At 42.2% G+C, this 57,671-nt stretch carries 38 protein-coding genes (2 of these 38 cut by a window edge); 25 read left to right on the top strand and 13 right to left on the bottom strand.

The window, feature by feature from the left end; translation table 11 throughout:
- Nucleotides 1-248, bottom strand: partial view of a class I SAM-dependent methyltransferase gene (locus V7L01_RS01790; protein WP_335031356.1) — the 5' portion only. The gene continues 247 nt to the left of window position 1, outside the view; the window shows 248 of its 495 coding nt (coding positions 1-248); the start codon lies at nt 246-248; its stop codon lies beyond the left edge, outside the window.
- Between the two features lie 1,020 nt (nt 249-1,268).
- Here V7L01_RS01790 and V7L01_RS01785 point away from each other — a divergent pair.
- From V7L01_RS01785 to abc-f, 8 genes are all read left to right on the top strand, one after another.
- Nucleotides 1,269-2,069: an RMD1 family protein gene (locus V7L01_RS01785; protein ID WP_335031354.1), complete on the top strand. Its 801-nt coding sequence runs from the start codon at nt 1,269-1,271 to the stop codon at nt 2,067-2,069.
- Nucleotides 2,070-2,578: 509 nt separating this feature from the next.
- On the top strand, nt 2,579-2,860 hold the full coding sequence (locus tag V7L01_RS01780) for a hypothetical protein (protein WP_335031352.1): 282 nt from the start codon (nt 2,579-2,581) through the stop codon (nt 2,858-2,860).
- A gap of 182 nt (nt 2,861-3,042) precedes the next feature.
- Nucleotides 3,043-3,915 carry a phosphodiester glycosidase family protein gene (locus tag V7L01_RS01775; protein WP_335031350.1) on the top strand — a complete coding sequence of 291 codons (873 nt, stop codon included), beginning with the start codon at nt 3,043-3,045 and terminating at the stop codon, nt 3,913-3,915.
- 730 nt (nt 3,916-4,645) lie between these two features.
- The gene (locus V7L01_RS01770; RefSeq protein WP_335031348.1) at nt 4,646-6,040 is read left to right on the top strand and encodes an ABC transporter substrate-binding protein; all 1,395 of its coding nucleotides are present in this window, start codon (nt 4,646-4,648) and stop codon (nt 6,038-6,040) included.
- Between the two features lie 87 nt (nt 6,041-6,127).
- Entirely contained in the window at nt 6,128-7,039 is a 912-nt protein-coding gene (locus V7L01_RS01765) for a carbohydrate ABC transporter permease (protein ID WP_335031346.1), read from the top strand.
- 3 nt (nt 7,040-7,042) lie between these two features.
- Entirely contained in the window at nt 7,043-7,927 is an 885-nt protein-coding gene (locus V7L01_RS01760; protein ID WP_335031345.1) for a carbohydrate ABC transporter permease, read from the top strand.
- Nucleotides 7,928-7,935: 8 nt separating this feature from the next.
- The gene (locus V7L01_RS01755) at nt 7,936-9,036 is read left to right on the top strand and encodes an ABC transporter ATP-binding protein (protein ID WP_335031343.1); all 1,101 of its coding nucleotides are present in this window, start codon (nt 7,936-7,938) and stop codon (nt 9,034-9,036) included.
- Nucleotides 9,037-9,446: 410 nt separating this feature from the next.
- Nucleotides 9,447-11,060 carry a ribosomal protection-like ABC-F family protein gene (gene abc-f / locus V7L01_RS01750; protein WP_335031341.1) on the top strand — a complete coding sequence of 538 codons (1,614 nt, stop codon included), beginning with the start codon at nt 9,447-9,449 and terminating at the stop codon, nt 11,058-11,060.
- A 13-nt stretch (nt 11,061-11,073) separates the two neighbouring features.
- On the opposite strand, the gene V7L01_RS01745 is transcribed toward abc-f, so the two are convergent.
- Complete coding sequence (locus tag V7L01_RS01745) at nt 11,074-11,334, bottom strand: hypothetical protein (RefSeq protein ID WP_335031339.1); 261 nt, start codon at nt 11,332-11,334, stop codon at nt 11,074-11,076.
- Between the two features lie 134 nt (nt 11,335-11,468).
- On the opposite strand from V7L01_RS01745, the gene V7L01_RS01740 reads away from it, so the two are divergent.
- The 4 genes from V7L01_RS01740 to V7L01_RS01725 all read left to right on the top strand — a co-directional run bounded on the left by V7L01_RS01740 (nt 11,469) and on the right by V7L01_RS01725 (nt 15,266).
- A complete protein-coding gene (locus V7L01_RS01740; RefSeq protein ID WP_335031337.1) occupies nt 11,469-11,795 on the top strand; it encodes a DUF6825 family protein in 327 nt (108 codons plus the stop codon).
- Nucleotides 11,796-11,997: 202 nt separating this feature from the next.
- On the top strand, nt 11,998-13,683 hold the full coding sequence (locus V7L01_RS01735) for an ABC1 kinase family protein (RefSeq protein ID WP_335031377.1): 1,686 nt from the start codon (nt 11,998-12,000) through the stop codon (nt 13,681-13,683).
- Between the two features lie 17 nt (nt 13,684-13,700).
- Nucleotides 13,701-14,426, top strand: coding sequence for a Stp1/IreP family PP2C-type Ser/Thr phosphatase (locus tag V7L01_RS01730; RefSeq protein WP_335031335.1), 726 nt, complete (start codon nt 13,701-13,703; stop codon nt 14,424-14,426).
- Nucleotides 14,427-15,068: 642 nt separating this feature from the next.
- A complete protein-coding gene (locus V7L01_RS01725) occupies nt 15,069-15,266 on the top strand; it encodes an NblA/ycf18 family protein (RefSeq protein ID WP_041565841.1) in 198 nt (65 codons plus the stop codon).
- Between the two features lie 463 nt (nt 15,267-15,729).
- Here the strand turns inward: V7L01_RS01725 and V7L01_RS01720 are convergent, their stop codons facing one another.
- The 4 genes from V7L01_RS01720 to V7L01_RS01705 form a co-directional block, all read right to left on the bottom strand.
- The gene (locus V7L01_RS01720; protein WP_335031333.1) at nt 15,730-17,283 is read right to left on the bottom strand and encodes a serine/threonine-protein kinase; all 1,554 of its coding nucleotides are present in this window, start codon (nt 17,281-17,283) and stop codon (nt 15,730-15,732) included.
- Nucleotides 17,284-18,131: 848 nt separating this feature from the next.
- Complete coding sequence (locus tag V7L01_RS01715) at nt 18,132-19,151, bottom strand: glycosyltransferase family 2 protein (protein WP_335031331.1); 1,020 nt, start codon at nt 19,149-19,151, stop codon at nt 18,132-18,134.
- A 414-nt stretch (nt 19,152-19,565) separates the two neighbouring features.
- Entirely contained in the window at nt 19,566-20,012 is a 447-nt protein-coding gene (locus tag V7L01_RS01710) for a hypothetical protein (protein WP_335031329.1), read from the bottom strand.
- A gap of 82 nt (nt 20,013-20,094) precedes the next feature.
- Nucleotides 20,095-21,288: an anhydro-N-acetylmuramic acid kinase gene (locus V7L01_RS01705; protein WP_335031327.1), complete on the bottom strand. Its 1,194-nt coding sequence runs from the start codon at nt 21,286-21,288 to the stop codon at nt 20,095-20,097.
- A gap of 660 nt (nt 21,289-21,948) precedes the next feature.
- Here V7L01_RS01705 and V7L01_RS01700 point away from each other — a divergent pair.
- The 4 genes from V7L01_RS01700 to V7L01_RS01685 all read left to right on the top strand — a co-directional run bounded on the left by V7L01_RS01700 (nt 21,949) and on the right by V7L01_RS01685 (nt 26,237).
- A complete protein-coding gene (locus V7L01_RS01700) occupies nt 21,949-22,749 on the top strand; it encodes an Npun_F0296 family exosortase-dependent surface protein (protein ID WP_335031325.1) in 801 nt (266 codons plus the stop codon).
- 267 nt (nt 22,750-23,016) lie between these two features.
- Complete coding sequence (locus V7L01_RS01695; protein ID WP_335031323.1) at nt 23,017-23,166, top strand: hypothetical protein; 150 nt, start codon at nt 23,017-23,019, stop codon at nt 23,164-23,166.
- 25 nt (nt 23,167-23,191) lie between these two features.
- Nucleotides 23,192-24,607 (top strand): folate/biopterin family MFS transporter, encoded by a 1,416-nt coding sequence (locus tag V7L01_RS01690; protein ID WP_335031321.1) that lies wholly within the window; start codon nt 23,192-23,194, stop codon nt 24,605-24,607.
- Nucleotides 24,608-24,740: 133 nt separating this feature from the next.
- Nucleotides 24,741-26,237, top strand: a complete 1,497-nt coding sequence (locus V7L01_RS01685) for a carotenoid oxygenase family protein (protein WP_335031319.1) — start codon at nt 24,741-24,743, stop codon at nt 26,235-26,237.
- A gap of 4 nt (nt 26,238-26,241) precedes the next feature.
- On the opposite strand, the gene V7L01_RS01680 is transcribed toward V7L01_RS01685, so the two are convergent.
- The 4 genes from V7L01_RS01680 to kdpA form a co-directional block, all read right to left on the bottom strand.
- On the bottom strand, nt 26,242-27,393 hold the full coding sequence (locus tag V7L01_RS01680; protein WP_335031317.1) for a universal stress protein: 1,152 nt from the start codon (nt 27,391-27,393) through the stop codon (nt 26,242-26,244).
- A 113-nt stretch (nt 27,394-27,506) separates the two neighbouring features.
- Nucleotides 27,507-28,109: a K(+)-transporting ATPase subunit C gene (gene kdpC, locus V7L01_RS01675; protein WP_335031315.1), complete on the bottom strand. Its 603-nt coding sequence runs from the start codon at nt 28,107-28,109 to the stop codon at nt 27,507-27,509.
- 350 nt (nt 28,110-28,459) lie between these two features.
- Nucleotides 28,460-30,565: a potassium-transporting ATPase subunit KdpB gene (gene kdpB, locus V7L01_RS01670; protein ID WP_335031313.1), complete on the bottom strand. Its 2,106-nt coding sequence runs from the start codon at nt 30,563-30,565 to the stop codon at nt 28,460-28,462.
- 404 nt (nt 30,566-30,969) lie between these two features.
- Complete coding sequence (kdpA, locus tag V7L01_RS01665; RefSeq protein WP_335031311.1) at nt 30,970-32,655, bottom strand: potassium-transporting ATPase subunit KdpA; 1,686 nt, start codon at nt 32,653-32,655, stop codon at nt 30,970-30,972.
- A 501-nt stretch (nt 32,656-33,156) separates the two neighbouring features.
- Here kdpA and V7L01_RS01660 point away from each other — a divergent pair.
- Together V7L01_RS01660 and V7L01_RS01655 are read left to right on the top strand one after the other, a co-directional pair.
- Nucleotides 33,157-34,254 (top strand): sensor histidine kinase, encoded by a 1,098-nt coding sequence (locus V7L01_RS01660; RefSeq protein WP_335031375.1) that lies wholly within the window; start codon nt 33,157-33,159, stop codon nt 34,252-34,254.
- A 242-nt stretch (nt 34,255-34,496) separates the two neighbouring features.
- On the top strand, nt 34,497-35,171 hold the full coding sequence (locus V7L01_RS01655) for a response regulator transcription factor (protein ID WP_335031309.1): 675 nt from the start codon (nt 34,497-34,499) through the stop codon (nt 35,169-35,171).
- Between the two features lie 80 nt (nt 35,172-35,251).
- Here the strand turns inward: V7L01_RS01655 and V7L01_RS01650 are convergent, their stop codons facing one another.
- Nucleotides 35,252-36,013: a hypothetical protein gene (locus V7L01_RS01650; protein ID WP_335031307.1), complete on the bottom strand. Its 762-nt coding sequence runs from the start codon at nt 36,011-36,013 to the stop codon at nt 35,252-35,254.
- A gap of 710 nt (nt 36,014-36,723) precedes the next feature.
- On the opposite strand from V7L01_RS01650, the gene V7L01_RS01645 reads away from it, so the two are divergent.
- Nucleotides 36,724-40,446: a beta strand repeat-containing protein gene (locus tag V7L01_RS01645; RefSeq protein WP_335031305.1), complete on the top strand. Its 3,723-nt coding sequence runs from the start codon at nt 36,724-36,726 to the stop codon at nt 40,444-40,446.
- Nucleotides 40,447-41,078: 632 nt separating this feature from the next.
- A complete protein-coding gene (locus tag V7L01_RS01640) occupies nt 41,079-47,777 on the top strand; it encodes a Calx-beta domain-containing protein (RefSeq protein WP_335031303.1) in 6,699 nt (2,232 codons plus the stop codon).
- A gap of 387 nt (nt 47,778-48,164) precedes the next feature.
- On the opposite strand, the gene V7L01_RS01635 is transcribed toward V7L01_RS01640, so the two are convergent.
- On the bottom strand, nt 48,165-50,375 hold the full coding sequence (locus V7L01_RS01635) for an Ig-like domain-containing protein (protein WP_335031301.1): 2,211 nt from the start codon (nt 50,373-50,375) through the stop codon (nt 48,165-48,167).
- A gap of 401 nt (nt 50,376-50,776) precedes the next feature.
- On the opposite strand from V7L01_RS01635, the gene V7L01_RS01630 reads away from it, so the two are divergent.
- Entirely contained in the window at nt 50,777-50,917 is a 141-nt protein-coding gene (locus V7L01_RS01630) for a hypothetical protein (protein ID WP_335031299.1), read from the top strand.
- A gap of 184 nt (nt 50,918-51,101) precedes the next feature.
- Here the strand turns inward: V7L01_RS01630 and priA are convergent, their stop codons facing one another.
- Nucleotides 51,102-53,657, bottom strand: coding sequence for a primosomal protein N' (gene priA, locus V7L01_RS01625; RefSeq protein ID WP_335031297.1), 2,556 nt, complete (start codon nt 53,655-53,657; stop codon nt 51,102-51,104).
- Between the two features lie 803 nt (nt 53,658-54,460).
- Between priA and V7L01_RS01620 the strand changes: the two genes are divergently transcribed.
- The 4 genes from V7L01_RS01620 to V7L01_RS01605 form a co-directional block, all read left to right on the top strand.
- On the top strand, nt 54,461-55,633 hold the full coding sequence (locus tag V7L01_RS01620; RefSeq protein WP_335031295.1) for an RpoD/SigA family RNA polymerase sigma factor: 1,173 nt from the start codon (nt 54,461-54,463) through the stop codon (nt 55,631-55,633).
- A gap of 162 nt (nt 55,634-55,795) precedes the next feature.
- Nucleotides 55,796-56,290 carry a GNAT family N-acetyltransferase gene (locus V7L01_RS01615; protein WP_335031293.1) on the top strand — a complete coding sequence of 165 codons (495 nt, stop codon included), beginning with the start codon at nt 55,796-55,798 and terminating at the stop codon, nt 56,288-56,290.
- Nucleotides 56,291-56,553: 263 nt separating this feature from the next.
- Nucleotides 56,554-56,889 carry a cytochrome c6 PetJ gene (gene petJ / locus V7L01_RS01610; RefSeq protein WP_229460895.1) on the top strand — a complete coding sequence of 112 codons (336 nt, stop codon included), beginning with the start codon at nt 56,554-56,556 and terminating at the stop codon, nt 56,887-56,889.
- A gap of 169 nt (nt 56,890-57,058) precedes the next feature.
- On the top strand, nt 57,059-57,671 hold the 5' portion of the coding sequence (locus V7L01_RS01605) for a tetratricopeptide repeat protein (protein ID WP_335031292.1). The gene runs 329 nt beyond the window's last position; 613 of the gene's 942 nt are visible here — the first part of the coding sequence; it begins with the start codon at nt 57,059-57,061; its stop codon lies beyond the right edge, outside the window.

Raw genomic sequence — 57,671 nt, 5'->3', positions numbered from 1 at the left:
TCAAATGCAACTATGACATCAAATGATTGCTCTTCTAAACCTAAACTTTTCCACTCACGAATATCACCAACGATATCAGCAGGTGGTTCAATATCTATTCCTACGTAATGTTTGTACCCGTTTTGCTTCAGATATTCACTAACCCATCCACTTCCACTTCCAATTTCGAGAATTCTAGCTTGTTTAAGTATTGGTTCTAAAAAATACTTAATCTTTTTGTTTTGAGCATATTGGCTTAATAATGGCATAGGAGCTTTAAGAGAACGTTTTAAAAGTCCAATAAGGTATAATTTGCCTCCCCATCGGAACGATAAATCTAGGATTTGAACTGTTATTAAAATATTGCGCTACCTTCAACATGACATCAAATCTAAATAACCGAACCGACCGTCTGTATGAGCGTTCTAAAAATTGGTGTGGGCAAGTAGCATGTATCACTTAATAATTGCGTAAACTGTTGACTTTCTTCCAATAGCCATCCTCCAGGATTATTGGTATATTTTTATTAATCAGAGATGTTGCTTAATAAGCGAAAGAATTTATAAAGCCTAATGATGGTGGATATCTCAAGCAATTATTAGCAAAATTGCTATACTTAGATGCTGTATCATTTAAAAGATTTTAGGTGTTATTGAGCGACAAATTTATTAATTAATTGAAGGCAGTTTTTATTGTAATTTAAATATGGCAAATTTTACTGCTTTAATAGTTAGCAATAATTAAGGGCTAAGTACAATATATCTAAAGACGTAAAAAATATTCATCCTTATGGAAATCGACTTTTTTTTGAGCAAAGCTTTCAATAATGTTCGTAACCCTTCAGGGAGAGAAAGGATGTATTCGTAGAGAAGGGGACAAAACTCTGATAAATTGAGTGAGATGGGAGAACAGTGCCCAGCCCATCGGTGAGAGGTTAAAAACAAGCGCTTTTTGTCAAGCAGTAAAAATACTCAAAATAGTTTTCATAAGAATGATATTCGCGTAGCATTTCGTACAGAAAGCGCTAGCCTCTCGCTTTGAGAGAAGACTTGAATAGTTGACACGCATCGAACTGATGATGTTGTATCCAATACAATTATCAGATTATTCTTTGCCCGCTCAATAACTGCTACCACAGCAATTGGATATTTTTTGATTTGGAAGTCTCTGGTAGTAGTGCTGAATAAATTTATTGGTAAGCTGAGATTGTAGTTATTCTTCGGCAACAGACATCAATTGCGATCGCTACCAGAGCAGTAAAGCACGCAGAATATAGCTTCCGGGCAACAATGCAAAAACTCCTTTTTAATGACAAAGATAGATTTAGAGCGCAGGCCCTATTTCTTGGTAAAGAAATTAACTTACATACGTTGGAGGATTACGTTTGCTTGGCGAGTATGCCAGTAATGGTTTCAGCCGGCGAACAAGGCTATGCAATACTGCTGGGCTATGGTGCAGTTGTTCTGTTTAACCTTGAGCCTGTAGAAAAGGTAGCCTTTTTAACTAAACTATCCTCTCAAGTTAGTGGCTCCTTTGCCAACCCGGAAACAGAAGAGGTAGAAGTTCATCTCAATATTGCAGAGAGCGAACGAGCTAAAGAAGGAAAAATTTTGCTGCATGAGTTTAGTGTAGAACGCTTGCAGTTAGTGGCTGATATTCTCGCCAAGAGTGTTGTACTGTCTCACTATGAAACCAGTCTAGCGGCTGTATTCGATCAGATTGAACCGTTTGCAGCTAGTCTCCAGCGTGAAAACAGGGGTAGACGCCAGAGTCGGGAATTACTGCGTCAACTTGGGACTACCTTATTAGTTCAACATAAGATTGTGGGTCAAGTAGAGATTATCGATAAGCCGGAGTTGCTCTGGGAATCCCCACAGCTAGAAAACTTATATTTGCGCTTGGAGGATGAATACGAAATCCGCGAGCGTCACCATGCCCTGGAACGTAAGCTAGATCTGATTTCCCAAACGGCACAAACGGTGCTGGAGTTCATGCAGCATAGCAGTAGTCAGCGAGTAGAGTGGTATGTGGTAATTTTGATTGTGGTAGAGATTCTGCTGTCACTGTACGACATCATTTTCAAAGGCTAATGCTAAATTTGGGGATCGTAAACAATTGCTGGTTTTAAGTAGCAGCCTTCAGTTGGGCGATCGCTTTTTTTCACAGTGCCGTTCGCGCAGCTTCGACTATAGGAGATCGAACGGCAACCATTGGTTCCCAAATTCAAATTCACGAAGCCAAATGCCTATCACCTTTAGAACTTAGTTGGCTGCATCCTGTTCGGGGATATTAGTTTAGGCGATCGCGCCCAACGCCCGCCAATAGCGATCGCAAAAGATAAATTTTCTTTTAGTAAATAGCGATACAACAAACGCCTCAGTAGTTGAAAATAGTGCCAACACTAGATTTGCAGTAGAGTGTTTATTTCGTGCAATTATTAACACCTAAAATCACAGCAAACCACTTTTCAAACAACCTCTTAGACTATCAAAGCTAGTTACAAGTATTTCGGGAGATTTCTGGAATAAGCATTATGCCTTGTGTAGTCAAATTCAGATTCAAACATCACTTGATGCTTTCATCAGCTCAAGAGGGACTCATGATTAATCGGGCTATAGATATAATCTTCGTAGATTCCTTTGCCTTTGTAATTAATGCCACATTTGGTACCCTACTTCATACTAAAATATGCAATTACTCGTGGGAAGGAAAAACAGGCTTAGATTCACAACCAGAAGAGATTAGCTCTAATACCTCCATTTCAACATCTTCAAAAGAAAACATAGATTCAAGCACTCCTGCTCTCAGTAAATATTCCAAAGTAAATGCAAAGATGAAGACAGAAGCTTTAAGTAAAAAGACAACCTCTGAAAAAGCATGACTATAATCGAGTAATTTACATACAGTCTTCTAGACAATCGCTCTACTTAAGCTTTTTCAAGCAGTGTGTATGGCTTGCTTACAACACTAATCAGATACTCAGGGTAAACACAAGTCTTTACTGGGCAAAATTATCGAAGGATTTGGACATCCTAATAAAAACAATATACTGAAGAGTTGATTATGCCAAGTTCCAAAATCTGCCGACGGTCTTTCTTGTTTTTAGGAGGTGCTGTCTTGGCACAAGGATTAACCTTGGCACTTCCCGCAGCTGCTCAAACTGTACAAGTAAAGAGGGGTAAGGTAAATGGTTTCTCTTTTTATCAAACTATTATTGACCTGACTGACCCCAAAACCTTCATTACTATTGGTTTAGCGAATAATGCAACTTTGGCTAATACTAATCAAAAAACTAGTGGTGATGAAGAATTTAACAATCTAGTAGCTCGTTATCCCGCAGCTGTCGTTGCTAATGGTACTTTTTTTGCCAAGAATGCCCAGAAAACAGTGATGGGTAACATGGTAGCAGCGGGAAGATTTATCAAATATAGCCAGTGGGAAAATTTTGGCACTACTTTGGGATTGCGAGTTGGCAATAAACCGGAAATGGTGACAGCACGGGTTGACGGTAAACCTGAATGGAATCAACATTGGTTGTCCATCACCTGTGGCCCTCGACTGTTGAGACAGGGACAAATTTGGCTGAAGCCGGATGTTGAAGGATTTAAAGATCCTCGTGTTTTAGGTACTGGTGCACGAACTGCGATCGGGTTCCCTGCTGATGGTAAAAAGCTTTTTTTGATAAATTTCGACAGTGGATTGACTTTACAACAAGAAGCACAAGCAATGAAAGTAATCGGTTGTCACGAAGCGATGAATTTAGATGGTGGTGCATCGAAAGCCTTTGCTGCTAACGGTAAAATTTTAGTCCCCGCTGGACGCCCACTAACTAATGTGATTGTTGTTTATGATGCTAAGAATCCTGCTCCTGCTGCTTTACAACAGTCATGGGTAAGATTTCAAAAAGGCGATCGCCCCATAATACCTGGTGGTTAAAAGCTTTTAATTGAGAGTGCTGGAGTGCGATCGCACAGAATCTGCTGCGTTTTCAGCCCATAATAATAGCAGAACTTAGCGAAATATAATAGTGCAATTTAAAGCTGTTTGGTTTGGTGGGACATCAATTTCAGAATCTTCCACCCATTTCTTAACCTGAGTACATAGAAGAATAGTCGAGTCAAGAGACGCTTCTAAATCCTGAGATTTTTGCAATTGGAATGGATCGACATGCCATATACTAAGGCGAAAATAATCAGTAATTTCTAGAATTAACCGATAAAAATAAGTTTCTGCAAAGAACCAGGGAACATCTATCTAACGCTGACTCTTGTAAACTTCCAGATATGTATCCCAAGCGGGAAAATCTGCATCAGTATCATTCTCAAAAGGTGGTAAATATCCTGTTGCCAGTTCTGTAGCAAGCCCTTCTAATCTTGTATTAATTTCTGGTGTAAATTATTTTCAACAATAACTCGACGCGATTTCTAGCCCAGACTTCGGGCATTATTGACCCCAGATGTTACTGTATATTTACGGCTTGCTAGCAAAAGTTTACACTTATTTACATCAAATTGCTTACTTATTTTAAGCCAACTCGATGTTAAGTTTATTGACTTGCTTGTTCATTACTCAAACATTTTGATAAAGAATAATAGAAAGTAACCTTTTTAAGATATTTTATCTTTTTATTTCCTAATAATTACCGTTAGCGATCGCTACATTAATAATGTTGTACCGAAAGCCAATAAACAAGTTGCAAAAATTCATCCGAAAACAGAGTTATTTGCATATAGGGGTTTTCCTGGCAACTCTCTTGAGCATTATATTGTTCAGTTGGGTAGTACTCTCGCAGCAACCAGTTACCCTCAATTTGTTAATGACTGCCCCTGATGCCGAACCTTGGAGACAGGGTTTGATTAGAGACTTCGAGGCTGAGAACCCAGGTATTCGCATTAACCTGGTTGAAGGGCCGAATGCCACAAATTTGCTCGAAGACCTGTACACCTCATCTTTTATCTTGGGTGAATCCCCTTATGACCTGATCAATATGGATGTCATTTGGACATCCAAGTTTGCTGCTGCTGGATGGTTGCTACCTTTAGGCGATCGCATTTCTAAACAGGAGTTGGGAGCATTTTCATCCCAGGATGTAGAAGGGGGACGTTACCAAGACAAGCTGTACCGCATTCCAGTGCGTTCCGATGTGGGAATGCTCTACTACCGGGAAGATTTAATCAAACAAGCAGGATTGCAACCGCCAGAAACATTTGATGATTTGATCCGAATTTCCCAAGTCTTGCAGAAGAAAAACCAGGTGAAGTGGGGCTATGTTTGGCAAGGTCGCCAATATGAAGGACTTGTGGCGATGTTTGCAGAAGTTCTCGATGGCTTTGGTGGTTTCTGGGTTAATCCCGACACCCTCGAAGTTGGACTAGATCGACCAGAAACATTACGAGCCATTGAGTTTCTGCGTAGTACTGTCAAAGAAGGCGTTTCTCCTCCTGGAGTCACAACCTACCAAGAAGAGGACACCCGGCGCTTGTTCCAAAGTGGTCAAGTAGCATTTTTACGCAGTTGGCCTTATGCGTGGCCTTTAGCCCAGGCAGAAAATTCGCCAATCCGGGGCAAAATTGCGATAAAACCAATGGTTCATGCTCCTGGTAAGACGGGAGCGGCTTGTCTAGGGGGCTGGGGTTTAGGAATTGCTAAATCTTCTCAACATCCCGAAGAGGCTTGGAAAGCAATTCAGTATTTTACCAGTCGCAAAGCACAGCGCCGATTTATTTTCAGCGCAGGCTATGTGCCAAGCCGCCGGGATTTGTTTACAGATCCAGAGATTGTTGCTAAATACCCCCACTATCCGCAGTTATTGCAGGTCGTGGGCAATGCAGTTTTACGTCCCCCGATCGCCCAATATGCTCAGACATCAGATATTTTGCAACGTTATCTTAGTGCCGCGTTATCCGGTCGGATGAATTCTGAACAAGCAATGCAAGCTGCGGCAGCTGAAACGCGGCGATTGCTGGGGCAGGGGAAACAGGGGGCAGGGAGCAGGGGGCAGGGGGCAGGGGGCAGGGAGCAGGGAGCAGAGGGAGAAGAATTAATAGCCAGTTCCCAATGACTAACGACTAATGACTAATGACTAATGACTAATGACTAATGACTAATGACTAATGACTAATGACTAATGACTAATGACTAATGACTAATGACAAATTTACATACACTCAGAAGTCGGGAACAACAGACAGCATGGATTTTACTAACACCCACATTGTTACTGCTGTTGTTTGTATTTGCCTACCCGATTTTACGAGCATTTTGGTTAAGCGTATTTACTAGAAATTTGGGAACAGAGCTACAACCTGTATTCTCTGGTTTGGAAAATTATGTGCGGATGGCGGGGGATGGTCGTTTTTGGCAGAGTTTGTGGGCAACGACCGTGTTTACAACAGCATCAGTAATCTCAGAACTATTGCTAGGACTGGGGGTTGCCCTAGTTCTCAACCAGGCCTTTTTTGGGCGGGGCATAGTGCGTACAATCGCGATTATACCTTGGGCTTTGCCTACTTCTCTGATTGGTCTGGCGTGGGCTTGGATTTTTAACGACCAGTTTGGGGTTGTGAACGATATTCTGCGGCGGTTGGGGCTGATTGAGACTGGGATTAATTGGTTAGGCGATCCAACGCTGGCGATGATAGCACTGGTTTTTGCTGATGTTTGGAAAACTACGCCGTTTATCAGTATCCTGTTGCTAGCTGGGTTGCAGTCGATATCACAAGACCTTTATGAAGCTTACTCGGTCGATGGGGCAACTGCTTGGCAAAGCTTCCGCAATATTACCCTGCCACTGCTGCTGCCGCAAATTTTAATTGCAGCGCTATTTCGGTTTGCTCAAGCTTTCGGAATTTTCGACTTAATTGCTGTGATGACTGGGGGTGGCCCTGGTGGCGCTACGGAAGTGGTGTCATTGTATATTTATTCTACGGTGATGCGCTACTTAGATTTTGGTTATGGAGCAGCCCTTGTAGTAGTGACATTCTTAATATTGATTGCTGCGGTGGCGATCGCAAGTTTCTTGCTTAACAAATACCGTGCCAAAACATCAGGAGCCATTTAACCCATGAGTGTAACTCCCCAAGCAGTTCCAACGATTCCAAAACGAAAAGGAGAAACCAAGTTTTCTCTGAAAAAAATCTTACTGCCCATAATAGTTGTATTAGTAGTAATATTCAGCCTATCCCCAGCCTTATGGCAATTGCTGACCTCGTTTAAAGTGAATGAGGATATTGCCGCCGTTCCTACTGTCTATTTCCCCACACGATTCACTTTCAATCACTACATTGAGTTATTTACTCGTCGTCCATTTTGGCGCTATATCTTCAACAGTGCCTTTGTATCGATTACTTCCACAGCTGTATCTTTAGCGATCGGCGCACCTGCGGCTTATGCCCTCGCACGGTTACGCCCTTGGGGCGAACGAGCTATCCTCGCCAGCGTTCTAATTGTTACCTTATTTCCTGGAATTCTGTTGTTCTTAGGATTGTTAGAAATTATCCAGGCGCTGAGATTGGGCAACAATTATCTGGCGCTAATTATACCTTATACTGCCATCAATTTGCCGCTAACAATTTTAGTACTGAGAAGCTTTTTTCAACAATTGCCAAAAGATTTGGAAGATTCCGCTAGGGTTGATGGGTATAACACGTTTCAACTACTGTGGCAAATCGTTTTACCCATGACCCTTCCCGCTTTGGTAACTACTGGAATCCTCACCTTTATTTTTGCTTGGAACGAGTTTATTTTCGCTCTCACGTTTATGACCCGTGAAGAGTTGAAGACAATTCCCGTTGCTGCGGCTCAGTTGGGTGGTGCGACAGTATTTGAAATTCCTTACGGTGCGATCGCTGCTGCAACTGTTGTGGGGACGTTACCCCTGATTTTACTAGTTTTGTTTTTCCAGCGCCGGATTGTCCAAGGTCTTACCGCTGGTGCTGTGAAAGGATAAAAATCAAAATGGCTAAACTCGAACTCAAAAACTTAAACAAAACCTATAACCCTAAAGTTGTCCCTGTAAAAGACGTTAGCTTAACTGTAGATAACCATGAGTTTCTCACTTTACTTGGCCCTTCTGGCTGTGGTAAATCTACCGTTCTAAGAATGATTGCGGGTCTTGAAGAACCTACTCGCGGTCAGATCGAGATTGGGGAGGTGGATGTCACCTATAAGCGAGCAGCCGATCGCAACATTGCAATGGTATTTCAAAGCTATGCACTCTATCCCCACATGACGGTGTACGAAAACCTCGCTTCTGGACTCAAGCTGAAAAAAGTACCACCTACAGAAATTAAACAGCGAGTCGCAGAAGTGGCAGAAGTTTTAGGATTAGCAGAGTTAATGAACCGCAAGCCTGGCCAAATGTCTGGAGGTCAACGGCAGAGGGTTGCTGTCGGTCGTGCTTTGGTGCGTAATGCCGATGTGTACCTGCTGGATGAACCCTTAAGTAACCTGGATGCATTACTGCGGGAACGAGTCCGAGCCGATATCAAGCAAATTTTTGCAGCCCAAAAAGTGCCCGTTGTCTACGTCACCCACGACCAAACCGAAGCGATGACGCTCTCTACGAAAGTTGCATTGCTCAACGATGGCTATGTCCAGCAACTTGACCCGCCCGATCGCATTTATAACCATCCAGCTAATCTATTTGTGGCTGGATTTGTTGGTAGTCCGCAAATGAATTTGCTGACTTTACCTTGTAGGGGACAATACGCGCTGCTGGGTAACTTCCAAGTGCTTCTCCCAGATATACCAACAGTACCACCGCAGATTGTTCTGGGAATCCGTCCAGAGAATGTCCGCATTGCTCAACCAGGTGATACCCAGACTATCCAAGGGCGAGTGTTTTTAGTGGAAAACTTGGGTATGCACTATTTGGTTAGTGTCAGGATTGAGGGTTCACAAACCGAAGCGATTACGGTACGTGCTTTGTTGCCAACAGACCAAAATTGGAGTGGCGAGGATATTACACTAGCATTGCCCTCTGAGGATATTCACTGGTTTGATGTTCAATCTGGCCATGCTCTTGTTAAAAGACAAATGTTAGGTGTCAGGAGCTAGTACTACAGTTGTAGATACCCCACAAGATGTATTTAAGATAGAAAAAAACTGCTGTAAGTCTTTCTAGTAGGGCTGGGGAGTGTGGAAATAGAAAAAGCGATCGCTAGCCTTCCGAAATACCTTCATGCTACACTGTAGTCAATATCAAACCTCATCACAACTCTAACGAGATAGCACAAATGAAGTAGTACCAAACACCTATTGCGCCAAAGCAATAAATGTCAACGAAGAATAAACGCAACTAGTTTGACAGGGTTACTTCACATAGTCATGTACTAAAAATATTGTCATCACTCGTATCTAGATTGAACCGCTTGGCAAGTGTCTGCGGCTAAGTTTTTTTGTGTCTAAGCTACCCGTAATTGTTGTGAACATACGGGTGGAAGTTTGGGAATTGAGGTTTGAGAATAATGCAGAAAAAATCAATATTATTAGCTGAAAATTTAGCTTACGAACTCAGCTTAGACAGAAGTTTGTTTCAACAAATTCAGGTGAGTATTGAAGCAGGCGATCGCATTGCTTTAGTAGGTCGGAACGGTGTAGGAAAATCAACTCTACTAAAAATACTTGCAAGTCAAATTAGCCCCACTACAGGATCGGTTTGGCATCATGGTGTTGTCTACTATTTGCCACAAATCAGCACTATCAAGCAAGAAATTACAGCAGATACAGTACTTAATTTTTTGATTTCCATCTCTGATGAATGGTGGAAGATTGAGGATATTTTGCAATCACAATTCCACACCACACTTGACCTATCTTTACCAATTGCTAACTTGAGTGGTGGAGAATTCACGAAACTATTTCTGGCGATTGGTTTAGTTCAAGAACCAAACTTGCTGTTACTAGATGAGCCAACGAATCACATGGATTTGCAAGCGTTAGAAAGCTTAAAGCAGTTTCTCTTGGATTTTGCTGGGGCTTTTGTGATTGTCTCGCACAAACCTTTTTTCCTAGACCAGGTGACAGATATTACCTGGGAACTTACACCTGTTGGTTTGAAAGTATATGGAGGCAACTTTTCTCTGTATCGAGAACAGAAAGAAATTGAGTTAGAAGTAGCGTTGCGATCGCACGAAGCTGCCAGAAAGGAACTCAAACGTACCCAAGCCACAGCTATGCAAGAACAGCAACGCGCTGCCCAATCTAGCCGCAACGGTCGCGCCAAGTTTCTCAATGGTAGTATTGATAGAATGGCCGCGGGACTGATTAAAACCAAAGCTGAGGTGTCTACTGGAACGGCGAAAAAGAAACATGAAGCAGCAGTAGCAAAGGCTAATCAAAAGGTTGTAGAAACGAAGGTCAAAACTACGAAAGTAACGAGTATTCAGCTAGAAGAAAAAAATCACAAGTGCAGAAATCTAATTAATATCCAGGGTGCAAATCTTAGGATATCAGAACGTCTATTGATCCAAAATATTCAACTGCATGTATCATCTAGCGATCGCATAGCCATTATCGGCGCAAATGGTTCTGGGAAATCGAGTTTGGTAAAGGCAGTTTTGGGAATGGAAAACCAAACAGCGTTTTTAGAATCAGGTGAGGTTTTGCTCGCATCAGCGATGAAAGCTGTATATCTCGATCAAACCTACGAATTGGTAAATCGGCAATACACAATTCTGGAAAATATGCAAGCTGCCAATCCTCATCTCAGCTATCAGCTTTTGCGTCAACAGTTGGGACACTTTCTGTTTAAATATGATGACGTTCACAAAAGTGCGTCCGTACTGAGTGGGGGTGAGTTGGCAAGATTAGCGATAGCTATGATTAGTATCTCAGAAATCGATCTGCTGATTCTCGATGAGCCAACTAATAACCTAGATATTGAAACTGTTGAACAAATGGTAGTAGGTATCAATGATTACCAAGGAGCGCTTTGGGTAATTTCCCACGATCTAGATTTCCTCAGCCGGATTAATATTACTCAAAGTTTCAAATTGAGGGAACAAACTTTGCAAATGACGGCTTATTTACCAAGTACACCAGAGCAATATTATCGAGAGTTGCTGGAATGTGATAAATAAAGCGATCGCGTTTTTAACGTTGAGAAGCGATTGTTACTACTTCCTTGATAACCTGGTCATAGTCTTTCCCTGACAAATCCTGCGTTCCTCTTGCGGTTTGATACTCAAGTACTGCTTGAGTATAAATTTGCTCTAAAATTAGCGGCTGCTTGAGTATAAAATCTGGTAATCCCAAAAAAGGTAGAAAAGGTTTTACCCAGTGGAGTAAGGGAAGAGAAAATGCTGGCAGCCAATAGCTACTTCTTGTACCTCCCCAAAGATTGTCGTATTTCATAGAATTTCATCAAAGATTTTTTCTACTCAACCAAATTTAGCCATCAGCAACGCCAAATCTCTAACTCCCCAGCAGAAGCCGTAAAGCATACAGGCAAGTTATAATTCTCTTGCGGATCAACGTAACAAAAATTTATGAGTAACCCACTAGTACAAGCCTTTTTCGTAGGCAGAGCAGTAGCTGAAGTCGTTAATGAGCGTTTAGAGGTCGCCTTGACCGATGCTTTGAGCGATCTGGGCAAATTTGATGCAGAAGCTAGAGAGCAGTTGCGCCAGTTTACAGAAGAAGTCCTGGAGCGGGCAAATCGGGCAGCAGAAGCTACTAATGCTGGTAAATCTACCACAGGTAGTGGACAACCCAATTCTGAATCGGGTGACGTACAAGCAGATATTGATGAATTGCGAGCAGAAATTGCCCTGTTACGGACAGAATTGCAACATTATCGCAGAACTTCTGCATAAATTTAGTCATTGGTCATTAGTCATTGGTCAAAAATTATGTACAAATGACGCCACGTGCTTCACTTGGGGAGACCCCAAGACCGCAGTGGCTCACAAATGACAAAGGACAAAAGACAAATGGCATTTTATCAAAAACAGTTTAGGAATCAGAGTGTCTTTTCTTTCAGGTGATTCGGTTGCAAACCAACGGTACACAAAGCATATGGAACAAGGTTATTCAGATAAGGCATACCGTTGGAATCGGGAAAACTACTCTAGCAGACGGCGTTTTGTGGACATTTGGTCTTTTGTCTTGACCTTATTGTTCAAACTTTGGCTATACAACAAATCTTGGAGTTATCCGGGTGGTGTGACTGAGGTAAAACAAGCTGCAAGACGCAAAACCCAAGCGGTGTGGATTCGCAATACTCTACTGGATTTAGGGCCAACTTTCATTAAAGTTGGGCAACTGTTTTCTACCCGTGCTGATATATTCCCTGGTGAATATGTTGAGGAACTAGCGAAGTTACAAGACAAAGTACCGGCATTTAGCTATGAGCAAGTAGAAGCGACCATTGAGAAAGAACTAGGCAAGAAAATTCCTGAACTATTCCATAATTTTGAACCTATTCCCTTAGCTGCTGCTAGCTTGGGGCAAGTACACAAAGCCGTGCTCCATAGTGGGGAATTGGTTGTCGTCAAGGTACAACGTCCTGGACTAAAGAAGTTATTTGAAATAGATTTACAAATTCTCAAGGGAATTACCCGCTACTTTCAAAACCATCCCAAGTGGGGACGGGGGCGAGATTGGTTGGGTATTTACGAAGAGTGTTGCCGCATTCTTTGGGAAGAAATTGATTATCTCAACGAAGGTCGTAACGCCGATACTTTTCGCCGTAACTTTCGCGGCTACGATTGGGTGAACGTCCCAAAAGTATACTGGCGTTACGCCACTTCCAGAGTGCTGACTTTGGAATATCTCCCTGGAATAAAAATTAGCCAATACGAAGCTTTAGAAGCAGCAGGTTTAGATCGAAAGGCGATCGCTCGTCAAGGCGCTCAAGCCTACTTACTACAATTGCTCAATAGTGGCTTTTTCCACGCCGATCCTCACCCAGGTAATATTGCCGTTAGTGCAACTGGTGCTCTAATATTCTACGATTTCGGCATGATGGGGCGGATTAAGTCCAACATCCGCGAAGGATTGATGCAAACACTGTTTGGCATCGCCCAAAAAGATGGCGATCGCGTTGTTCAGTCTCTGATCGAGTTAGGTGCGATCGCCCCAACCGATGACATGGGCCCAGTCCGGCGTTCCGTCCAGTACATGCTGGATCATTTCATGGATAAGCCCTTTGAAAATCAATCGGTCGCGGCAATTAGTGACGACCTTTATGAAATAGCTTATAATCAGCCATTTAGATTTCCTGCAACCTTCACTTTTGTGATGCGAGCTTTTTCTACCCTGGAGGGGGTAGGCAAAGGCTTAGATCCAGAGTTTAACTTTATGGAAGTTGCCAAACCATATGCAATGCAGCTTATGACCGATATGAATGGTTCTGAGGGGAATAGCTTTATTAACGAATTAAGTCGCCAAGCAGCTCAGGTAAGTAGTACCGCGTTTGGTCTACCACGTAGGCTAGAGGATACCCTAGAGAAGCTAGAACGGGGAGACATGCGCCTGCGTGTTCGGTCTATCGAAACTGAACGCTTGTTGCGCCGACAGAGTAGTATTCAGCTCTCAATAAGCTATGCTCTGTTAATCAGTGGTTTCACACTTTCAGCTACGATCTTAGTGGTTACCAATTATGCATGGTGGGCATTAGTGCCTGGTTTAATTGCAGCAGCGCTTTCAGTGATCCTGATCAGACTACTTTTACGCCTTGACCGTTACGATCGTATGTATTAATTGTTGTTAAAAAATTTATGAAACTTAATTTCACGGGTTTTAGCGATCCGGGACTTATTCGTTCTAATAATCAGGATGCTTACTATATCGACCCAGAAGGGCGGTTTTTTGTTGTCGCCGATGGAATGGGCGGTCATGCGGGAGGTGAGGAAGCAAGTCGGATTGCCACTAAGGAAATTCAGGCGTATTTGGTGGCAAATTGGCAATCTTCTAAATCTTCTCAAGAATTGCTAGAGCAAGCTTTATGGGGTGCCAATGAAGCGATTTTGCAGGATCAGCAACATCATCCCGAACGCGCTGACATGGGTACAACGGTTGTAGCAGTAATATTTCGCTCCCCAGAACCGCCCTGGTGTGCTCATGTTGGCGATTCCCGGCTATATCGCTTCCGAGAGTCGCAATTAAAACAGGTAACGGAAGACCACACTTGGGTCGCACGGGCAATCAAAATTGGTGACATCACCTTAGATGAAGCACGTTTACATCCTTTTCGCCATGTCTTATCCCGCTGTTTGGGACGTGAAGACTTGCATCAGATTGATGTGCAACCAGTGGATGTGAAAGCTGGCGATCGCTTGCTGTTATGTAGTGATGGTCTCACAGAAGAACTTGTGGAACAGAAGATTGCTAGCTGCCTCCAAGACACTCCTTGGGTTGATAAAGCCGCCATCTCTCTAGTTGAGGCTGCCAAAGAGCACGGAGGGCACGATAACATCACAGTTGTCATCGTCTCACTTGATTAAAAAGTCATTGGTCGATGCTTAGTAACTTGAAACAAATGACAAATGCGGTAGATATACTCAGCAATTTGTTCAGCGTGAGCATTTTTCTTTTTTACAATTTGATACAAATACTTTTAGCCTCCAAAGTGACTTAAGGAGGCTGAATTTGCATAAATTGGTAAATTGACATCTTGCACGTAATAAGGTAGAGCGACTATAATTCACGCTTATTACCATTCATTTCCCAACCTCTTTAAAATTCTTACCCTCCTAAGCTTCCTACATCCTAAGGGAGACAGCATCTTAGTTTCTCTATTTCAGAAAAACTATCGAGGGTTAAGGATCGCACCCGATCTTCTCCTCAAAGAAGAGTTAGTTGCGTAAAGCAGGAAGCAGTCAGGGAAGTACTTACACTTCATCTGAGGGCAAATAGAGCCTATTTTCCGGAATATGGCTCGGCAGACTTGGGTGGTATATCAGTAGGATTAGGTGCAAGATATTAGAGCAGAAAAAGTCCACACTTAGGATGTGGGCAATCTGTCAAACAGTTGTTATCTTTCTTAATACAGAGGAACAAATGTTGGACAGCTACAAGTCCAAATATTATCCCATTTGGACTTCTGTGGGCGATGTCATCTTTACGCTTTTTTTTCGGAGTTAATTATGAACCAACCAATGAAACTATCTTTGGAACAGCAATTCAGCATTTGCTCATTTGCTACTCAGGTGCAAAACATGAGCCACGACCAAGCTAAAGACTTTTTGGTCAAGCTCTATGAGCAAATGGTAGTGCGCGAGGCAACTTATCAAGAACTTCTTAAGCACCAGTGGGGCTTAGATTCCGGTTCCACTATGGCATAGAGTCGTTCTACTGTCGCAGTGGGCGACCTCCTTCTCTTGCTTGGTTCCAAGGAGGAAAAGAGCTGGGGATGTCGGGGCGTCAACTTCGATAACCAATTCCGCAAAGACCGGACAAAAATTCAACTCAAAAAACTAACAATAAGTAAACTTGGCGACGACACATCTGTTAGAGTCTAGACTTACTTTGATTTTGTAGGACAAATCTACTGTTTGCTTTAGCCTGACTTCCTTTTGCTTCGTCTAGTGTGCTGATTAACCTGCGTAAATTTACAATCCCTCGGAATATATACACAGAAAGATTGAGAGAGAATTTAGATAGCCGTGATTTTGCAGCTAGTTTTTTCACTCTTTATACATATAACTAGAACTTACATCTTTATATATATTTTGTTTATAAAACTTTACATTCTTTGAGTGACCACCCCTTAGTGCATCTAAAACACGTAATATTAAGAAATTATTTTTAGCTGGAAAGATCGTATGGAGAATCTGTATCAATACTTTCCAGTTTTGCCAGAATTTGAGGCTTAATCTTTTCGTACTCGCTTTTGAGTAAGCTTTTACTGATTTGCGGGTCGGCAGAGGACATCATCGTGTTGCTCATTGCGACCCACTCTTGCAGTCGTTGGCGCTGGGCTAAAGCGACACTGGAAAGTAAGATATGGGTACAGCGATTTGGTGTTTCTCGTGCAAAGAACAACAGGCGGTAGTAACCTGCATTCTGTAGTAAGCGAGCAATTTCTTGACCAAGACTGGTTTTGAGATCGAGGTAATAAGGTAACCATTTAGCGCCATGTTTGTGGTTGTAGATGACAGTAATCCATAGCAGCATGGGATGAGGAACAGAGATGAAAAGAAATTGGTTATAGCGGGTACAGAGTAAGCGCTTTTGAATTTCTTCTTGCGGTAGCATCACCCACAGAGCTGGTAAAACCTCCCCATTGGTATGAATGGATTGGGGAAACACAATATCGGCAATTGGTTTATTTTGGGGCCAGGAAATAGCACGAGCGATTTCATCGTTTGACCAGGATACCCGCAAATCGGCTTTTGTCTTTTGTTCAAGCTCATTGTTCGCTGTAGTAGCAGGAACTAGCGCATGGAAGTCCTGCTTAATTTTGCGTGTATGCTCAGGCTTTTCTAGAGATGCTAAAACTCTGAGGATTTCGGTGATACTTTGGGGGCGATCGCGTGCTACTTTAGCTAGACAACTCATCACCAAATTTTCGATTTCTTTTGGTAGTTCTAATCCGGGCGCAACCTCAGCAAAAGAACGTGGTTTTTGATAATGATGTGTTTTATACCATGCTCCAAAAGAATGAGTTGGTGCCACTAGTGGCATTTTACCTGTGAGCATCTCAAACATCATCACGCCCAAACTATAAATATCAGCACGGTTGTCTAATTCTTTACCCTCCATCTGTTCGGGAGAAGAATAAGCCAATGTCCCCAAATAGAATTTTGTGTGGTCGCCATCTGACTGTAATAACTTAGCAATACCAAAATCTAGAACCTTGACCAATTCTCCGAAGCTGGGATCTTGAATCACCAGCATATTGCTTGGCTTGACATCGCGATGGATAATTGGGCAAATAGTGCCCTCAACTGGGATGCCATCATGAGCGCACTGTAACCCCAGACAGAGTTGACGCGCCATACTCAGGAATCTTGGTAAAGGCAGCCGTTGCTTGCGAATAATATTGTTCAGGCTTTGCCCTTGTAGGTATTCCATGACGTAGAACGGGGTGTCATTGTCATCTACGCCATAATCCATAACTCGGACAATGTGGATGCTTTTTTGCCCTAGTAAAGCACAGGTTTTTGCTTCTCGCTCAAAGCGATCTTGCAATCGCATCTTTTCATTTTGGATTGATAGAGCCAGAAACTTAACCGCAACAGGTACACCTCCCAACAAAGTATCTTTAGCACGATAAACCCGACCCATTGCTCCAGTACCGATTAACTCCTGGAGTTGGTAGCGTTTGCTGAGTAAGCGACCAATGTTAGGGTCTGACATAGAAAATTTGAATCCAAAAGCAGGTTGTAAGTGTTTGGGAGGAAAAGTGCATTCAAACTGATATCTGACTATTGCGCCCAGAAATGACTTTCTAGGCTCGTACCGCAAGGTAGAATTCGGAAGCCAAAAGGCTTACAGGGTAAGCTTTTCAGTGATTTCCAATCGTTGCTTTATTTAGGCGGTGCTATACTAGCTTCTTTCAGTCCTCTTTGAGAGGATTGAAACCACGATCTGGCAGGTTGCAACCGAGACAGTTATTACAACTGGTGCAACATACCAGATAAAACAAGCAGAAAGGGTAGATTTATAATGACGCTTTGTACCATTTTGCACTTTCATTGTGGTGTAATTTTATTTTGCCCAATTTTGACTAAATAGATAACTCTAGGCTTTGCCAAAAACCTTAATTAGAGAGCACCACATTCACCACAGAGTTCTGAGAACTAGGTAAAGAGTGCGGAGTTTTGAATATCAATAAAGCCTGAGGGGGCGACATGAAGCCGGGTTGGGCAGATTTTATCAGATCCAAGCCCTCATGCCTCGTAAATAATGCTCTAGCTTATTAGAATTTATAACTGTTATTTTAGTGGTCAATGACCCACAACTAAAGTTTTGCTCGAGCGGCATTTTCCTTCTACCTCCAGCAAGGCTGTCCTTTGCCTTTGTTTTGTAAGTAGGGATAATGACAGATACTTATTGCCTGACCAGTTGTTTAACCTTCAGGCTCATATTATTATTTATTGAAAAAGTTGTGATATGGCAATCCTAAATGATTTGTGATACACAAAAACCCTGAAAAGCTTATAAATATTTATTTTCTCCCAATTCAATTTAGATTCTTTTAGCAATTAATTGGTAGTTTTTCGTTTTTTGTTTAGGTTATAAGACATGTGAAAAGCTGATTTATTACCCATCACATAGTATTCAATTCGGCGTTCGATAATACTTTTAAATCGGGAAAGAAAAACATAAAAAAAGTACGGATTTTTCACCATTTCTGTTAATGCTGTTAACCATTTTCCTTGCTTGATAGGCACTATAACTTTAAAGTAAGCTAGATTTTTCTTAAAGGCTGCAAGATTATAAGACAGAGCACGCATTAAAGCTGGATTTTTTTTCACAACCTCTTGTTGAATGAAAGAATTAGTAGCTATGCAGCATTGATTTAGACGTGACAATATGCTTTGACCTACAAGAGAAATAGGGCGTGAGCGATAAAAATAAGAGGGTTTTGGCACAAGAAAAAAGCGAGCGCCATTGATTAAGCATTTCATATCAAGCCAAAAGTCCTCAGCTATGCTTATGGTTTCATCGTACTCAATGCCGTGCTTAACCAGAAATTCTCGTTTGAATATAGGCTTGCTTAAACCAAGATGCAACCCTACTTCTCCATAAACATCAGTTTCTACAAAATAAACAATATCAATTGGGATAACTTTATCTATATCTAGATGTTCTCCACTTTCTTGAATCAATGTACTCCAAGGAGATGTTGCACCATCTTTGATTAAATAAAGATCGTCAGCAATCATGTCTGCATTTGTTTTCTCTGCCAGTAAAACAAGTTTTTCTAATCTTTCAGGAGCATACCAATCATCTGAATCAAGAACAGCAATCCATTCTCCTTGGGCTACTCTGAGGGCACGATTACGCGCTGCGGAAACCCCAAGGTTTTGTTGATTAACTATCACTTTAAGACGTTGGTCAGTAAAACTTTTAGCGACTTCTACAGTTTTATCATTTGAACCATCATCGACTATGATAACTTCAATATCAGTGAGCGTTTGCTCTAAGACTGACTCTATTGCCTTGGCAATATAAGCTTCAGTATTGTAAGCAGGAATAATCACAGAGACTTTAGGATTCACGAAACTAAACTCCAAATTACATGGTTAGGTAAGAATGCTAAAATCCTGACGATAACTTGATAATTTATGTTTTACTATAGCAATCCTAAATCATTGGTAGAGACGAAAAAGCTGAAAAAGTGAAAAACAGTTATTTTTATCTCCTATTCTCTCACGATTTAAAGAACTCCAAAAAATAATTTATCCAATTTTTGGAATCAAACCGACTTTTCCTCGCCCAGCTAAGTGTCCTAAAAGCGATGGGATATTTTTAATTTGGAAGTCCCTTAATTCGGATTGCTATATACAATTCAGTTGGTGGGTAAGAATAAACGATGACTCCTTAAGGTCAGAACATTAGACGTTGAAGGTTGGGAAACCAGTGCGTTGGCAGAATTCTTTGATCGGTCGCCTTCTGGCCTAGATGTACAGCGCTTAGGTTGACTGACGCTCCAAACTAGCTTCCATCGTGTTAGTTAAAAAATGACCAGCCAAAATACCACTACTGAGATAATATGTATTTTCCGAAATTCGGTGCAGGGTTTCAAAGCCACTACGACGCTGACGATCGCCTAGTACCCAGTAACGCTGCACAATAGTATCTAAACCAATCCAGCCCTCACCTTCAACCTGCCCCAAAAGATTATGTTGTAGTAAAAAAGTATATTGACGCTCTCCTTCATGTAGACGCCCTTTGTATTGTAGAAAGATTTCGGAGCGATCGCTACCAGGAAATATCAGTTTTGTGGCCATAGTAAACCAGTTATCTCGATTCCAAGCTACCAAGGTCATACCCTTGACGCTGATTGGCATACCATTACGTTCCAGCCAATTTCCTTGCATTGCCCAGCGTCCTGGTTCCAATAAAAAAGTATGAGCCACCTTCTATATTCCCTGTCTCGATCGAGTGCCGCCAAGACTACAGTTATAGCAGTGCTGAGTTGCGAGTGCTGAATGCTGAGTTCTAATGTTGGAAAATTTCTCCCAAAAGCACTTCTTGAGGTGCCCCTGTGGCAGTAGGTAGGTTACCAGGAATACCCAAATTTCGCCAGTAGGCTAAAACTGCAAAGGCGATCGCTTCTTTAAAATCTGCACTCAAGCCCACTTTATCTGTAGTCCAGACTGGTATTGATGTTAACAACAACTGTAATCTTTGTTTCAAATAGAGATTGCGACTACCACCGCCACATAATAGTACCCGTTGTGGCATTTCCGGCAAAAAAGTGCGGTAACTATGAACAATTGAAGCAGCGGTAAGTTCTGTGAGAGTTGCGAGTACGTCGGCAGCATTGAGTTGGTATGCTTGAGCATCTTTTAAACACTGATGCAGGTAAGCTACACCAAATAACTCTCGACCAGTGGATTTAGGTGGCGGCAGATGAAAATAGTCTTGGTTGAGCCATTGTTCTACCAAAGGTTGGCAAGGAGTACCACTCGCTGCCCAATTGCCATCTTCATCGTAAGTTTTAGCACCAGCGCTTAAATGCTCCACCGCCAGATCCAATAGACTATTTCCTGGGCCAGTATCCCAAGCGCGAATTTTTGAGAGCCAGTCGCCATATCGAGGCGGAATATAAGCAACATTACCAATACCACCAATGTTTTGAATACAACGCCCTTCTTCAGGATGACTGAGTAAATAGGCATCTACTCTGGGCACCAGAGGCGCACCATGACCACCAATAGCGATATCAGCAACGCGGAAGTTGCTTACAGTAGTAATGCCCGTAAGATGGGCAATTAATGCACCGCGCCCTAGTTGGAGACTGTAACCTAATGGGGAATAGGGAGTGGTTTTGTTTCCCATTTCCCTATCCGTAGGTGGTCGATGATAAACTGTCTGACCGTGGGAGCCAATGAGAGTGGCTGGCTGATGACCAATTTGAATATTTTGGGCGGCTTGGGCAAAGACAATGGCGATCGCATCATCTATTTCTGCCAATTCTGCCATTGATATGGCAATGCCTGCGCCAACTGCCAATATTCTTTCTCTGAGTTCGGCTGGATAGGGATATATTGCCCCGGCTATCAACTCAATTTTGAGATCCAATTCTCTACCGGAGATATCTACCAACACAGCGTCTATGCCATCTACGGATGTGCCACTGATTAAACCGATAACGCGAGTAGTGACAGCAGCTTCTTCGGTCGGATGCATTGATAAAGATTCTTTTGTTGATTGCAAGAGGTAGTTTAATTCATGTTACTACCTATGTCAAAAAAACTAAGGTGGCATAGTTAACTGGAGCAAGACGAGTCGGCAGAGCAAGGGAAGAATATCCAAATCAATAGTAATGACTGCGAATCTATTTCTATCGAGCGGGAAACAGGGTTCTCAAAGGCTGTTCCTTATCTTTAGTAATCACACCAGCCAAAAATACAAATCTTTAACATGCACGAGCTAGCTTTACAATTTTTTTATCTTAAAATAAAAAATAGATGCTCTATGGACTTTTTCGGAAATAGCTAAGGGATAAGCATAGGTTTTCAAGTGATTGGGTATAGCACTAATGCCTCATGCCTTCTTTATCTATAACCCTAAAAATATAAACTGCCTGCAAATGACAAAACAGCAGATTTTATAAATAAAGGTTGTTTACAATTTTGCACTGATAACTTCGTGCTTTCTACATAAAACAATAGATATCGAAGGACATAATATCAGTGATTATCCTCTAAAGAAAGTCTAAGAACCTACTTTTTCATTTGGGCAGAATCAAATAAAAAAAGTAGTAATCTCTCTGATGTTGGAATCTAGAAGCACATCGCACAATGAGGCTATGAACACGAGAGATTAAAAAACGAAAAGGATTTGTAAATGAAAAGTCTTTTAATTAAGTCCGCGATCGCTTCTGGTGTTGTTTTGTCCTTAGCTACTTTTTCCCATCCTGTAATGGCTGCGGATTTTTCGGTAACAATAGAAAACGCAGGCGTACAAAATGCAAATTTATCAAATCTTCTTAATGCTCATGTAGAAACTTTTGATGGAGAAACACAAGGTTACAGTTCAACAGGCTTTCAATGGAATGAGGGATCGACAAATATTGGTAGCTATCAGAATACTCTGGTCGTGAATGCAGACCAATATGGTGGTGCTGGTGGAAAAGACAAATATTTTGATGTAGACACGAATAGATCGGGTAATGGTCAAAAGGTTTCCACTCTCAATTTGCAAACCCCACAAAGTTACTTTGGACTTTGGTGGTCTGCGGGAGACGCTAATAACGTAATGACATTTCTTTCACAAGGTCAGACTGTCTTTTCGATGACTACTGCTGATGTGGTTAGTTATATCGCCAATCTACCAAATAAAGACAGCTACTACGGTAATCCTAATTCAACATTCAAAAATCAAAATACTGGAGAACCCTACGCGTTCATCAACATCTACGATGTAGGTGGAACTTTCGATCAAATCCAATTCACCAATGTTGGCGGAACTGGTTTTGAATCAGATAATCACACAATCGCCACTGGCTACAAGAGTATCACCGGTGATGTCGTTACAACAGTTCCTGAGTCTTCTTCTCTATTAGGAGTTTTGGCAATTGGTTTTGTGGGCGCTACTTCAGTTATGACTCGTCGAGCCAATAAAAAGTCAGTTTTGCAATTGTCATAAGTGTAGCGACTTGTAAACAAGACAATTTATAACAATAAGTAAATATTAATACAAGTTAGGGGTGAGCTTACTTAGGTAAACTTGCCCTAATTTTTTTGCTATTTATTTTAGGGAACTCCAAAAAATAAATTATCCCAATTTCTGAACTCAACACGACTGTTCCTCCCCCAGCTAAGTGCCCCCTGCCCTAAATGCGTACCCCTTTGGGGATCTTGCTAGGCGTAGCGTCCCGCAGGGATGGGATATTTTTTTAGTTGGAAGTCCCTTATGAGCAGCAACTTTACAACACTTAAACAATGTCTGGATTGCCTGCTGCTTCAGGTTGGAGATGTTGGCATTACTCAGCCTACAGGCTTAACTTGGGATAGAAGCGATCCTAAAGCCCAGGTTTTAAGAATCGATATGATAGACAAGTAGATAAAACTTAAAAAATATTTATCGAATGGTGCTTCAATCATCTGGCTTGTCCAAGGTCAAAGACTCATTAACACAAAAAATCTTCTTGGGTAATGAACCTAATGCGGAGTTAATTGCAATTCTCACCGTTTACTTTGTCCAAGGAATTTTAGGATTATCGCGTCTAGCCGTTAGCTTTTTCCTCAAAGATGAACTCCTGCTGAGTCCAGTGGAGGTGTCGGCGCTATTGGGAATTGTCTTCCTACCTTGGATGATTAAGCCAGTGTTTGGTTTTATCTCTGATGGTTTGCCTATATTTGGCTATCGTCGGCGTCCTTACTTGATTTTATCCGGGATACTGGGAACTGCTTCTTGGGCGAGTCTGGCCACAATAGTTCATACTAGCTGGGCAGCTACATTAGCGATCGCTCTTGGTTCTCTTAGTGTCGCCATGAGTGATGTCATAGTTGACTCGCTGGTTGTGGAACGAGTTAGAGGCGAATCGCAAGCAAAAGCCGGCTCATTACAATCTCTGTGCTGGGGTGCTTCTGCGATCGGAGGTTTGATAACAGCATACTTTAGCGGTCTGCTACTGCAATATTTTACTACCCGTACTGTCTTTGGAATTACCGCCTTATTCCCTCTCATCGTCTCAGGGGTAGCTTGGTTAATTGCTGAGTCCCCCGTTAGCAAAGATGCTGAAGATAGTAATCACACCAACCCTTTACCAATCAAACATCAACTGGGGCAGCTACGCCAAGCCATTAGCCAAAAAAGTATTTGGCTACCAACGGCGTTTATCTTCATCTGGCAAGCTACCCCAAATGCTGAGTCAGCCTTTTTCTATTTCTCTACCAACGAACTCCACTTTGAACCAGAATTTTTGGGGCGGGTACACTTGGTGACAAGTTTCGCTTCTTTAGCAGGCGTTTGGATTTTTCAACGTTTCCTTAAAAGCATCCCTTTTCGCGTGATTTTTGCTTGGAGTACTGTCCTTTCGTCACTTTTGGGGATGACGATGCTGTTGTTGGTGACTCACACAAACAGGCGCTTAGGTATAGATGATCGCTGGTTTAGTTTGGGTGATAGTCTGATTCTGACTGTGATGGGGAAAATTGCCTTTATGCAAGTGATGGTTCTAGCAGCAAGGCTTTGTCCCTCTGGTGTGGAAGCGACATTATTTGCCTTGTTAATGTCGGTGTTTAATTCAGCAGGAACGGTTTCCCATGCATTCGGAGCATTAATCACGTATTGGCTGGGGATTACCGCAACGAACTTTGAATCACTTTGGCTATTGGTGCTAATTACTAACCTCAGCACGCTGTTACCCCTACCATTTATCAACTGGCTACCTGCTGCTGAAGAGCAAACTGAGACACCGAAAGATGGAGAACAACCGTTTTTGCCAGATTTGATGTCTGAATTGGTACTGAGAGAACCAGAGTCAGAAATAGTGGAATAGTGTAATAAATTTCACGCCAAATCCAGCCAGTGCGCTGCCTTGCCGTTGTAGCTACTGGTGTAGTAAAGCTGCAAATAAATTATTTTGAGCGGCTAAAAATTTTTGTGCAAAATAACAACAAACAACAAAGTATATGCGTTTGAAAAGTCAAGAAACCCCAGTTACAGAAAAATCCTACACCCGTGCAGACTGGCAAGGGGGATATCAATCTCTAACCCAAGAGTTTGATTATTGGATTGATGATATAGAAGGGCAAATTCCCACAGAGTTACAAGGTACGCTATTTAGAAATGGCCCTGGTTTACTGGATGTGAATGGGCAACTTCTTCATCACCCGTTTGATGGGGATGGGATGATTAGCAAATTTACCTTTACCAATGGTCGTGCCCATTTTCGCAACCGCTTTGTCCGCACAACTGGCTATTTAGCAGAGCAAAAGGCGGGAAAAATTCTCTATCGCGGTACTTTTGGCACTCAAAAACCTGGCGGTTGGCTAGCTAACATGTTTGACTTCAACCTCAAAAATATCGCCAATACAAATGTTATCTATTGGGGTGGGAAACTACTAGCAATGTGGGAAGCGGCGGAACCATATCGCCTCGATCCTTATACTCTTGAAACGCTGGGAAATGAATATTTTAATGGTGCTTTGTCAGCAGGTGAAGCTTTCGCTGCACATCCCCGCGTGGAAAACAATTGTGACGAAGATGGGGGCACACCTTGTCTGGTAGATTTCTCGATTAAGCCGGGATTATCTACCACAATTACTATTTTCGAGCTAAACCCAGAGGGTGAAATTATCAGGCAGCACGCTCATAGCGTTCCAGGTTTCTGTTTCATTCACGATTTTGTTATTACTCCCAATTACTGCATCTTCTTTCAAAATCCTGTCACCTTCAATCCCATACCTTTCGCTTTGGGAATACGTGCGGCGGGAGAATGTATCAAATTTCAGACAAATAAGCCAACTCAAATTCTAATTATTCCCCGCTTCCCCAAAGAAGGGCAAGAACAAATAAAAACTCTGGAAACTCAGTCGGGTTTCGTCTTCCACCATGTTAATGCTTTCGAGGTAGGAGATGAACTTTTGATTGACTCCATTTGTTACCAAAATTTACCAGAAGTGGAACCCAAAAGCGATTTTCGACAAGTTGATTTTGAAGCTTCTTCACCTGGACAACTTTGGCGATTTTGTCTGAATCTAAAGGATGGGACAGTCGGGCGGGAATTGATTGAGAGCCGATGTTGTGAATTTCCCAGCATACATCCAGCGAATGTGGGACGCTCTTATCGATATCTATATATAGGTGCGGCTCATGCAGAAACTGGTAATGCTCCCTTACAAGCATTGCTAAAAATTGATTTAGAGTCTGGAGAAAGACAATTTTGGAGTGCTGCACCCCGTGGTTTTGTCGGCGAACCGATTTTTGTCCCGCGCCCAGATTCTGAAAAGGAAGATGATGGTTGGGTATTAGCTTTGGTTTATGATGCTGCCCACCACCGCTCAGATTTGGTAATTTTGGATGCTAGTGATTTCTCTAAAGGAGAAATTGCTCGCCTACATCTCAAGCATCATATCCCCTATGGTTTGCATGGAAGCTTTACTTCTGAGGTTTTTGGGGAAATTTGATTCCCTATTTGGGTGAAACCATTTTCTCGCTGGCAATAATATGCAAATCGATGTTTTTGAGCAAGCGCACCAATTTTTGCGTTAAAGATCCTTTGAGGAACATTTGCCAGCGCGATCGCTGACTCTCTCCGATTACAATTTGGGTGATCCGATATTTCTCGGCGATTTCAGCGATCGCATTGGCTACGTTACTGTTGGTAACACGAATAAAATTACCTTCAAATTCTTTACACAATTTTTCACAAGTGTGGATGTGTAAGCTTTCCTCCTTAGTCAGGAAGCGTTCTGGATCGGCAACGAACAAGGTATAAAGTGGGGCGTTCATATAGTTAGCCAGCCTCGCACCCCGGCGTAACAGCTGCACTGAATTGGGATAGGTGGATATGCACACCAAAACCCGCTCGTGAATATTACAAGATTGCCCATTGGGGATAGTAGCGATCGCATTTTCTTCTACGTTGTCTGCTACTTCGCGCAAAGCCAACTCCCGCAAAGCAATCAGGTTACGGCGTTGGAAAAAATTATCAAGGGATTGTTGGATTTTTTCTGGTGCGTAAATCTTCCCTTCTACTAACCTTTCTTGCAATGTTTCCGGTGTGACATCTATTACTACTATTTCATCCGCATCGTCCAGAATCCTGTCAGGAACGCGCTCGCGGACTACTACCCCTGTAATCCTGGCTACTAGATCGTTGAGACTTTCCAAATGTTGCACATTCATTGTGGAGTAGACATCAATACCTGCTGCCAAAACTACTTCTACATCTTCGTAGCGTTTTTCGCGTGGAGAACCAGGGACGTTTGTATGGGCAAGTTCATCGATTAAGGCTAATTGGGGCGATCGCTTTAAAATAGTATCTGTATCCATATCCGTTAGCGTCAACTCACCGCGAGGATATTGCTTCCGGGGTAAAATTTCCAGTCCCTCTGCCTTCTCAGCTGTCTCCTTGCGTCCGTGGGTTTCTAAAAGCCCAACGATGACATCAATTCCTTCCTGTTTAAGTGCGTGTCCTTCTTCCAGCATCCGGTAGGTTTTGCCTACTCCAGGAGCCATGCCAATAAATATTTTATGCTTGCCCCGCCGTCGTGCCGGAAAAAGCGAGTAACTTGCAGAATTTATTGGACTGCCAGCCGAACCAGCATTATTATCTGACATTAGACCTCTTGCATGAATATTTGAAAACAAGAATCTTATGGTTCGCGTAGAGGCGTAGAGAGCAACGAAAAAGTTATCTATTTATTCCTAACTCCTAACTCGCTACTCCCCATTTATTGATTTTGCTGACGGTTAATATCTTGCAAGTCAAGAGCATAATTCAATCGGAGAACATTGACTCCCGGCTCGCCAAAAATCCATAAAAATCTGTCATCAGTATACTTATTAATTAAACGTAGGATCTCATTTTCTTTTACTCCCCGCGCACCAGCAACCCGCGTCAATTGCTGCTGTGCTGCTTTGACGGAGATATGCGGATCTAAACCAGAACCAGAAGTATAAATTATATCAGCGATTGGTTGAAGATTTTCGTCTCGCAATTGATTTGCCTGTTCTAGAATCCGGTTGAGTAGCTCTGGATTGCTAGCAGCGAGATTGCTGGCTCCAGATATGCCAGTTGGCTTGGCTTTTTTGCCTTGGCTATATCTAACAGTACTGGGGCGAGAATGAAAATATCGATCGGATGTGAACACCTGACCAATCAAAGCCGAACCAATTGGTTCTTTATTTAGATTCAGCGTGATGCTGCCATTAGCTTGATAGGGCAAAAAAACTTGACCCACTACCAGGATTGCCAGAGGATAGATGATTCCAGTCAACAACCAAAGCATCAGAGTTATAAAAATTGCTCTGATAGTTTCTCGAATAATAGTCATAAAAAGTTTTCCAATTGCTCCTAAAATTTAGTTTTTAATTTTTTTTAATTTTTAATTCTTTTGCCCACGCAGTAGGACGTTGAAGGGTGCAGTTAGCAACAGCATAAACAACTGGGCAACTACCAAATTCAAGCACAGCAGAATAAAAATAGCGAGTGATAGGTGTTGTTTACGCCATTGCGACCAAACAAAGGACATTGCCAAAGCAGTACTGAGTAAAAACCATGTTTATTTATATTCTTCTTGTTCCCTCTCTCAACAGGTAAAAGTAAAAATAAAAAGATAAAAATGTTTATTACTTTACTTTAGTCAAGATACCTCGTTTCGCAGCATCTCTACTTTTGCTGTTCTTAAGCCAAGCCTACAACTGTAATCAGCATATCGATCAACTTAATGGCAATAAATGGCGCAATCACTCCACCTAAGCCATAAATTAAAATATTGCGTTGGAGTAGCTGATTAGCTGTCAGCGGTCTAAACCGCACACCCTTCAATGCCAAGGGAATCAAAGCGGGAATAATCAAAGCATTATAAATCAGTGCTGATAGTACAGCAGACTTAGGGCTAGTCAAATTCATAATATTCAGGCTTTGCAGGTTAGCAGCGACAAATATCACTGGGATAATTGCAAAATATTTAGCAATATCATTAGCGATGGAAAATGTCGTCAATGCCCCGCGAGTAATCAACAATTGTTTGCCAATGCTAATTATATCGATCAGCTTTGTGGGATCGGAGTCTAAATCGACCATATTGGCGGCTTCTTTTGCAGCTTGCGTCCCTGTATTCATCGCGACGCCGACGTTAGCTTGGGCTAAAGCTGGAGCATCGTTAGTCCCATCTCCAGTCATGGCAACCAGTTTGCCTGCTGCTTGTTCGTTTTTAATGACGCTGATTTTGTCTTCTGGCGTGGCTTCGGCAATGAAGTCATCAACGCCTGCTTCTTTGGCAATGACAGAAGCTGTAATTCGGTTGTCTCCAGTTAGCATGATGGTATGCACTCCCATCCGTCGCAGTTGCTCAAAGCGATCGCGGATACCAGGTTTAACTATATCTTTGAGATAAACAATCCCATAGATTTCGTTATCTAGGCTGACTGCTAGAGGTGTACCTCCCAGACGAGAAACTCGTTCGTAGGCAGCATCCAATTCTGGCGTATCGCGTCCGTTGCGGGAACGGACAAATCCTTTAATGGCATCTACTGCTCCCTTCCTGGCCTCATACCCACCAGGCAAGTTTGTACCGCTCATGCGTGTTTTGGCGGAAAATTCGACTCCTTCTGCCTGACTGGAGTCAAAATCAAACTGTGCGCCTAACTTTTCTGCCAGTCGGACAATGGATTTACCTTCTGGTGTATTGTCAAAGACGCTAGCCGCCCAGGCAACATTAGCAATTTCTGATATTGAATGACCGTCGATCGGAATAAACTCTTCCGCCAAACGGTTGCCGAGAGTAATTGTACCTGTCTTATCGAGAACTAAAGTGTTGACATCACCACAAGCTTCTACGGCTCGTCCGGAAGTGGCAATGACGTTAAATTGGGCAACTCGATCCATACCAGCAATGCCGATGGTACTTAGTAAGCCGCCAATAGTCGTAGGAATTAACGCCACTAACAGGGCAATCAAAATTGGCACGCTGACTGGACTGTTGACATAGTAAGCAAGGGCGGGCAAAGTTACCACGACTAACAAAAACACTAAGCTCAGAACTGCCAGCAATACCGTTAAGGCAATTTCATTAGGTGTTTTGCTACGTTCTGCCCCTTCTACCAAGGCAATCATCCGGTCAATAAAGCCTTTGCCTGCGTCAGATGTGATGCGGATAATTAGTTCATCTGAGATAATCCGCGTCCCACCAGTGACGGAACTAGCAACGTCGGAGCCTGATTCTTTTAATACTGCTGCGGATTCCCCAGTAATTGCCGATTCATCTACTGAGGCTACACCCATGATTACTTCGCCATCGGCGGGGATGATATCGCCAGCAACGACGTAGATGGTATCGCCCTGTTTGAGGCTGGTGGATGAAACTTCACTAAGTGTACCGTCGGGAGCAAGTTTTTTAGCGATCGCCTCTGATTTGGTCAATCGCAAGGCATTGGCTTGGGCTTTACCCCGTCCTTCTGCCACTGCTTCGGCAAAATTGGCAAACCAAACTGTAAAGAATAAAATCCCCGACAATAAGCCGTTGAAAAGTTGCGGATTCTTTTGGAGGGCTGGGCCAAATAGGTTGGGATCGATCGTTAGCAATAGGGTGATGATTGTCCCTACCCACACCACAAACATCACTGGGTTTTTGATTGCATACTTAGGGTTGAGCTTGACAAAAGCATCTCTAATTGCTCTTAAATACAGCCACTTATTACTTGCCCTAGCCTTTTTACGTGCTTGGCGGCGATCGCCATGACGAGAACTTGGGCGTCTAGCTTTGGAGTTAGTTGCCACTTGATTCATAGATAAAGTGAGGAGTTAGGAGTTATCAGGAACTTCTAATAAAAAAATATCTAACCTGTAGTAGCGTGGCAAGACTAAAATGGTGTGATAGCTAAAGGCTCGTAGTAGCGTTTTAGCCCCACAAAACCGTAAATCTAACTAAATACATAAATTTAGTCTTGCCACGCCAGTACGGTGCCTTAATAACGCACCGTCTGATGAAGGTGCATTACGCTATCGCTAACACAACGCCCTTCTCCAGTCGGAGACGCTACGCGTAGCTTCCCCGTAGGGGTAAGGGTGAGGCTACGCATAGTCGCTACCGTTACGTTAACACCACAAAGCACTGGCTCCCCTACGAAACCGGATAGTTTATTTATTTTATTGGTATTCTCTTAATTCCAAACTTATAACTCATAACTTTTCTAACTGCCAGATGCTAATTTCAAACCCTCAGCTATGGGGCCTAAAGCTAGAACGGGAAAGAAAGTCAACACTCCCAAAACCAGTGTCACTCCAGCCGCGATCCCAGTAAATACCAGAGAATCAGTTCTCAAGGTACCAGGGGTTTCTTGTACTTCTTGTTTGCGAGACATCCCGTCAGCTAACAACAGGATGGCAATCATCGGAATGTAGCGTCCTCCGATTAAGCTAACTATTGTACTCAAGTTCCACCACAGGGTGTTATCCCGCAACCCTTCTAAGCCAGAGCCATTATTTGCTGCTGCTGAGGCGTATTCATAAACTACTTGAGAAATGCCGTGATAGCCAGTGTTGCTAATTCCCGATAGAGAGATGGGATAAGCCAAGGCGATCGCACTGGGAATCAAAACTAAAATTGGGTGAATCAACAGCACTACGCTGGCAAGGACGATTTCCCGCTTTTCAATCTTGCGTCCTAAAAATTCTGGGGTGCGTCCTGCCATTAATCCAGTTAGGAACACTGTGAGAATTAAGTAAATGAATAGGTAAGCTGTTCCAGTTCCCTGTCCACCCCAGATAACCTGGATAAACAAGTTGAAGAGAGTCGAAAATATTCCTTGCGGCATCAAAGAATCGTGCATCCCATTCACAGCACCAGACATAGTAGCAGTAGTCATCACTGCCCAAAATGCCGTTTGTGCCCAGCCAAATCGAACTTCTTTCCCCTCTAAATTGGGTTGTTCTAATCCAAAGGCGTTATTAACAAGGGGATTACCTTGCAGTTCTCCCACGGCTGTCACTCCCACCAGGACGACAAAAATCACAAACACCATCCAAAAAAGTAGCCAAGCTTGTTTGATGTTGTTGGCAAATATACCGTAGGTGTAAATCAAGGCTGCTGGGATAGAAATCATGGCGATCATTTCTATCAAGTTAGAAGCGCCATTGGGATTTTCAAAGGGATGTGCTGAGTTGACGCCAAAAAAGCCACCGCCGTTCTCGCCCAAAAGTTTGATTATTTCAAAGGATGCCACCGGGCCTCTGGCTATATATTGCGTTCCACCTTCTAAGGTTCTCAGATCCAGAGTCTCTTTTAATGTTTGTGGTACACCTGCTACAAGCAAGGCGATCGCTCCAACAACCGAAATCGGCAACAATATTCGCGTAATTCCACGGACGAGATCGACATAAAAGTTTCCTAGTCTTCTACCCGTCAACCCGCGAATAAAGGCAATTCCCACAGATAAACCGGTGGCTGCGGAAGTGAACATTAAAAAGCCTAAAGCCGCTACCTGGCTAAAATAGCTTAAGGTTGTCTCACCAGCATAGTGTTGCTGGTCGGTATTCGTCACAAATGAAATCGTTGTGTGCAGCAATATATCCCAGCTAGGCGCACCGAAGCCGTTAGGATTCCAGGGTAAGAGCCTCTGAAAATATAACAGCAAATATACTGAAATACCCATAAAAATATTGGTATACAGTATAGCCCGGATATACTGCCAACCCGTCATATCATCCTTCCTCCGCACACCCGCTAGTACGAACATACTTCGCTCTATGGGGTTCATTAAAACATCAAGCAGTGTTTTTTCTCCCAAGAAGACACGCGCTATATATCTACCGAGTAATGGAGTGATTGCTATGACAATACACAGCGTTAAGCCTATTTGCAAAAAACCTTGTATCATATATTTCGCGCTCAATTAAATTTAAGTGCTAGCAAGTCAATTCTTAGAAATAACAGATTAACTCTTGGAGTATTTGATTTCGAGGGATTTACTATTTTCAGTTATTATCCAAATACTTTTTAAAGTTTTTGTTAAGAATATTTAATCTTTACGCTTAGTTCATCTATCTCACTAGTTAGGATTATTTGTTTATACAATACATTTTCCAAGTTTGCTACTTTCAAAGAATATAAATATCCCAGAGGATTTTGTTAATGGAATTACGGATTGGGAAGATTGTGGTAGATACCCCGCTCCTTGTGGGCAACTAGCCAGTCCCCAGTAACCATTGCCCCCAATCTCCAGTCTCCAGTTGCCTTTCCTACATCTGGATAAACGTAATTTTAGGATTAATTCTCAAGTTGGCATTTGCAGATATAGATTGGAGATAAATCATAATTGTTGAATTAAATAGTTATACAGATTCTATGTTCGGGATTTTTTAGTAAATCATAAATGACGATGTTAAGCCGATTATTGACAATGAAAGAAGCTTTAAATGAGCGTGGGGAGACATATGGGCTAATAGCGATCGCCTTTGCGATCGTGATAGTATTGGAATATTTAACACCACCTGAGTACGTATTTGGCTATCTCTACACAGGGACGATTTTGTTAGCAGATTCTCGATTGAATCGGAGAGCAGTATTGGGGATCACTCTTGCCGCTACAGGATTAACATTGTTGAATTTGTTTGTTCCTGGAGGAGAAATGATTAATTCCCCAACGTTGGCAAATAGGTTGATTGCAGTATTGGCATTGGTGGTAACCGGTTGGTTGAGCGATCGCAACCACCGCAATGAAGAAGCGATCGCTTATACCCAAGCACAATTACGCTCCCAAGAACAACTAGCTACCATGCGTGAAGATTTTGTTTCTACCCTAACGCATGATTTGAAAACACCCCTATTAGGAGCAATTGAAACGCTGAAATATTTTCAAAATGAGCAATTTGGTGAAATTACGCCAATGCAAGCAAAAGTCCTCCAAACAATGGCTCGTAGTCATCGGAGTACACTGCAATTAGTCCAAACGCTTTTAGATGTGTACCGCAATGATGCCGAAGGACTGAAACTACAGATATCACCTGTTAACTTGGCAACTGTGGCGGAGGAGATAATCGCCACCCTGACTGAACTAGCGAGAACACGTCAGGTTTATATTTCTTTGCACTATGGCGAATCAGATTTTCGTAGCTTTCTTTGGGTAAATGGCGATTCTTTGCAACTTGGGCGAGTCTTCACCAATCTCCTGAGTAATGGCATTAACCATACCCCTCGTGGCGGTAAAGTGGAAGTAGTACTTGAAGGTTATTCTAGCGATCAAGTAGTAAAAATACTCGATACTGGTTCCGGCTTTACCGAAGAAGAGTTACCCCACTTATTTGAAAGGTTTTATCAAGGACATAGCGATCGCCACGTCTCAGGATCTGGACTAGGGCTTTATTTGACCAGGCAAATTATTGCTGCTCACGGGGGTACAATTTGGGCAGAGAATCGCTCGCCACGAGGTGCAGTGTTTGGTTTCCGACTTCCTGCTTGTCCACCGCCGGGGAGTTGAAGGAGCAGGGGGATCGGGGGGAGCAGGGGAGGCAGAGGAGCAGGGGGAGCAGAGGAGGTAGGGGAGGTAGGGGAGGTAGGGGAAGCAGAGGAGGCAGGGGAGGCAGAGGGAGAATAATAATTCCTGACTAATGACCAATGACTAGTGACCAATGACTAGTGACCAATGACCAATGACCAATGACCAATGACCAATGACCAATGACCAATGACCAATGACCAATGACTAATGACCAATAACAAATGACGAAAATCTTACTCGTTGAAGATGATGAATTATTTCGGCTTGGTCTGCGGATGCGGTTGCAACAAGAAACCAGTTTGGAGATTGTCGCAGAGGCAGAAGATGGGGAACAAGCTGTAGAATTAGCAAATCGCTATCCGCTGGATTTGGTCTTGCTGGATATAGGTTTACCGGGGATTGGCGGGATTGAAGCTTGTCGCCAAATCAAGGAAAAGCACCCAAATTTACCAGTTCTGGTTTTAACCTCTCGTTCTGAAAAACCCTTGATTTCACGGTTAATTGCCGCTGGGGCGCAAGGTTACTGTCTCAAAGGTATTCCTGCTGAGTCTCTAATTTTGGCAGTGCGATCGGTTGCAGCAGGGGCTTCTTGGTGGGATCAAACGGCAACAACAGAAATTAGAGCCGCTTTTGAGGGCAATTCTATGGCGGTGCAGCCTGGAAAGAGTGACGAAACCTTAGAAAATCCTCTAACGAAGCGGGAGCAAGAAATTTTGGCACTGGTAGCAGCTGGCAAAAGCAATCAAGAAATTGCTGAGATTCTCTACATTGCCCCTGGTACAGTGCGGGTTCATGTCCATGCTATTTTGCAGAAACTAGAAGTACGCGATCGCACTCAAGCCGCAGTCTTAGCGATTCAAAAAGGATTGGTAGCACCAGAATTGTTGATTAATTAGATTCATTCACATCGGGCTAAGTGCTCGTCTTGGCGTAAACATTTCCCTATATCTACGCCAACCTACAGAAGATTGCGATTCTACTCAACCGAACTACGGGAAAGAATTTCTAATACCATCGTCTCAATTTCAGGTAGTATTTCTTGAAGATAGTCATGCTTTATACCTGTATATTGCATGAGTTTAAAATCGGCTTTAATTTTGTGTAGAAAATCTGTAACTATTTCAGACTGTATGGCATCTATTACATACCAATATACGCTTTTTAGTAACGGGTATAGCTCGGCTCGGTGTTGAAATTGAGCGAGCGACAAATTATAGAAAGAATTATCCATTGCGTTTACAAAAATGCACGCTGTGACTCTGCTGAAAACAGTTTTCACATTGATATCCGTATTAGATTCAGCTGCTGTAACGAAATGAGTAACTACGCAATAACCTTGCAAATCTCTTTGATAAGACACCACATTTTCAGATATACCTGATGTTCCTTGTGCGATGTATCCCCAGAATCGATCTCCAGAACATCCGCGTAGCTGCTTTCCAAGGCTATCAATGTATAAACCATCTTTATCCCTAAATTCCATTTTACTCCAAAACATTGGAGAGGCATAATCACGCTCTATTTTCCCCATGTGTAACTTACTACAGTAACGAGATTTGTCATTTAATAAGATTTTAAAGTGAAATTTATTATTTTCTCTATCAAAGAATATCGAAGTTCCTTCTAAGAAGGATAAATTAAAATCTGAAAATAAACTTTCTGCAAATTCATGGTGGGAAAATCCAGCCATGTATGTAATGAAATTACTTTCAAATTCAGAAAGTTCTTGTCTGCACAAAAGTGCCTCTCTAAGTAGCTCGGTAGTGGGTTTTCTACACAGATTTATTAGTTCCGCGAGTTTTTGATGCACAGTCCTATACCTTATCTAAACGTCTCAACAAGTATGTAATATCCTAATGAAGGAAATAGACACAATTCAAGCCTAACGAGGTTGGAATTAGTCGAGCTGCCCTGAGGAAATAATGTTAATCTCGAACTATTTAAGTAGTACCAAGGTGAGTGAAGGCACTGTATCAGTTTCTTGCATCATGTTTACCGCTTAGTACAACATCGCATCAATAGAGCAAACAATACCCGGTTGAGCTAAATCAATCGGGTTTCTCAATTTTTTACCAAAAAAATCACATCATAATGATTACTTCAGATTTACTTCATAAATCAACTCTAAATTTAAACTTTTACCACATCTAACTTATTCCAGTATTAATACAGTAGCAAAAGCTATATTTTCAGTATAATTTGGTACTAAACACTGCTATTATTTTTTCTGTTTTACCTCAATAAAAAGAGGTTCTAATTACCCATTAAATTTAGGAACGGAAGGGTATATCTAGATATTCGTTTCATATTTAGTGCTGTATTTCTAAAGTCTTACATTCGAGTCAACAGTTACGAGTTATCAAATTTTATTTACTAACAATAATCACAGTGCAACTGCAAGAAAACAAAACTTCTAAAACCTAAACTAATTTTGTAGAGGAATTATAAATGCCAACCAATACAGCGCCAACATTGGACAACGCAGGTAATCCCATACTGACTGCCATTACTCAAGATGTGACTGACACCGATAACCTTGGCACTCTAGTTTCTGCCATCATTTCCACAGGTACAGGTGGCAACCCTATCACTGATGTAGACACAGGTGCAGTAGAAGGAATTGCCGTCATTGGCGTAGATAATACCAACGGTACTTGGCAATACTCGACAGATGGCGGTATCAACTGGATTAATTTTGCTGTATCCCAGACTTCTGCTACATTGCTCAGAGATACAGAAAAAGTCCGTTTTCTCCCTAACCCTAGCTACAATGGCACGGCTAAAATCACCTTCCGCGCTTGGGATATTTCAGACGGTAACACCAGTGGCACTACTGGCCTAAACCCTGGTGTTGGTGGTGGCACAACAGCCTACAGTAGTGCTACGGAAACTGCCAGTATCTCAATTTTACCTCTTGTAGGACTAAGACCTTATTCCATCGTTGTCGCCGACTTTGATAAAGACGGTAATACGGATTTGGTAACGGCAAACAAGTCTTCCCAAAGTGTTTCGGTACTTTTGGGAAAGGGTGATGGCACTTTTAAGCCTGCTAGCAACACTAGCGTAGTCGGGTTCGATGGGTTAAGTCCCTATTCTGTTGCTGTAGCCGACTTCAACAAAGACGGCAAATTGGATTTGGTAACGGCAAACTATCACTCCAATAACATTTCGGTGCTGTTTGGCAAGGGTGATGGTAGCTTTCAAGCTGCTGTGAATTTTGGTTTGGAGTCAGCGTCAGCTCCTACATTTGTCGCAGTGAGCGACTTCAACAAGGATGGAAAATCTGACATAGTAACGGTAAACAATGCCTCCCAAAATATTTCGATACTGTTGGGAAATGGTACTGGTGGTTTTGCAACTGCCAAAAATTTTAAAGTTCCCAGCCGTCCGACTTCCGTTATAGTCGGCGACTTTAACAAGGATGGAAAATCTGACTTAGCGGTGACGAGTTCTTACTTCAATAACGTCTCAATCCTCTTGGGAAATGGTGACGGTACTTTTAACTCAGCCACCGAATTTGATGTGGGAACAAATCCTAATTCTGTCGTCGTGGGCGATTTCAATAAAGACAACAAATTGGATTTAGCGGTGGCGAATTCAGACTCTAACAACGTCTCCGTACTGTTAGGCAATGGCAGTGGGGGCTTTGGGATTGCCACCAACTTTAATGTGGGATTAAATCCTGTATCCGTCACCGTGATTGATTTCAACCTAGACGGTAACTCTGACCTAGCAGTGGCGAATGCAGGCTCCAACACAGTTTCAGTACTACTGGGAAATGGCACCGGTGGCTTTGGAAATGCCACTAACTTTGACGTGGGGACAAAACCCTATTCCGTCACTGTAAGTGACTTCAACAAAGATGGTAAATCTGACTTGGCGGTGGCAAACAGCGAATCTAAAAACGTTTCAGTGCTACTTAATAATCCCAATAATTCCGATAACAATAATCCCGTTATCCCTATATCGGCACTCATCAACGAAATTCTCTTTGACCCCCCAAGTACAGATAGCCCCAGAGAATACATCGAACTGCGGGGTACTTCCGGTACAACTATACCCGTTGGAACTTATTTAGTTGGTATTGAGGGTAATTCCAGCACTAACCCTGGTAATGTTCAAGATATTTTTGATTTGTCTGGTAAGCAGTTTGGTAGTAATGGTTTGTTGGTTCTGTTACAAAAACTCAATACTTATGCAGTTAACCCCAACGCAAATGTAGTAACTAATGCTGGAAGTGGAGCCGGATGGGGAAGTGGAGCTTCAAGTTCAATCGGTCACAGTGGTCAGACAAACGCAACTGATATAGAAAATGGGTCTGTTAGCTTCTTTCTGATTCAAACTGGTACTACACCTACCCTGACCAATGATATTGACTCAAATAATGATGGTATTGCTGATGGTAATGTGTACTCAAATTGGACTGTGCTAGATTCCGTTTCCGTTTTAGATGGGACATCTACTACAGACAGAGCTTATGGCTCGATTGTTTTTAGAAAAGGTTCTACTAGCGGTTCAGTTCCAACTAATGCCACAGTTGTTAACACATCATTTATCCCAGGATATGTAGGGCGTTCCAGTGACACTACAGGTTCCGCAGCCTCAGATTGGGTGGCAAGTGCGATCGCTGGCACAGCACCAAATTTCACATTAGGTACTGCTACTAACACATCACCTGGAAACTTTGCCGAGCAACCATTGAATCATATTGGTTCTGCTAACTTTGTTCCTGGTGCTAATCTCAATTACACCATTTCAACTGCTACACCAACTGTAACTGAAGGTAATAGTAGTAGCAAAACTGTCAGTTTCACCGTAACTCGCAGTGGCGATACTAGCGTTGCCACTACCGTCAATTATGCCCTGGATGGCACAGCAACGTATAGCACTGATTACAACACCATTAAAGTTGAAACTACAACAGCTAATACATCTGGGACTTTAAAATTTGCCGCAGGGCAAACAACAAAGACCATTTCACTCAATGTTGTGGGTGAGAAAGTGGCTGAAGTTAACGAAACCATTAATCTCAACCTGAGTTACCCCAACCAAACAGCAGCGATCGCTCCTGGTACAATTACCATAATTGACGATGACAGCACACCGACGATCTCCATTGCAGATAAAACCGGTACCGAAGCTAGCGGCAATTTTGTTTTTACCGTCAAACTCTCTAATGCCAGCAGTGACGTAATCACAGTCGGTTACAATACGAGTGATAATACTGCGATCGCTGGTAGTGATTACACTCCAGTCACAGGAACCCTGACTTTTAACCCTGGAATTATTTCTCAAACAATCGCTGTGCCGATTCTCAACGATTTCGTTGCCGAATTAAGCACCAGTGAGAGCTTTTTTGTCAATCTCACTAACCCTACGAATAGTAGTATTGCTGATAACAAAGCAATTGGTACGATTACAGACAACGATACAGCAGGTTTCACTATCTCTGCTGCCAAAGGACTAGTAACTACCGAAGCTGGTGGTACAGCTAATTTCACTATCCAACTTACTAGCCAGCCTACTGCTAATGTCACCTTCAATTTGAGTAGTTCCAAGGTAAGTGAAGGTACTGTATCAGTTCCTAGCGTCACTTTTACTTCAGCTAACTGGAATACGCCTCAAACAGTCACGCTGACAGGTGTTGATGATGGTGTTGCAGACGATAACATTGCTTACCAAATCATTACTGGTGCAGCAGTTAGTAGCGATGCCAAATATAACAATCTCAACCCTAGTGATATTGATGTCGTCAACATTAAAAACGGCAACCAAGTCAATAGCATTATCACAGGTTCAGCCAAGGCTGATAGCTCTTTGCAAGGAACTAGCTCAGACGATCTGATTTTTGGCTTTGCTAATAATGATGTAATTATTGGCGGGTTAGGAAACGATCGACTTTACGGCGGTTTAGGTAGTGATAATCTTACAGGCGGTGCAGGTAGTGATATCTTTGTGCTTGCTAAGGGTGAAGGTACAGATACGATCAAAGACTTCAATATTAGTGAAGATTTGATTGCTTTATCAGGTGGTTTAATTTACTCAGGTTTGTCTATTACTCAAAGTGGCACTAATACCTTAATTAAGGATACTTCTAATAACCAAAATCTTGCTTCTTTAACTGGAATTAGTGCATCAACTTTAAACGCTAACAATTTCATCACTTACTAACACAGCACTGCGTTAATTAACCGAGCATATCCGGTTTATTCAGATTTCAGTAATAATACTGTAGTGCCTATGATTTTTTTAGTATAACTTTGGACTGAATTATGATATCAAACTTTCGATAACCTGGGAGCGTAAACTCAGCAGTTACCAAGTGCTTTAACAGATAATGTTGATACCCTGCTTTCTAAACGCTAGCCATTTCATCACTTATTAATACAGCACGGCGTTAATAGAGCAACTATACCCGGTTTATCTAAATAAATCGGGTTTCTCAATTTTTTACTCCCAGAAGATCGCTTGAAGAATAATTCCGAATTTAGAAATCAGAATCACTCTTCGTGGGGGATATAAACTGCTACAAATGAAGCACTACCAAATCGTAAATTTCTTAGGAGTCTTAAACCTGTTTATTTATTTTAATTTTACTGTTAAATCTCTCTAATAGAAGCTACGCAAGCACAAAATAACTTATGCAATTTGAATAAGCCTTACCACAGCACCTGAATGCGAAAATCCAATTCACCTTGATGTTTAAATTAACGAGCTAAATAAGCGATTAAACAGCTTTGTAATAACGCTTATTTCTGACAAATATCTTAATCAATCGAAAGCTTTATCAAAGGATAAAAATTATGACGAAACAGCCAAAAAATAATCGCGTTGAAAGTCAATATAATTCTGTTAAAGACATACTAGAAGCAAGCAAAAATATTGTTTTTATAGATACAGCAGTTATTGATTACCAATGCCTAGTAGCTGGGATCGCACTCGGTAGCGAAGTTGTTATCCTTGACCCCAATAAAGATGGTTTAACGCAAATCAACGAGTTTCTAGCAGGATGTAAATCTAACTCAGTTCAATCAGTTCACATTGTCTCCCACGGTAGCGAGGGGAGTTTGCAATTAGGGTCAACTTACCTTAGCCTCACCAACCTCAATAACTATGCAAATCAGTTACGAAACTGGGCAAGTGTTTTAACTGATAAAGCTGACATTCTACTTTATGGCTGTGATGTAGCCAGCGGCTCAGGAAATAAATTTGTGCAGTTTCTGAGCCGAATTACTGGGGCAGATGTTGCTGCTTCCACTGACAAAACAGGAAGTGCAGCTTTAGGTGGCGACTGGGATTTAGAGGTGAAGACGGGGAAAATTGAAGCTTCCCTGGCATTTAAACCAGAAGTAATACAGGCTTACCAATCTATTTTGCCAGCTAGTTTTACTGGCACATACTCTCAAAGCTTCAGCACATTAGCTAGTTCTGGAACATCTATTTCTTGGGCTAATGATTCAACCATTTTGGGCTGGTATGCCACGAGAACAAATTACAACGTTGGTAGTGGTAGTAATAGTACAGGTGGATTGTATAGTTTTGGTACGACTGGAGATCGGGCACTTGGTTCTGTCGCTTCTGGTACTACAGGAACTATTTATTATGGGTTGCGACTCCAAAACAACACAGGTTCATCAATTACTCAGTTGCAAGTAGGTTATACGGGCGAACAATGGCGTAATGGTGGTAATACATCGCCGCAACAGCTGAAATTTAGTTATCAAACTGGGTCAACTCTGACAAATTTGACAACAGGAACATGGAACTCTGCCACATCGTTAGATTTCACCAGCCCAATTGCAAATGCAACCGCAGCAGCCTTAAATGGCAATCAAGTTGCCAATAAAGTTGTTATCACACCTATAACAATTACCCTAGCTACCCCAATAGCTAACGGTGAAGAGATTATATTGCGTTGGGAAGATATAGATGATGGAGGCAACGATCACGGTTTAGCGATCGACGATGTATCTGTCAAAGTAGATAACAGCACCTATATAGTAACTAACACTAATGACAGCGGTGCTGGCTCGTTAAGGCAAGCTATTATCAATGCCAATAACGATCCGGGGATTGAGACAATTATCTTTGATCCGACTGGGATATTCGGTGATGCTACCCCCGACACTATTACCCTGACTTCTGGGGAATTGAATGTTACTGAAGGAGTGATAATTCAAGGAACTGGAGCTAATAAACTCACCATCAGTGGTAACAATGCTTCCCGTGTTTTTAATGCTAGTGCCTCCCTCTCAATTGATGGGTTGAACATAACTGGGGGAAATGCAGGAAGTAGTAACGGTGGCGGCATCTACAGCACCAGTAGTGTCACACTCAGCAATAGTACTATTTTTGGCAACACCACGAACAATGGCGGCGGCGGCATCTACACCAACAATGCCACAGTCAGTAATAGCACTATTTTTGGCAACACCGCGAACAACAACGGCGGCGGCATTTACAGCAGTACTAGTCTTAGCATCAGCAATAGCACTATTTCTAGCAATACATCTAAATCTTCTGGTGGTGGCATCTACACCAGCAATGCCACAGTGAGTAATAGCACTATTTTTGAGAACACTGCTGATAGTGATAACAATGGCACAGGTAATGGTGGCGGTATTTTTAGGTCTGGCGGCACGGTAAACATTAGCAATAGCATCATTGCTGGCAATATTGACACAGGTAATCAAGGGCCAGATATTTTTGGTAACAACTTCAATGGTAATGCTTACAACCTGATTGGCAAAATTGCTGGTAAATCATCCGGGACTCTGGGCACGGGTACAGATATTATTAACCCCAACCCCGGACTCAAACCTCTGGGAAATTACGGTGGTTCTACACAAACTCACGCCCTAAGCTTTTCCAGTCCTGCCACGAATGCTGGCGATCCGGGTTACAGTGGTGGCTTAACTACCGACCAACGCGGCACGGGTTTTAACCGGATTGAAAGCGGCAGGATTGACATTGGAGCATTTGAATATGTGCTTCCAAAAGTCAGCTTTGGTGCTGCTACATACAATGCAATAGAAGATAGTACCGCCACTATAGTAACTATTGCTGTTACCTTAGATGCCTCTCCAGAAACGGCTGTTACAGTTCCGATTGTCGTCAAAAATAGTAGTACGGCTACTAGTGGCGACGATTACACTTTTTCCCCCACTACTATTTCTTTTACTGCTGGGGCGACAGGCTCAAATTTAACAAAGCTAATTACTTTTACTATTAACCCAGACGATTTACCTGAGAATGCAGAAACAGTTGTACTCAACTTCGGCACCCTAACAGGTGCTGATTTGGGGACAATAACTGAAACTACTTTAACTATTGCCGCTAATGATTCGATTCAATATGCAATTTCTAGCGCCACCTCGAATTTGACTGAAGGTAATAGCGGTACTCAAGCTGTTACTTTCACGGTTACTCGCAGTGGTGGTATTGGTGTGGCTAGTACCATAGATTATGTTTTTGGCGGTACGGCAACTTTTGGCAGTGACTATAACAATATTCAAGTTACGGGTGGAGGAACTGCTGCATCTGGGACTTTAAGCTTTGCTGTTGGGGAAAAGACTAAGACAATTACAGCCGATGTTTTGAGTGACAACATATTTGAACTCGATGAAGACATTACTGTTAACCTAAATAACCCCAACCTCACAGCTGCGCCGGCAAATTCCACAATTACTAACAGTTCAGCTACAGTAAACATCAGCAATGATGACAACCAACCAACTATCAGCATTTCGGATGTCTCAGTTACTGAAGGCAATACAGGTACAACAACTAATGCTAACTTTACTATTAGTCTCTCCAATCCCAGCTATCAGCCGATTACTGTAAATTACAGCACGAGTGATAGTACTGCTCAAGCTACTGACTCTGATTACAATTCTGCTTTAGGGACGATTACTTTCGCTCCTGGAGAAACTAGTAAAGTTATTAGTATTGGTGTCATCGGCGATAATAAGTTTGAAACCAACGAGGCATTTTCTGTCAATCTTTTGGGGGCTACAAATGCCGCGATCGCAGATAATTTAGGAGTTGGTACGATCGTCAATGATGACAACCAACCAACTATCAGCATTTCGGATGTCTCGGTTACTGAAGGCAATACAGGCACAACAACTAATGCTAACTTTACTATTAGTCTCTCCAATCCCAGCTATCAGCCGATTACTGTAAATTACAACACGAGTGATGATACTGCCCAAGCTGCTGACTCTGATTACAATTCTGCTTCAGGGACAATTACTTTCGCTCCAGGAGAAACTAGTAAAGTTATTAGTATTGGTGTCATCGGCGATAATAAGTTTGAAACCAACGAGGCATTTAATGTCAATCTTCTGGGGGCTACAAATGCCACAATTACTGATAGTTTAGGCGTTGCTACCATCAGCAATGATGACAACCAACCAACTATCAGCATTTCGGATGTCTCAGTTACTGAAGGCAATACAGGTACAACAACTAATGCTAACTTTACTATTAGTCTCTCCAATCCCAGCTATCAGCAGATTACTGTAAATTACAACACGAGTGATGGTACTGCTCAAGTTGCTGACTCTGATTACAATTCTGCTTCAGGGACAATTACTTTCGCTCCAGGAGAAACTAGCAAAGTTATTAGTATTGGTGTCATCGGCGATAATAAGTTTGAAGGGAACGAGGCATTTAATGTCAATCTTCTTGGGGCTACAAATGCCGCGATCGCAGATAATTTAGGAGTTGGTACGATCGTCAACGATGACAACCAACCAGCGATCGCCATTTCGGATGTCTCAGTTACTGAAGGCAATACAGGTACAACAACTAATGCTAACTTTACTATTAGTCTCTCCAATCCCAGCTATCAGCAGATTACTGTAAATTACAACACGAGTGATAGTACTGCTCAAGTTGCTGACTCTGATTACAACTTTGCTTCGGGAACTATAATTTTCGCTCCTGGGGAAACTAGTAAAGTTATTAGTATTGATGTCATCGGCGATAATAAGTTTGAAAGCGACGAGACATTTGCTGTCAATCTATTAGGGGCTACAAATGCCGCGATCGCAGATAATTTAGGAGTTGGTACCATCATCAATGATGACAACCAACCAACTATCAGCATTTCGGATGTCTCAGTTACTGAAGGCAATACAGGTACAACAACTAATGCTAACTTTACTATTAGTCTCTCCAATCCCAGCTATCAGCCGATTACTGTAAATTACAACACGAGTGATGATACTGCCCAAGCTGCTGACTCTGATTACAATTCTGCTTTAGGGACGATTACTTTCGCTCCAGGAGAAACTAGCAAAACTCTTAGTATTGGTATCATCGGCGATAATAAGTTTGAAACCAACGAGGCATTTAATGTCAATCTTCTGGGCGCTACAAATGCCGCGATCGCAGATAATTTAGGAGTTGCTACCATCATCAATGATGACAACCAACCAACTATCAGCATTTCGGATGTCTCAGTTACTGAAGGCAATACAGGCACAACAACTAATGCTAACTTTACTATTAGTCTCTCCAATCCCAGCTATCAGCCGATTACTGTAAATTACAACACGAGTGATGATACTGCCCAAGCTGCTGACTCTGATTACAATTCTGCTTCAGGGACAATTACTTTCGCTCCAGGAGAAACTAGTAAAGTTATTAGTATTGGTGTCATCGGCGATAATAAGTTTGAAACCAACGAGGCATTTAATGTCAATCTTCTGGGGGCTACAAATGCCACAATTACTGATAGTTTAGGCGTTGCTACCATCAGCAATGATGACAACCAACCAACTATCAGCATTTCGGATGTCTCAGTTACTGAAGGCAATACAGGTACAACAACTAATGCTAACTTTACTATTAGTCTCTCCAATCCCAGCTATCAGCAGGTTACTGTAAATTACAACACGAGTGATAGTACTGCTCAAGCTGCTGACTCTGATTACAACTCTGCTTCGGGAACTATAATTTTCGCTCCTGGGGAAACTAGTAAAGTTATTAGTATTGGTGTCATCGGCGATAATCAAACTGAAACTGACGAGACATTTGCTGTCAATCTTTTGGGTGCTACAAATGCCGCGATCGCAGATAATTTAGGAGTTGGTACGATCGTCAACGATGAGAACCAACCAGCGATCGCCATTTCGGATGTCTCAGTTACTGAAGGCAATGCAGGCACAACAACTAATGCTAACTTTACTATTAGTCTCTCCAATGTCAGTTCTCAGCAGGTTACTGTAAATTACAACACGAGTGATGGTACTGCTCAAGTTGCTGACTCTGATTACAACTCTGCTTCGGGAACGATTATTTTCGCTCCTGGGGAAACTAGTAAAGTTATTAGTATTGGTGTCATTGGTGATAATAAGTTTGAAAGCGACGAGACATTTGCTGTCAATCTTCTGGGGGCTACAAATGCCGCGATCGCAGATAATTTAGGAGTTGGTACCATCAGCAATGATGACAACCAACCAACTATCAGCATTTCGGATGTCTCTGTTACTGAAGGCAATACAGGTACAACAACTAATGCTAACTTTACTATTAGTCTCTCCAATCCCAGCTATCAGCCGATTACTGTAAATTACAACACGAGTGATGGCACAGCTCAAGTTGCTGACTCTGATTACAATTCTGCTTCAGGGATGATTATTTTCGCTCCTGGGGAAACTAGTAAAGTTATTAGTATTGGTGTCATTGGTGATAATAAAGTTGAAGCCAATGAGACATTCTCTGTCAATCTATCTGGTGCTACAAATGCCACAAGTACTGATAATTTAGGGGTTGGTTCCATCAATGATGATGACAACCAAACAACTATCAGTATCTCGGATATCTCACTTCTTGAAGGTAACGCAGGCACAACAACTAATGCTAACTTTACTGTCACTCTCTCCGCAACCAGTTCGCAGCAGGTTAGTGTAAATTACGGCACGAGTGATGGCACTGCTAAAGTTTCTGATTCTGATTATAACCTTACTTCAGGGACAATAAATTTCGCTCCTGGGGAAACTAGTAAAGTTATTAGTATTGGTGTCATTGGTGATAATAAAGTTGAAGTTAATGAGACATTCTCTGTCAATCTTTTGGGCGCTACAAATGCCACAATTACTGATAGCTTGGGAGTGGCTAGCATCATAAATGATGACGAACCACCCGCCATCAGCATTGCAGATGTATCAGTCAAAGAAGGCACGACAGGGATGATAACTAATGCTAAATTTGTCGTCACTCTCTCTAATGAATTCTATCAATCGGTGATCGTAAATTACGGCACGAGTGATGGCACTGCTAAAGTTTCTGACTCCGATTACAATTCTGGACTGGGAACGATAATTTTCGCTCCTGGGGAAACCAGCAAAACTATTAGTATTGGTGTCACAGGTGATAATAAAGTTGAAAACGACGAAACATTTTTTGTCAATCTCTATGGTGCGGCAAATGCTAGGTTCGCTAAGAACCAGGGAGTTGGTATTATCATCAATGATGACCTCCCAGCCTTCTAGAGTTGCCCACAGGCTTTATAATCCCCCGAAGCACTTTTAAAAAACGAGGTAACCGGAGTCAAAGTCCCCCAATTTCTTGGGGGATTTAGGAGGATCTAACGTCATTTTGTATCTTGTACAGAGCTGACTTTTCACGGTATCTGGAAAACCTCACTTCTATTTCTCTCTCCTAAAAGGAGAGAGACTTTGAATTTTCCCCCTTCCCGCATCGGGAAGGGGGTTAGGTCAATCGTTGGCTTTTCCACATAACGTGAAAAGTTAGGTACAAAGATGTGTGTACGTATTCTGCACTTGAATGGGGCCGAGACTACTTAAAAGCTGATTCGTCCGATTTTATTCCCCCAATTAAAATGAAAGACTGATAAACCTTTTGGAAAACTTTTCGATTTACTGATTTGAATTGAGTGGACGCAGAAGTGTAATTTTGCCCGTACCATTCCCTTCATTGAGCTGCGCCACGTACAGATGTCCATTCGTAGGATTCTCAACCAAATCCAATGGACTTATGTTAAAACCGGTGAAGCCAGTAATACCCGTTTGGAAATTTACAATATCCAAGTTTGCACCACCTGGTGTTAGCACAATGATGTCTTTACCAGAACTGTAACGTACCACCAGGAGTTTGCCTTGTAGCTTGCCACCTAAAACATTACTACGGTACTCAATCATACCATTCGGTGAGAAATGCTCTCCGAAATCGAAGGCAATACCCTTCCAGTTGCGGTCAGGTAAAGTACCAATGGGATATTCTTTTACCTCACCTGGGTCTGTACCATTTGTGGGATTTCCTCCACTCAGTACCCACTCACAACGTTTAGGATTGGGGTGACCATAATAACCGTTTTTAACTATCCGAAACAGATAATCTTCCTGCGTGCCTATATTGCTGAGGGCAGGTACGGATGGACTGGTATAAGCCCCATTAGTAGCTTTATCGATACGGTTTTGGCAGGCAAGAGGTAGGGGGATAGGTGTATTTGGTGTATTGCCACCAGCCGCTGAACCATTTGTTGCCACATACAACTGACCATTGGTGTGCCAAACCAGATCGTAAGCACTGCGTATACCGCTAGCAAATATAGTTACAGCTGCTCCCGCCTTAAAGGGGTTATAAGTACCTCCATCCTCCGTTTTAACGCTTAAAGGAGGTGAGGCGATTTTGGACAGGTCAACTCGTAATACAGCAGCAGTTAACAACTGCTCAGGACGATTACTCCAGGCATTGTTTGGTGCGCCCGTACTATTATTACTACCCTGCAACACATACAGCACTTTTGGCTCATTAGGCTTAAACTCAATGCTGTTGGTTAGATGATCCCGGCTCGATCGCGGTAAATCAACCACATAGTCTTGTACTGTCTCTAGGTTGGAACCACTCAACCGAGTAATTTTACCAGTCCACTCAGGCGCATCAACAGTTCCATCCCAGTAGTAGTTGTTTGTTACCCATAGAATTAGGTTGCTAGCATTTGTTGATGAGGGATCAAAATGCATACCAATGATAGTTCGGTTACCACCATTGGCAGTCTGCAATGAGGTAATCGTTTGTGGCTTACCTAGAGTGCCATTAGCATTGATCGGGAAGCGCAATATCTCACCTAGTAAGGTGGCAGCATAGAGTTTATTGTCAGGCCCAATCGTTACTGTGGTGTAAGGTTTGGGAGGTACATTCGCTAATGAAATTTGCTCAAAATTAATATTACTTGCTTGGTTCCCAAGGATGCCTGTTGTGAAACTGATGCTATAGGGTAAGAATGCAACACCATTGCTGTCTTTAACCCCGTTAGTGATTTTTAACAGATATTTAGTATTATTTTTGAGATTCTTTATCGGAGACACTACAATCACATCTCCACCACCAGAAGTGTTGTAATTGGCATCGACTTCTGTATTAGTACTGGTATCGATCAGCTTGATGGTTGAGGCTGAAAGGCTATTAACCGCAATCCCACTATTGGGGAGATTCACGTCTGATGTAATCGAGATATTTGGCGACACATTTGTCTGACTATCAGTAGGATTGCTCGTTCTGACTGAGGGACGGTTACCCGCTGCGATCGCAATATAGTTGAGTTTGGTATTTTCACCGCCTTTAGCATCAATTGTCAACTTGCCGTCGGTAACATTAACAATTTGGGTAACTGTGGTAAACTTTTTGGTTCCCGTTGGTACAAAGCCGGAAATTACAGCCTTACCTTCTATATTGATCTGGTGGTTACTATCTAGACTATTAGTAGCATCACCAACACTAACAGTCACATTGTACGAACCATTAGAGAGGGCATATTCCCAAGCCGCAGGTATCTTCACTCCTGTTCCCGAAAAGTTAGCAGGATATTGCATATGAATCAGTGTATTAAGTCGTCTATCGATACCACTTTGGTTGCGATCGCGTGTATTAAGTTGGATATCAAGGGGAGTGTGTGTAGTATTACTTAAGCTATCTTCACGCACCCAACCAAAGTTCTGAGTAGCATTGTAGGCTTGACCAATGTCTTTAATATATCCAGATGGTACAGGAGCATTATTTGGTTGAAAATTAATTAATGCTGGAACAATTGCTAATACCAGTATTTTGGGTTTGATGTTGTAAGTCATAATATATACCTTGTAGTTAAACTTCACCACCAAGCATGAAAAAGGGACTGGAAACTAATATTTTTACTCAGCACTCAGTACTTGCAAGCCGGAAAGTAGAAGGGATGCAATATTGTGTACAAAATATTTAGCAAATACTTGAAATTACGTATCTTTTGAACTTATTTTTAAGGGAACTTTATAAATCATCAACTTGTGCCAGTATGATTACGTAAAAAGCAATAAATCTTCAAAATTATCATCGGAACTCTTTAACTGCTACTGGCAGAGTTCATTTTTGTCTGTGCTGTCAATATGCAAGTAAGTTTGCCAGTTTATTTCACACATAACCGCAGAGTCGCAGACAGAAATCTAAATAGTGCGATCTAAAAACCAATCTGCTTGGATTAAGCATTTCTTTTTTGTCTCTGCGTTCTCTGCGCTTTCTCTGTGAGACGCTGCGCGTTCGTCTAGCGTCTCGTAGAGATGGCGGTAGCTTGTGGAAAGCCGCTGACGCTCCTTCTCTGCGAGACGCTACGCGAACGTCGCTACCGCTTCGCTAATGCATCTACGTTAAAAAGTTGACTTTGATAATAGAGTTTTCGTCTTAACCCAAGCGTGTTGCTCTAAAAAGATGACAATTGATGTAAGTGATTCATCCCGCATTTATGCAACGCCACAAAAAGATTTTTATGCGTTGATTGTGTACGTAATTCATAATCACATAATTTCCCATAATTCACATAATCACATAATATTTATGGGATCTACATCAATAGTTAGGCTAACAGACGAAGGACAAAGCGATCGCACTTCCTCCCAATCTGGCAATTGTGGCAATGCATCGGGAGCAAATTTAATCAATATTTGCCAGCGATAACGATTAGCTACTCGTAAAATACTTGCTGGTGCTGGCCCCAATATCTCGAATTCTTCTTGGGTACTTAAGGCTGTGGCGATAATTTGCGCCGTATTTTGCACTTGAATGGGATCGAGACTACTTAAGCGCAATAAAATTAACCGCCCGTATGGGGGATAATTGAGGGCTTGGCGTTGTTCTAATTCAGCTTGGGAGAAAGAGTGATAATCGTGCGATCGCACTGCTTCAATTACCTGATGCTCTGTAGTATAAGTTTGCACAATTACCCTACCCGGATCGTCGCCTCTACCAGCACGCCCAGCTACCTGAGTCAAGGTTTGAAATGCCCGTTCGCTGGCGCGATAATCTGATAAATTTAGCAATCCATCGGCGGCGACAACGCCCACAAGTGTCACTTGGGGTAAATCCAATCCTTTAGTGAGCATTTGCGTACCCACTAATAAATCTGCTTCGCCGTTCGCAAATTGGGTAAGTAGGGTACGGTGTGAACCTTTATTGCGAGTGGTATCGCTATCAAAACGAATTAAGCGCAATTCTGGGAACTGTCGCGCTAGTTCCTGGGTTACTCGCTGAGTACCGCTACCGAAAAATTTTAGGTAAGGGGAACTACAATCAGGGCAGAATTTGGGATGCGATCGCGCATAGTTACAATAATGACAGCGCAATAATTCCGGCGCTTTTTCTTCAGTGTGGTGGTACGCCAGCGAAACGTCACAATGCGGACATTCCAACACATATCCACAACTGCGGCAAGATACAAAAGTACTGTGTCCCCGGCGATGGATAAATAAAATTCCCTGTTGTTTTCTTTGTTGCAACTCTTGCAAAGCTTCTTGCAGCGATCGACTAAATATAGAACGATTTCCCTGCTGCAACTCTTGCCGCATATCCACTATTTCCACAGGCGGTAGTGGACGAGAATTGATGCGTTCGGGGAGCGAGAGGTAAAGAGTGCTAAGTGAGGCGTTACGAGTTAGGAATTCTCCCCCTGCTCCCCCTGCCCCCTGCCTCCTCACGCTTACCCAACTCTCCAATGAGGGCGTAGCGGAACCCAACACCAAGGGGCAATTTTCTAACTCTGCTCGCCATTGGGCGACGGTACGGGCGTGGTAGGTGGGTATGGGGGAGTCTTGCTTAAAGCTGCTGTCGTGTTCTTCATCTAAGATGATTAAACCCAAGTTGGGCAAAGGGGCGAAAATCGCGCTGCGGGTACCAATGACAACTTGGGGTTCTCCTGCGAGCATTTGTCGCCAAGTGTCGTAACGTTCACCATCGGAGAGGGCGCTGTGATAGACGCTGACTTTATTGCCAAAACGGGCGCGAAAACGATCGGTTAGCTGGGGTGTGAGTCCAATTTCTGGGACTAAGACAAGGGCGGATTTGCCTTGGTTGAGGAGAGGGGCGATCGCTTGCAAATATACTTCTGTTTTTCCCGAACCTGTCACTCCATGCAACAAAACTTGAGCAAATCCATCTAGTGTCTGGATTGCTTCTAAGGCGCCAGCTTGGGCAGCAGTTAAAGATTTAGCAGCATCGCCTACTAATGCTGGGCCCTGTTCTGTTCGCAATACTTCCCGTTCTTCGATGACGATGCAACCCTTTTGCGCCAACGTTTTGAGGATAGAGGAACTAGCATTGCAAATTACCAGTAATTCATTTTGCCATAACTCCCCACCACGCCGTCGTAGTACTTCCAAAATCTCTCTTTGGCGAGTAGTTAAGTCATCCTCGATTGTACCTGTAAGCGTGACTGCTTTTTGCAGCTTTGGTCGAGTCAGCCGTGGCGGTTCTAAGTAGCTTTCTACTAAACCGAATCGCAGCAACTCGCGAATTCCCCGATAGGCAGATTTGACTTTTTGTTGGAGGTAGACAAAACTATAGTCCCCTGTCGGCTGCCTTTGTAAAAGTTCCCAAACTTGCCGCGCAGTTGGAGTCAGAAAAGCTGAAGGATCGGGAGATGCCAGTAAATAACTACTCTTCCCTACCCCTCTGTCTTTAATGATGCGGATACGACGCTGCGATCGCCCCAGCAAACCTGGTGGCAAGGCAACCCGGATTACTTGAATCAGTGGCGTATAGTAATATGCAGCAACTCGATTGAGTAATTCCCAATAAGCACTTGGGAAAAATCCAACGCTCACTATATCTTCTACTTCCCGGATTTTTTCTGGTGCTAGATCGACATTTGGTTGTGCCAGTAACCGAATAGCGATCGCTCCTAATTGTTGTGCCCCAAATGGCACGCTCAAAATATCCCCTGGTTTTATTTCTAACTGGGTTGGCAATCGATAAGTAAATAGTCCTGTACTTCCTGGACAGTCTACCAGTACTTCAACCCACCTATTAACAGTTGCACTTAACTGATATGATTCCCCAGGTTCAGCCACCATCACAGGAGATAAATTTACGTCATTAATATACATAGATTCTGATTTTATAATTAAAGTTTTACTCACATAACTAGTCACAATTAACCTAGATCGCTAAACTCTATTGTTTTGCTTTTTTAGACGTAAAGTGTATTTCCCAATACTGTTATCCTTCATAATACTTGATAATTTTCCTCTTATGTAATCTACTAGACAATTTTGTCTCTTCTATACGTGCAATAAATATTTGGTGCCTACCTTACAAATAAAAGCATCTCGGCTAAGTCCACAAAAGTTACTCCTACTACTAATTAGGGAGTAGCCTTTTTCCGCCTATCGATAGATATTCAACCCTTTCTGCATATGAGATGCTTTTATACAAATAAGAACATCCCCAAATTAAGCTGCCATTATTGTAATTTGTATCGTGTGGTGAACTTTAAATAAATCGGGAATGCATAATCCCAGCATCAGGTTTTGGATTTACCCAAAGACTTCCAACGCCTAAACATTAAAAATATTTAGAAAAATATATGAAAGTTTAAGAAGTTGGGATGGTTAGCTGCGATTTTTATATTTGTTAAGGTTGAGAAAGTTTGAGGAGGATTTGACATATTTGATAATTAAGAAAAAAATGAAGAATAGATATCTTGCAAGCCTGAGAAGAAAGTTTTGTTAGGTGCTAAGGCCAGTTTCGTTATAGGTTGTATCTAACCGTAACCCATAAATGGTGGGTAGATGCCGATTTTTATTCCTGTAGATAAATTAGCATAAGCTTGTATTTCGCTATATAAACGGGTGCATTCGTCCATTTAGGGAAAACTACCAAGCCTCAGACGAGTAGCTGTAACTAAATTATGTACCAAACAAAGCAACAATCCCTAAAGGAAACTATGAATATTGTTGAATTAGGAAAAATGGAAATACTGGAGAATGCTACTGATTTTGAAGAACCATCACTCGATAGTTTAGATGCAGTAGCAAATGAAGAGCCTCCAATTGTAGTAGAAAATCTGGAATCAGATGAACGCGATGGAGATGAGATGGCGGCGGCTCGTCCTTCGGGATACAATAAAACCGAACATGATGATGCCGTAGGCGCGTTTTTTAAGGAAATGGCGCGTTATCCACTCCTAAAACCTGATGAAGAGGTAGAGTTAGCGCGGCGAGTCAGGTTTCTAGAAGAAGTTAGGGAATTACAAGCTGCCTTACATTTAAAACTGGGACAGGAACCTAGCAAACTAGAAGTGGCTTCCGAGCTAGAATTGACGGAAAAGCAACTAGAAAGTCGCTTGTATCAAGGTAGAGTAGCGAAACGCAAAATGATTCGCTCTAACCTGAGATTGGTAGTTTCTATTGCCAAGCGATATTTAAATCGGGGAGTGCCTTTTCTGGATTTGATTCAGGAAGGAGCAATGGGTTTAAATCGCGCTTCCGAAAAGTTCGATCCCGATAAAGGATATAAGTTTTCTACTTACGCTTATTGGTGGATTAGACAAGCAATTACCAGAGCTATAGCTAACGATGCGCGGACAATCCGGCTACCAATTCATATTGTTGAAAAGCTTAACAAGCTGAAAAAAGCACAACGAGAACTTAAGCAAAAGCTTTGTCGCAATCCTACCGAAGGTGAAATGGCAGAAGCTTTGGAAATTAGTGTGCAACAGCTACGCCAGCTACAACAACTACGGCGTCAAGCACTTTCTCTCAACCACCGCGTCGGTAAAGAAGAAGACACGGAATTGATGGATTTGCTAGAAGATGAAGATAACCTGTCTCCAGAAGCAAAAATGAATGAAAACATGATGCGTCAGGAGATTTGGGAAGTCTTGGGTGACGTGTTAACTCCACGCGAGAAAGATGTGATTTCTCTGCGATATGGTTTAACAACCAGCGAACCCTGTACCTTAGAAGAAGTTGGCAACATGTTCAATCTTTCTCGTGAGCGAGTGCGGCAAATTCAAAGCAAGGCTATGCGGAAATTGCGGCGTCCTCACATAGCCAAACGCTTAAAAGGTTGGTTAATTTAATTACATTTACAAAGATAAAGATGCAATACCTAGCCTAATTAGCTTTGTAATTCGTAAAAACCGGACGTTTTGTACCTTTTTTCGGCTTTTGTTTAGTCATTACTCAAAAAAATTGCACAGTTGCCTATAGACTATGGACTATGAACTATGGACTATAGACTAATGACTTCGTGTAGCAATTTGATTGTGCGTTTTGCTGAACCAGCCGATTACAGCGTACTGTTTAAATTAATTGAGGGGCTTGCAGAGTATGAAAAATTATCTCATGCTATTACTGGCAATGCTCTGGCACTTAAAGAGCATTTATTTGGTTCGCGGAGTTATGTAGAGGCAATCTTAGCAGAATCTGCGGGTCAAGCTGTTGGTTTTGCCCTATTTTTTCATAATTATTCAACATTTCTGACTAAGCCAGGAATTTATCTAGAAGATTTATTTGTTTTACCAGAGTATCGCAGGCAAGGTATTGGTAAGGCTCTCCTTACTAAACTAGCCCAGATAGCTGTAGAACGTGACTGTGGGCGATTAGAGTGGAGTGTCTTAGATTGGAACGAGTCAGCCCAAGCATTCTACCGTAGTATGGGAGCATCTATATTAGATGATTGGCGAATTTGTCGCGTTACAGAAGATGCGCTTACTCAGTTGGGATCGGTTAAATAAAAAACAAAGGATGAAGTATAAAGGATGAAGCAGGACTATTTTCATCTTTAATATTTCATCCTTAAATTTTTATGATTTATTGCTTATTAAGTATTAAAACTAATTCTAATTATACTGATTATTTGGTTTATTTTTGGGAAGTTCCTTGCCCAATTCAGTTCGGGCGAAGTTTGACAGCTTGTCATTTGACTATAGCAGCGGCTCAACTGACAATTATGGAGGATATTGCACCGAATAAGCCGTTATTGCAGAGAGAACACGAAATGAAAAAAATTATTACAGTGATGCTGTTAGGCATAGCAATCTTCACCTTTGCCTTCAGTAGTCCAGCTTTGGCAGGAGATGCTGTTAGTGGAGCTAAAGTATTTAGTGCTAATTGTGCCTCTTGTCACGCGGGAGGTAAAAATCTGGTTCAAGCTCCGAAGAACCTGAAGAAGGATGCTTTAGAAAAGTATGGTATGTACTCAGAGGAGGCGATTATCGCCCAAGTTACAAAAGGTAAAAATGCCATGCCTGCTTTTGGTAGTCGTTTAAAAGCTAACCAGATTGAAGATGTAACTGCTTATGTGCTTTCACAAGCAGATAAGGACTGGAAGTAGACTAAAATCTAACTTCAAAAATTAAGAATTTGCGGGGCTTTTTGTCCCGCTAATTTTAGAGTTGCCGAAATTATCAAACAGGATGCTTATACCAATTTTGGATTTAGAGTCTTGACAAAAAGACTGTTCCAAGAATATCAAACAATACTACCTATCCTAATTTGGTATTATGAGTAATTTCTGGCGATTTTTTTTCAGTATAATTATTGCTTTACCTCTGGCTTTTTTGACTTTACCTGCACATTCTTCACCCATTTTAATTACCCAAATTACAGCGAGTGATTTCTTAGAGTTGGGTGTAGATAAGATGCGGCAGGGTAATTATCAGGAAGCAATAGAGAATTTCAACCAGGCGATGCCTACGGCGGTAAACTACGCACTTGAGAAAGATTTTGCTGTTGCTTATAGCGATCGCTGTCTTGCTTATCTCCAACTACAAGATTACCATCAAGCTGTTACAGATTGTACTCAAGCGATAAATTTTGCACCGGATAACTTTGAGGCTTATCTAAACCGGGGAGTAGCACATTACAGACTAGGAGATTATCCCGCTGCCATTGTCGATCATAATCGAGCGATCGCACTTAAACCCTATGATTTTCGAGCTTACTACAACCGAGCGCTAGCCCGTGCTAGGGATGGGAAAGATTCGGAGGCAATTCTTGACTTTAATTTAGCCCTAACTCAAATTCCCCGAATCAGTAACTTACTGCTTGCAGATATCTATAATGACCGAGGTTTAGCGCATTTTATCTTAGAAGATACCCAAGCTGCGATGCTCG

It is taken from the genome of Nostoc sp., assembly GCF_036917095.1.
Classification (GTDB): Bacteria; Cyanobacteriota; Cyanobacteriia; order Cyanobacteriales; family Nostocaceae; genus Nostoc.
This window is presented reverse-complemented; position numbering and strand designations above follow the sequence as displayed.

Bases quoted from the DNA above. Each gene is read 5' to 3' on its own strand.
- V7L01_RS01785 (WP_335031354.1), top strand. From the start codon at position 1,269: ATGCAAAAACTCCTTTTTAATGACAAAGATAGATTTAGAGCGCAGGCC.
- V7L01_RS01780 (WP_335031352.1), top strand. From the start codon at position 2,579: ATGATTAATCGGGCTATAGATATAATCTTCGTAGATTCCTTTGCCTTT.
- V7L01_RS01775 (WP_335031350.1), top strand. From the start codon at position 3,043: ATGCCAAGTTCCAAAATCTGCCGACGGTCTTTCTTGTTTTTAGGAGGT.
- V7L01_RS01770 (WP_335031348.1), top strand. From the start codon at position 4,646: ATGTTGTACCGAAAGCCAATAAACAAGTTGCAAAAATTCATCCGAAAA.
- V7L01_RS01765 (WP_335031346.1), top strand. From the start codon at position 6,128: ATGACAAATTTACATACACTCAGAAGTCGGGAACAACAGACAGCATGG.
- V7L01_RS01760 (WP_335031345.1), top strand. From the start codon at position 7,043: ATGAGTGTAACTCCCCAAGCAGTTCCAACGATTCCAAAACGAAAAGGA.
- V7L01_RS01755 (WP_335031343.1), top strand. From the start codon at position 7,936: ATGGCTAAACTCGAACTCAAAAACTTAAACAAAACCTATAACCCTAAA.
- abc-f (WP_335031341.1), top strand. From the start codon at position 9,447: ATGCAGAAAAAATCAATATTATTAGCTGAAAATTTAGCTTACGAACTC.
- V7L01_RS01745 (WP_335031339.1), bottom strand. From the start codon at position 11,334: ATGAAATACGACAATCTTTGGGGAGGTACAAGAAGTAGCTATTGGCTG.
- V7L01_RS01740 (WP_335031337.1), top strand. From the start codon at position 11,469: ATGAGTAACCCACTAGTACAAGCCTTTTTCGTAGGCAGAGCAGTAGCT.
- V7L01_RS01735 (WP_335031377.1), top strand. From the start codon at position 11,998: ATGGAACAAGGTTATTCAGATAAGGCATACCGTTGGAATCGGGAAAAC.
- V7L01_RS01730 (WP_335031335.1), top strand. From the start codon at position 13,701: ATGAAACTTAATTTCACGGGTTTTAGCGATCCGGGACTTATTCGTTCT.
- V7L01_RS01725 (WP_041565841.1), top strand. From the start codon at position 15,069: ATGAACCAACCAATGAAACTATCTTTGGAACAGCAATTCAGCATTTGC.
- V7L01_RS01720 (WP_335031333.1), bottom strand. From the start codon at position 17,283: ATGTCAGACCCTAACATTGGTCGCTTACTCAGCAAACGCTACCAACTC.
- V7L01_RS01705 (WP_335031327.1), bottom strand. From the start codon at position 21,288: ATGCATCCGACCGAAGAAGCTGCTGTCACTACTCGCGTTATCGGTTTA.
- V7L01_RS01700 (WP_335031325.1), top strand. From the start codon at position 21,949: ATGAAAAGTCTTTTAATTAAGTCCGCGATCGCTTCTGGTGTTGTTTTG.
- V7L01_RS01695 (WP_335031323.1), top strand. From the start codon at position 23,017: ATGAGCAGCAACTTTACAACACTTAAACAATGTCTGGATTGCCTGCTG.
- V7L01_RS01690 (WP_335031321.1), top strand. From the start codon at position 23,192: ATGGTGCTTCAATCATCTGGCTTGTCCAAGGTCAAAGACTCATTAACA.
- V7L01_RS01685 (WP_335031319.1), top strand. From the start codon at position 24,741: ATGCGTTTGAAAAGTCAAGAAACCCCAGTTACAGAAAAATCCTACACC.
- V7L01_RS01680 (WP_335031317.1), bottom strand. From the start codon at position 27,393: ATGTCAGATAATAATGCTGGTTCGGCTGGCAGTCCAATAAATTCTGCA.
- kdpC (WP_335031315.1), bottom strand. From the start codon at position 28,109: ATGACTATTATTCGAGAAACTATCAGAGCAATTTTTATAACTCTGATG.
- kdpB (WP_335031313.1), bottom strand. From the start codon at position 30,565: ATGAATCAAGTGGCAACTAACTCCAAAGCTAGACGCCCAAGTTCTCGT.
- kdpA (WP_335031311.1), bottom strand. From the start codon at position 32,655: ATGATACAAGGTTTTTTGCAAATAGGCTTAACGCTGTGTATTGTCATA.
- V7L01_RS01660 (WP_335031375.1), top strand. From the start codon at position 33,157: ATGTTAAGCCGATTATTGACAATGAAAGAAGCTTTAAATGAGCGTGGG.
- V7L01_RS01655 (WP_335031309.1), top strand. From the start codon at position 34,497: ATGACGAAAATCTTACTCGTTGAAGATGATGAATTATTTCGGCTTGGT.
- V7L01_RS01645 (WP_335031305.1), top strand. From the start codon at position 36,724: ATGCCAACCAATACAGCGCCAACATTGGACAACGCAGGTAATCCCATA.
- V7L01_RS01640 (WP_335031303.1), top strand. From the start codon at position 41,079: ATGACGAAACAGCCAAAAAATAATCGCGTTGAAAGTCAATATAATTCT.
- V7L01_RS01635 (WP_335031301.1), bottom strand. From the start codon at position 50,375: ATGACTTACAACATCAAACCCAAAATACTGGTATTAGCAATTGTTCCA.
- priA (WP_335031297.1), bottom strand. From the start codon at position 53,657: ATGTATATTAATGACGTAAATTTATCTCCTGTGATGGTGGCTGAACCT.
- V7L01_RS01620 (WP_335031295.1), top strand. From the start codon at position 54,461: ATGTACCAAACAAAGCAACAATCCCTAAAGGAAACTATGAATATTGTT.
- V7L01_RS01615 (WP_335031293.1), top strand. From the start codon at position 55,796: ATGACTTCGTGTAGCAATTTGATTGTGCGTTTTGCTGAACCAGCCGAT.
- petJ (WP_229460895.1), top strand. From the start codon at position 56,554: ATGAAAAAAATTATTACAGTGATGCTGTTAGGCATAGCAATCTTCACC.